Source organism: Variovorax sp. 10L421 (assembly GCF_056395365.1).
Map to the genome: position 1 here is coordinate 1 of NZ_JBFTJJ010000022.1, position 56,680 is coordinate 56,680.

Annotated in this window: 53 protein-coding genes (1 of these 53 cut by a window edge); 29 read left to right on the plus strand and 24 right to left on the minus strand. The window is 61.2% G+C overall.

Annotation, left to right across the window (positions count from 1 at the left end):
- The first annotated feature begins 131 nt into the window (after positions 1–131).
- Together AC1DFC_RS22985 and AC1DFC_RS22990 are read left to right on the plus strand one after the other, a co-directional pair.
- Positions 132–770 (plus strand): LysR substrate-binding domain-containing protein, encoded by a 639-nt coding sequence (locus tag AC1DFC_RS22985; RefSeq protein WP_478180057.1) that lies wholly within the window; start codon positions 132–134, stop codon positions 768–770.
- 293 nt (positions 771–1,063) lie between these two features.
- Positions 1,064–2,413: an amidohydrolase gene (locus tag AC1DFC_RS22990; RefSeq protein WP_478083500.1), complete on the plus strand. Its 1,350-nt coding sequence runs from the start codon at positions 1,064–1,066 to the stop codon at positions 2,411–2,413.
- Between the two features lie 207 nt (positions 2,414–2,620).
- Here AC1DFC_RS22990 and AC1DFC_RS22995 read toward each other — a convergent pair whose 3' ends face one another.
- Positions 2,621–3,031 (minus strand): YbaN family protein, encoded by a 411-nt coding sequence (locus AC1DFC_RS22995; protein WP_478079906.1) that lies wholly within the window; start codon positions 3,029–3,031, stop codon positions 2,621–2,623.
- Positions 3,032–3,311: 280 nt separating this feature from the next.
- Positions 3,312–3,476, minus strand: a complete 165-nt coding sequence (locus AC1DFC_RS23000) for a hypothetical protein (RefSeq protein ID WP_478079907.1) — start codon at positions 3,474–3,476, stop codon at positions 3,312–3,314.
- A 228-nt stretch (positions 3,477–3,704) separates the two neighbouring features.
- Here AC1DFC_RS23000 and AC1DFC_RS23005 point away from each other — a divergent pair, with 228 nt between their 5' ends.
- From AC1DFC_RS23005 to AC1DFC_RS23045, 9 genes are read left to right on the plus strand one after another with little or no spacing between them, the layout of a single operon-like run.
- On the plus strand, positions 3,705–4,274 hold the full coding sequence (locus AC1DFC_RS23005; RefSeq protein WP_478083498.1) for an OsmC family protein: 570 nt from the start codon (positions 3,705–3,707) through the stop codon (positions 4,272–4,274).
- A gap of 20 nt (positions 4,275–4,294) precedes the next feature.
- A complete protein-coding gene (locus tag AC1DFC_RS23010) occupies positions 4,295–5,443 on the plus strand; it encodes an acyl-CoA dehydrogenase family protein (protein ID WP_478079909.1) in 1,149 nt (382 codons plus the stop codon).
- Complete coding sequence (locus AC1DFC_RS23015) at positions 5,440–6,693, plus strand: FAD-dependent oxidoreductase (protein ID WP_478079910.1); 1,254 nt, start codon at positions 5,440–5,442, stop codon at positions 6,691–6,693. Before AC1DFC_RS23010 ends, AC1DFC_RS23015 begins: the two co-directional genes overlap by 4 nt.
- A gap of 53 nt (positions 6,694–6,746) precedes the next feature.
- Complete coding sequence (locus AC1DFC_RS23020) at positions 6,747–8,150, plus strand: CmpA/NrtA family ABC transporter substrate-binding protein (protein WP_478079911.1); 1,404 nt, start codon at positions 6,747–6,749, stop codon at positions 8,148–8,150.
- On the plus strand, positions 8,147–9,019 hold the full coding sequence (gene ntrB, locus AC1DFC_RS23025; protein WP_436046136.1) for a nitrate ABC transporter permease: 873 nt from the start codon (positions 8,147–8,149) through the stop codon (positions 9,017–9,019). The genes AC1DFC_RS23020 and ntrB overlap by 4 nt, the downstream gene beginning before the upstream one ends.
- Entirely contained in the window at positions 9,009–9,935 is a 927-nt protein-coding gene (locus AC1DFC_RS23030; RefSeq protein WP_478079912.1) for an ABC transporter ATP-binding protein, read from the plus strand. The genes ntrB and AC1DFC_RS23030 overlap by 11 nt, the downstream gene beginning before the upstream one ends.
- 36 nt (positions 9,936–9,971) lie before the next feature.
- Positions 9,972–10,415, plus strand: a complete 444-nt coding sequence (gene cynS / locus AC1DFC_RS23035; protein WP_478079913.1) for a cyanase — start codon at positions 9,972–9,974, stop codon at positions 10,413–10,415.
- Positions 10,416–10,469: 54 nt separating this feature from the next.
- On the plus strand, positions 10,470–11,273 hold the full coding sequence (locus tag AC1DFC_RS23040; RefSeq protein ID WP_478083496.1) for a sulfite exporter TauE/SafE family protein: 804 nt from the start codon (positions 10,470–10,472) through the stop codon (positions 11,271–11,273).
- A 21-nt stretch (positions 11,274–11,294) separates the two neighbouring features.
- On the plus strand, positions 11,295–12,185 hold the full coding sequence (locus AC1DFC_RS23045) for an MBL fold metallo-hydrolase (RefSeq protein ID WP_478079915.1): 891 nt from the start codon (positions 11,295–11,297) through the stop codon (positions 12,183–12,185).
- Positions 12,186–12,223: 38 nt separating this feature from the next.
- Here AC1DFC_RS23045 and AC1DFC_RS23050 read toward each other — a convergent pair whose 3' ends face one another.
- Positions 12,224–13,867, minus strand: a complete 1,644-nt coding sequence (locus AC1DFC_RS23050) for a sigma-54 interaction domain-containing protein (protein ID WP_478079916.1) — start codon at positions 13,865–13,867, stop codon at positions 12,224–12,226.
- A gap of 164 nt (positions 13,868–14,031) precedes the next feature.
- On the opposite strand from AC1DFC_RS23050, the gene AC1DFC_RS23055 reads away from it, so the two are divergent.
- Positions 14,032–14,955 carry a helix-turn-helix domain-containing protein gene (locus AC1DFC_RS23055; RefSeq protein WP_478083495.1) on the plus strand — a complete coding sequence of 308 codons (924 nt, stop codon included), beginning with the start codon at positions 14,032–14,034 and terminating at the stop codon, positions 14,953–14,955.
- A gap of 527 nt (positions 14,956–15,482) precedes the next feature.
- On the opposite strand, the gene AC1DFC_RS23060 is transcribed toward AC1DFC_RS23055, so the two are convergent.
- The 7 genes from AC1DFC_RS23060 to AC1DFC_RS23090 form a co-directional block, all read right to left on the minus strand.
- Positions 15,483–16,478 carry an ABC transporter permease gene (locus tag AC1DFC_RS23060; protein WP_478080801.1) on the minus strand — a complete coding sequence of 332 codons (996 nt, stop codon included), beginning with the start codon at positions 16,476–16,478 and terminating at the stop codon, positions 15,483–15,485.
- Between the two features lie 20 nt (positions 16,479–16,498).
- On the minus strand, positions 16,499–19,006 hold the full coding sequence (locus AC1DFC_RS23065) for an ATP-binding cassette domain-containing protein (protein WP_478080800.1): 2,508 nt from the start codon (positions 19,004–19,006) through the stop codon (positions 16,499–16,501).
- A gap of 25 nt (positions 19,007–19,031) precedes the next feature.
- On the minus strand, positions 19,032–20,162 hold the full coding sequence (locus AC1DFC_RS23070) for a substrate-binding domain-containing protein (protein ID WP_478180058.1): 1,131 nt from the start codon (positions 20,160–20,162) through the stop codon (positions 19,032–19,034).
- Between the two features lie 823 nt (positions 20,163–20,985).
- Positions 20,986–21,912, minus strand: a complete 927-nt coding sequence (locus AC1DFC_RS23075) for a 3-hydroxyacyl-CoA dehydrogenase family protein (RefSeq protein ID WP_478180059.1) — start codon at positions 21,910–21,912, stop codon at positions 20,986–20,988.
- A 145-nt stretch (positions 21,913–22,057) separates the two neighbouring features.
- The gene (locus AC1DFC_RS23080; RefSeq protein WP_478080797.1) at positions 22,058–23,245 is read right to left on the minus strand and encodes an acetyl-CoA C-acyltransferase family protein; all 1,188 of its coding nucleotides are present in this window, start codon (positions 23,243–23,245) and stop codon (positions 22,058–22,060) included.
- A gap of 19 nt (positions 23,246–23,264) precedes the next feature.
- Complete coding sequence (locus AC1DFC_RS23085) at positions 23,265–24,065, minus strand: 3-hydroxybutyrate dehydrogenase (RefSeq protein ID WP_478080796.1); 801 nt, start codon at positions 24,063–24,065, stop codon at positions 23,265–23,267.
- Entirely contained in the window at positions 24,062–25,066 is a 1,005-nt protein-coding gene (locus tag AC1DFC_RS23090; RefSeq protein ID WP_478130482.1) for an NADPH:quinone reductase, read from the minus strand. The genes AC1DFC_RS23085 and AC1DFC_RS23090 overlap by 4 nt, the downstream gene beginning before the upstream one ends.
- A 95-nt stretch (positions 25,067–25,161) precedes the next feature.
- On the opposite strand from AC1DFC_RS23090, the gene AC1DFC_RS23095 reads away from it, so the two are divergent.
- On the plus strand, positions 25,162–25,995 hold the full coding sequence (locus tag AC1DFC_RS23095; protein ID WP_478080794.1) for a LysR substrate-binding domain-containing protein: 834 nt from the start codon (positions 25,162–25,164) through the stop codon (positions 25,993–25,995).
- Between the two features lie 180 nt (positions 25,996–26,175).
- Here AC1DFC_RS23095 and AC1DFC_RS23100 read toward each other — a convergent pair whose 3' ends face one another.
- The 10 genes from AC1DFC_RS23100 to nthA all read right to left on the minus strand — a co-directional run bounded on the left by AC1DFC_RS23100 (position 26,176) and on the right by nthA (position 35,919).
- Positions 26,176–26,886, minus strand: a complete 711-nt coding sequence (locus AC1DFC_RS23100; RefSeq protein ID WP_478080793.1) for an ABC transporter ATP-binding protein — start codon at positions 26,884–26,886, stop codon at positions 26,176–26,178.
- A complete protein-coding gene (locus tag AC1DFC_RS23105) occupies positions 26,876–27,601 on the minus strand; it encodes an ABC transporter ATP-binding protein (RefSeq protein ID WP_478080792.1) in 726 nt (241 codons plus the stop codon). The genes AC1DFC_RS23100 and AC1DFC_RS23105 overlap by 11 nt, the downstream gene beginning before the upstream one ends.
- Positions 27,598–28,662 (minus strand): branched-chain amino acid ABC transporter permease, encoded by a 1,065-nt coding sequence (locus AC1DFC_RS23110; RefSeq protein ID WP_478080791.1) that lies wholly within the window; start codon positions 28,660–28,662, stop codon positions 27,598–27,600. The genes AC1DFC_RS23105 and AC1DFC_RS23110 overlap by 4 nt, the downstream gene beginning before the upstream one ends.
- A gap of 28 nt (positions 28,663–28,690) precedes the next feature.
- Positions 28,691–29,563, minus strand: coding sequence for an ABC transporter permease subunit (locus AC1DFC_RS23115; protein ID WP_478080790.1), 873 nt, complete (start codon positions 29,561–29,563; stop codon positions 28,691–28,693).
- A 9-nt stretch (positions 29,564–29,572) separates the two neighbouring features.
- The gene (locus tag AC1DFC_RS23120) at positions 29,573–30,808 is read right to left on the minus strand and encodes an urea ABC transporter substrate-binding protein (RefSeq protein ID WP_478080789.1); all 1,236 of its coding nucleotides are present in this window, start codon (positions 30,806–30,808) and stop codon (positions 29,573–29,575) included.
- A 43-nt stretch (positions 30,809–30,851) separates the two neighbouring features.
- Positions 30,852–32,252, minus strand: coding sequence for an amidase (locus AC1DFC_RS23125; protein WP_478080788.1), 1,401 nt, complete (start codon positions 32,250–32,252; stop codon positions 30,852–30,854).
- Positions 32,253–32,743: 491 nt separating this feature from the next.
- On the minus strand, positions 32,744–33,145 hold the full coding sequence (locus AC1DFC_RS23130) for a VOC family protein (protein WP_478080787.1): 402 nt from the start codon (positions 33,143–33,145) through the stop codon (positions 32,744–32,746).
- Positions 33,146–33,331: 186 nt separating this feature from the next.
- Positions 33,332–34,570: a GTP-binding protein gene (locus AC1DFC_RS23135; protein ID WP_478154703.1), complete on the minus strand. Its 1,239-nt coding sequence runs from the start codon at positions 34,568–34,570 to the stop codon at positions 33,332–33,334.
- A gap of 3 nt (positions 34,571–34,573) precedes the next feature.
- A complete protein-coding gene (gene nthB, locus AC1DFC_RS23140) occupies positions 34,574–35,284 on the minus strand; it encodes a nitrile hydratase subunit beta (protein WP_478080785.1) in 711 nt (236 codons plus the stop codon).
- Between the two features lie 35 nt (positions 35,285–35,319).
- A complete protein-coding gene (gene nthA, locus AC1DFC_RS23145) occupies positions 35,320–35,919 on the minus strand; it encodes a nitrile hydratase subunit alpha (protein WP_012747232.1) in 600 nt (199 codons plus the stop codon).
- A 420-nt stretch (positions 35,920–36,339) separates the two neighbouring features.
- Here nthA and AC1DFC_RS23150 point away from each other — a divergent pair, with 420 nt between their 5' ends.
- On the plus strand, positions 36,340–37,257 hold the full coding sequence (locus tag AC1DFC_RS23150) for an AraC-like ligand-binding domain-containing protein (RefSeq protein WP_012747231.1): 918 nt from the start codon (positions 36,340–36,342) through the stop codon (positions 37,255–37,257).
- Between the two features lie 278 nt (positions 37,258–37,535).
- Here AC1DFC_RS23150 and AC1DFC_RS23155 read toward each other — a convergent pair whose 3' ends face one another.
- The gene (locus tag AC1DFC_RS23155) at positions 37,536–38,045 is read right to left on the minus strand and encodes a hypothetical protein (RefSeq protein ID WP_478180060.1); all 510 of its coding nucleotides are present in this window, start codon (positions 38,043–38,045) and stop codon (positions 37,536–37,538) included.
- A 580-nt stretch (positions 38,046–38,625) separates the two neighbouring features.
- Between AC1DFC_RS23155 and AC1DFC_RS23160 the strand changes: the two genes are divergently transcribed.
- From AC1DFC_RS23160 to AC1DFC_RS23205, 10 genes are all read left to right on the plus strand, one after another.
- Positions 38,626–39,321, plus strand: a complete 696-nt coding sequence (locus AC1DFC_RS23160; RefSeq protein WP_478180061.1) for a DsbA family oxidoreductase — start codon at positions 38,626–38,628, stop codon at positions 39,319–39,321.
- Positions 39,322–39,395: 74 nt separating this feature from the next.
- Entirely contained in the window at positions 39,396–40,598 is a 1,203-nt protein-coding gene (locus AC1DFC_RS23165) for a PatB family C-S lyase (protein ID WP_012747229.1), read from the plus strand.
- 115 nt (positions 40,599–40,713) lie between these two features.
- The gene (locus tag AC1DFC_RS23170) at positions 40,714–41,643 is read left to right on the plus strand and encodes a branched-chain amino acid ABC transporter permease (RefSeq protein ID WP_012747228.1); all 930 of its coding nucleotides are present in this window, start codon (positions 40,714–40,716) and stop codon (positions 41,641–41,643) included.
- Between the two features lie 13 nt (positions 41,644–41,656).
- On the plus strand, positions 41,657–42,853 hold the full coding sequence (locus AC1DFC_RS23175; protein ID WP_012747227.1) for an ABC transporter permease subunit: 1,197 nt from the start codon (positions 41,657–41,659) through the stop codon (positions 42,851–42,853).
- Between the two features lie 19 nt (positions 42,854–42,872).
- Positions 42,873–43,646: an ABC transporter ATP-binding protein gene (locus AC1DFC_RS23180; protein ID WP_012747226.1), complete on the plus strand. Its 774-nt coding sequence runs from the start codon at positions 42,873–42,875 to the stop codon at positions 43,644–43,646.
- Between the two features lie 13 nt (positions 43,647–43,659).
- Entirely contained in the window at positions 43,660–44,445 is a 786-nt protein-coding gene (locus tag AC1DFC_RS23185) for an ABC transporter ATP-binding protein (RefSeq protein ID WP_478180066.1), read from the plus strand.
- 121 nt (positions 44,446–44,566) lie between these two features.
- Entirely contained in the window at positions 44,567–45,709 is a 1,143-nt protein-coding gene (locus AC1DFC_RS23190; RefSeq protein ID WP_012747224.1) for a branched-chain amino acid ABC transporter substrate-binding protein, read from the plus strand.
- 175 nt (positions 45,710–45,884) lie between these two features.
- A complete protein-coding gene (locus AC1DFC_RS23195; protein WP_012747223.1) occupies positions 45,885–46,442 on the plus strand; it encodes an OsmC family protein in 558 nt (185 codons plus the stop codon).
- 330 nt (positions 46,443–46,772) lie between these two features.
- On the plus strand, positions 46,773–47,423 hold the full coding sequence (locus tag AC1DFC_RS23200) for a TetR/AcrR family transcriptional regulator (RefSeq protein WP_012747222.1): 651 nt from the start codon (positions 46,773–46,775) through the stop codon (positions 47,421–47,423).
- Between the two features lie 100 nt (positions 47,424–47,523).
- On the plus strand, positions 47,524–48,015 hold the full coding sequence (locus AC1DFC_RS23205) for a GNAT family N-acetyltransferase (protein WP_012747221.1): 492 nt from the start codon (positions 47,524–47,526) through the stop codon (positions 48,013–48,015).
- A gap of 122 nt (positions 48,016–48,137) precedes the next feature.
- On the opposite strand, the gene AC1DFC_RS23210 is transcribed toward AC1DFC_RS23205, so the two are convergent.
- Positions 48,138–49,046, minus strand: coding sequence for a LysR family transcriptional regulator (locus AC1DFC_RS23210; RefSeq protein WP_012747220.1), 909 nt, complete (start codon positions 49,044–49,046; stop codon positions 48,138–48,140).
- A 106-nt stretch (positions 49,047–49,152) separates the two neighbouring features.
- Here AC1DFC_RS23210 and AC1DFC_RS23215 point away from each other — a divergent pair, with 106 nt between their 5' ends.
- The 5 genes from AC1DFC_RS23215 to AC1DFC_RS23235 are packed head-to-tail and all read left to right on the plus strand — an operon-like array spanning position 49,153 to position 54,261.
- The gene (locus AC1DFC_RS23215; RefSeq protein WP_478180062.1) at positions 49,153–50,862 is read left to right on the plus strand and encodes an acyl-CoA dehydrogenase family protein; all 1,710 of its coding nucleotides are present in this window, start codon (positions 49,153–49,155) and stop codon (positions 50,860–50,862) included.
- 34 nt (positions 50,863–50,896) lie between these two features.
- Positions 50,897–51,871 (plus strand): tripartite tricarboxylate transporter substrate binding protein, encoded by a 975-nt coding sequence (locus tag AC1DFC_RS23220; RefSeq protein WP_012747218.1) that lies wholly within the window; start codon positions 50,897–50,899, stop codon positions 51,869–51,871.
- Between the two features lie 7 nt (positions 51,872–51,878).
- Positions 51,879–53,009, plus strand: a complete 1,131-nt coding sequence (locus tag AC1DFC_RS23225) for a CaiB/BaiF CoA transferase family protein (RefSeq protein ID WP_478180063.1) — start codon at positions 51,879–51,881, stop codon at positions 53,007–53,009.
- Positions 53,010–53,051: 42 nt separating this feature from the next.
- Positions 53,052–53,348 (plus strand): helix-turn-helix domain-containing protein, encoded by a 297-nt coding sequence (locus AC1DFC_RS23230; RefSeq protein ID WP_080515735.1) that lies wholly within the window; start codon positions 53,052–53,054, stop codon positions 53,346–53,348.
- The gene (locus tag AC1DFC_RS23235) at positions 53,260–54,261 is read left to right on the plus strand and encodes a LysR family transcriptional regulator (protein ID WP_478079933.1); all 1,002 of its coding nucleotides are present in this window, start codon (positions 53,260–53,262) and stop codon (positions 54,259–54,261) included. The genes AC1DFC_RS23230 and AC1DFC_RS23235 overlap by 89 nt, the downstream gene beginning before the upstream one ends.
- Positions 54,262–54,396: 135 nt before the next feature.
- Here the strand turns inward: AC1DFC_RS23235 and AC1DFC_RS23240 are convergent, their stop codons facing one another.
- The gene (locus tag AC1DFC_RS23240) at positions 54,397–55,908 is read right to left on the minus strand and encodes a DUF3363 domain-containing protein (RefSeq protein WP_208856301.1); all 1,512 of its coding nucleotides are present in this window, start codon (positions 55,906–55,908) and stop codon (positions 54,397–54,399) included.
- A 576-nt stretch (positions 55,909–56,484) separates the two neighbouring features.
- Positions 56,485–56,680, minus strand: partial view of a S26 family signal peptidase gene (locus AC1DFC_RS23245; RefSeq protein WP_012747214.1) — the end only. 338 nt of this gene lie beyond the right edge of the window; only the last 196 of its 534 coding nucleotides appear in the window; the start codon falls outside the window, past its right edge; the stop codon is at positions 56,485–56,487.

The window sequence follows — 56,680 nt, forward strand, 5'->3', positions numbered from 1 at the left end:
GCTCGCCGGCAACGCAGCGCAACGACAACTACTCAATGATCTTGCTCGACTGCACCGCTCAAGATAATTGACGCTGGCCGCTCAAAGTAGTTGACGCTGGGCAACTTCGAGCCGCAACGCAGCAGCGGGTGGTGTTCCATCCATCTTCATCTTCGCGGCTTTTTCATATCGCGATGACGGACATCAGCCACCTTGAATTTCTGCCTTCACTGATCAACAAGGTAGACAAGCTCGCACCCGACGTTCGTGTCGAAGTGCTTCGCATCACCTCCGAAACACCTAGGCTGCTGGAAGCGGGAGATGCCGACCTGGCGGTGGGATTCATGCCTGAACTGGAGGCCGGTTTCTACCAGCAGAAATTGTTTGACCAGACATTTGCGTGCGTCGTCCGGCGAGATCATCCACGCATCAATCAGCGCTTGACCGAGCACCTCTTCAAACGCGAGAAGCACGTGGTCATCACTGCACCCGGCACGGGCCATGAACTGGTCGAACAGGCCCTCACGCGCCGACGCGTCGCACGCAAGGTGGCGTTGACTCTGCCGACATTGCCCGGCGTGGGTAACCTGCTGGCGAATACCGATCTGGTAGCGACCGTTCCAGAGCGCGTCGCTCAAATGCTTGTGCGTATCGCGAAAGTGAAGGCACTGCCCCCGCCGTTCAAATTTCCGTCGTTCTCGATCAAGCAGCACTGGCACGAGCGCTATCAGCAGGACCCGGCCAACCAATGGCTCCGCTCCACCGTCGCCGACTTGTTCCTAGAGGAGTGATTGCCGGCTGCGTGCGCATTGCAGGCCATGACGGTGACGATGAATCGAATCCGCGGTGACACGCGCCTGCACGCCAACAATGCCGTGTTGGGTGTCGACTGACGCAGGTCACTATTCGATTCTCCGCTAGCACATATTAAGCATGCTCAATAGACGCCACGAACGTTTCTAAGGACTATGCGCAGGTTGACCTGTGCGGACAAGACTGACCGAAGCGGTATGGCGCTTGTCCGTGTCGCAGGCAACTTTCAACTGCGCCCCTCTCATTTGTCAAATCCTCAGGATCAGCGGACATGCCACGTCAACTTGCGAAGAACTTTCATTGGATACAGCGATCGCTTCGCCTCGGAGTTGCAATCTGCTGCCTGGGAGTCTCGACCTCTTTGTTTGCCCAGGCTCCTGGACCTGGGATCGGCGTCACGGCCCCCCTCGACCGCGAGTATCCTTCGCTTGAGTCGCTCTACAAGGACCTTCACGCGCATCCTGAGTTGGGCTTCAAGGAGTTTCGAACCGCGTCGAAACTCGCTGACGAAATGCGCCGTGCGGGCTTCGATGTAACCGAGAAGGTTGGTGGCACGGGTGTGGTTGCGGTCTACAAGAATGGTCCCGGTCCAACGGTGATGGTGCGGACCGAGTTGGACGCACTTCCCATGGAAGAAAAGACCGGCCTGCCATACGCCAGCAAGGTCCAGGTCGAATGGAACGGCCGCCAGACCTTTGTCGCTCATACATGTGGCCATGACGTGCACATGGCAAGCTGGGTCGGAACAGCACGAATTCTGGCTTCGTTAAAGGATCGATGGAAAGGCACATTGCTGTTCGTCGCGCAACCGGCCGAGGAGCTCGGGACTGGCGCCAAAGCAATGATTGACGATGGGTTGCTGAAACGTTTTCCCCGTCCTGACTTCGCGTTTGCCCTGCACGTATCGGGTTCTCCTGCCGGTCAAATCGGCTTTCGTGCCGGTCCAATTACTTCCAGCTCCGACAGCTTTGAGATCGTGTTCAAAGGTATAGGTGGGCACGGTTCGGCACCTCAGCGAACTATTGATCCCATCGTGATCGGTTCGCGGTTTGTGCAGGACGTCCAAACTGTGGTGAGCCGAGAGAAGGAGCCGACGGAGTTCGGTGTCGTAACGGTAGGAGCCTTCCAGGGCGGAAGTGCGGGAAACATCATTCCGGATCGAGTTCTTGTGCGTGGAACCATACGTTCATACCAGCCGGCAGTTCGCGAAAAGCTCATAGCAGGCGTACGTCGCACGGCGCTGGCGGCAGCGGCCATGGCGGCTGCGCCAGAACCGACGATCGAGTTCGGCGCAGCAACGGGCTCCGTTATCAACAGCGAGGAACTGGTGAATGGCACCATAGCGGAGCTTCGGAAAGCATTTGGTGAAATGGTTGTGCAAGTCCCGGCGATTGGTGCGAGCGAAGACTTCTCGGCGTTCACAGAAGCCGGCATTCCGGCAATGTTTTTCTTCATAGGTGGCCTTGACCCACGGGCAATCGTTTCTGCGAAGTCCGATGGCAGAGGAGTGGTAGCGAATCACTCCCCCTATTTCGCACCGGTCGCAGAAACCTCGATAAAGACCTCAGTGGGGGCAATGACCATTTCGGTGTTGAACGCTTTGTCCGTCGCGCGCAAATAGCGAAATCGCCGGGCCAGCCTCGTATATCGGGCGCCGCCATGCTGATACTGTCCTTGCGGACATCCAAACCCACGTGAATCTTCGCTCTTGCATGGTCGGTCTCCTTGTTGCTGACGACGTAAGTCGCAGCGTGTAGCTCTGCGTCCTTGGATGCAACCTACGATGTTGGAGACCGGTCGCCTGTCTACTGGGCGGCGACCATCATGTCTAGACCGCTGTGGGCATGCTCGGCTGCTCCGGTCGTCGCCAGACGTAGACGAGCACGGCAAGCATGACGATCGCCACAGTAACCTGGATGCCGCGCGACTGTGTTTCCAGAAATATGAGAGAGAAACTTGCCACCATGCTGGCGGTGATGACCCACTTCGTAGAACGTGAAATTGCCCCAGAAGTCTGCCAGTTGGTGATCAGCTTGCCGAATCGCGGGTGCGTCGTCAGCCACCTGTCCATCGCGGGTGACGAGCGTGAAAAGCAAGCAGCGGCAAGCGCGAGGAAAACGATGCCCGGAATCAAGGGCACGACGAGCGCGACGATTCCGATGGCGAGGCTGACGCACCCCAAGGCCATATAGATAGGGCGTTGCCACGAGGGCGTGAGGATCGAGGTGGGGCTTGTCATCGTGGGAATACTGTTTGCGAGGCATGCGCGCTAGCACATGCATGGGGTCGGAATGCCGACACTGTGCTCGACCGTGCTGGTCGAGCACTCACTTTAACGCAACTCGATGTCGACAAGGGAGTCAGCTCAGTCCATGCGAATACGCGGAACACTTCCAGCGGCTGCAACAGTACCGCCCTCTGACGCCCCGACTTGATCACGCTGCGCGAACGATCCAAGAAAGATGTTTGGGTATGGATGCCGAATCAAACCGGAGCCTGCCGAGACTGAAACCAGTCGCTTAGCGGCTGGCGTAAGGCAGCGACGAGTGGTGCACGACGATGCGCAGCTTGCCCGCATCGTCCTTCACGAAAGTCCAGGTCTTGTCGACTGTGGTGATCTTGCCGTCAGGACCGGTGAACAGCACATTGCCCATCGTGCTGGCCACATCGTCGTGGATGAGCACGGCGCTGTTCTTGATCTCGCACTTCGTCCAATGTCGGCCGATCCGCGGTTCGACAAATTGTCGACATTCGGTCGGACAATTTGTAGAGCCTCTCCTGTCGAGTCGTTGGCGCCAGACATGCGAACGAGAAAATCCTCAAAGAAAACAACGAGTTAGACGCGCTCGAGAACGATGAGGCCTGTGGCATGGCTCTTGCGCTTGGGAAAGCACCATTCACTGGAGCCACCCATGACCATCACGTCCCCTGCACGCGCAGCCGAAACCAGCCAGTCCACCCTCAAGACCTACCTGCGTCCCATCGATCGCGAAGGCCTGCTTGCCTTCGCAGAAAAGGGGCGCAACAACCCCACCTCCCGCGGTACCAACAAGGTTCACACCATCGTCGATGGCAAGTTCCGTACACTGAGCTACGTCGGTGACCACACGCCGGTGGTCGTGGACGAGCCACCGCATCTGTTCGGCCAGGACACGGCGCCTGCCCCTGGCGAGATTGTGCTGTCCGGCCTGGGCGGTTGCCTGTGTGTGGGCATCACCGCCGTTGCAACGCACCGCAACGTCAAGCTCACCAGACTCGAGATCTTCCTCGAAGGCGATATCGGCAATCCCGCGGCCTGGGGCGCGGGCGGAGCACAGAAGCAGCCTTTGGAAATGGGCTTTCAGCAGATTCGGGTGAAGGTGCTCGTCGAAGGCGACGCACCGCGCGAAGTTCTGGACGACATCGTCAAGCACGCAAACATGAATTCGCCGGTTGCCAACACGATGCGCAACCCCATCCCCTTCGACATCGCGCTCGCCTGAGCGGTCGGGACCGGCCTACCATGTCAGCAGTACTTCAGACGGCGGCAGCGGCCACCGATGCCGAGCCTGCCCGCGCGCAAATGCTCGATGCCGTTCGGGCGGTGGCGAGCGGATCGCTTGCAGCGATGGTCGACGAAATCGACCGCATCGGCACCTATCCCGCAAGCGTCCTGCGCGAATTGGGCAAGGCAGGTGCCTACCGGGCCCAGACGTCCCTGGACGGCCAGCCCGATTTCGTGGCGGCGATCCAGGCCATCACCGAGGTGTCACGCGTGTGCGGGGCCACAGGTTTCATGGTGTGGTGCCAATCGGCCTGCACGCTCTACATGGAGAAGTGCGGCAATCCAGTCTTCCGGGGTGAACGCTTCGAGCGGCATGTTCGCGGTGACACGCTCGGCGGCACGGCGCTAAGCAACCCGATGAAGGCCATGACCGGCATCGAGCAAATGCTTCTCAAGGCTGAAAGGGTCGAAGGCGGCCATGTGGTCAACGGCACCTTGCCGTGGGTGAGCAACCTGGGCAAGAACCACTATTTCGGCGGCGCAGCCACAGTCGTCGCCAGCGGCGAAGCATCCCACGAGATCATGTTCATGGTGCCGTGCGACGACCCGGCGATCGAGTTGCGCGAATGCCCATCCTTTGCGGGCATGGAAGGCACAGGAACCTGGGGCGTGCGTTTCACGAACTTCTTCGTCGGCAGCGATCGGATGATGGCCGACCCGGTGCGCCCGTTCCTCGATCGGATCCGTGCCGAGTTCATTCTTCTTCAGGTGGGCATGGGCCTGGGCGTCTCGCAAGGTGCGATCGACTCGATGTGGGATGTCGAGCAGCAGCTCGCCCATGTGAACGAGTTCCTGGAGGATCGTCCTGCCGCACTGCAGGCCGAACTCGATGCCCTGGCCGATCGCACGTTCGCGCTGGCCCGCATCGCCAGCGAGGGCGGTCAGCCTGCCCTGCTCGATGTGCTGGACGTGCGCGCACACGCCTCCGAGCTCGCGCTGCGGTCGGCCCAGTCCGCCCTCATGCACCAAGGTGCGCGCGGCTATCTGCTGTCGTCTGCGGTACAGCGCAGGGTTCGCGAGTCCCACTTCGTGGCCATCGTCACGCCGGCGATCAAGCACCTGCGTCGAGAAATGGCCCGGCTGAGCAGCCCGGTGACGCCGTCATGAGCGCCCCTGCCCTCGCCGTGCGCGGGGCCGACGCGGCGGCCGTTTTTCGCCAGTACATCTGCCGGGCGTGCGGATTGATCTATGACGAGGCGACCGGCGATCCGGACAGCGGCCTGGTGCCGGGCACACGCTTCGAGGATATTCCGGACGACTGGTCCTGCCCCCTGTGCGGCGTGGGCAAGGCTGACTTCGAGATCTACGTGCCGCAGGCCAGAGTGGCGCAAGCGGGCTCGCCCAGCCACACCGGGCACAGCCGCCGCGCTGAACCGGGCGTCGTCATCGTGGGCGCGGGAGCCGCCGGATGGCAGATGGCACGCGTTCTGCGCGAGCGCGATGTCAACGTGCCCATCACCCTTGTGACGAACTGCAGCGGCGACGTCTACGACAAGCCGATCCTGTCTGTCGCATTGGCAAGGGCCATCAGCCTTGCGGCCTTGGTCAAGGAAGCAGGTCGTCAAGCAGCCGATCGTCTGAACGTACGCCTGATGTCCGAAACGCACGCCATCAGCGTTTGCGCAGGAACGAATGCTTTGCGCACGACCAGGGGCACCGTCAGATACAAGAGCCTGGTGCTCGCCCACGGCGCAGCTCCGCGCCCGGACCCCGCATTGCCGGCCGATCTGTGCTGGGCCATCAACGACCTGCGGTGCTACGCCAAGTTCCGCCAAGCCGTGGATGCGTCGGGAGATGCGCGGCGAATCGTCGTTGTGGGGGCAGGCCTGGTGGGTTGCGAACTGGCCAATGACCTGGCTCTGGCGGGCCACGCGGTCGTCTTGCTCGACGTGGCCGACCGGCCACTGGCCGGCCTGTTGCCTGCGCAGTCGTCCCAAGACCTGCTCGACGCCTGGGCACCACTCGCAATCGAGTTCATGGGCAACACGCGGGTCAAGCAGGTGAAGAAGACAGACTTCGGCATGACCGTGAAGACTGACAGCGCCCTCGTTCTGAACGGGGATCACGTCCTGGCCGCCACCGGGCTGCAGACGCCCGGTCGCCTGGCACAGAGCGCCGGCCTGGCCTGGAACAACGGCATCTCGGTCAGTGCCGATGCCCTGCGAACCAGCGTGCCGAACATCTATGCGCTCGGCGACTGCATCAGCATCGACGGCCAAGCGACGCGTTTCATCGAGCCGATTGCGCGGCAGGCGCAGGTCATCGCCGCCCATTTGACAGGCTGTGCACCACCGACCTACACGCACGTTCGCCCGCTGGTACGCGTCAAGACAGGATCTCGCAGGTTCACGGTCTGACGCAGCCACAGGCCGCCCACGCACTTACTCATCGCCAACCTCAGAAAGCCCCCATGCGCTACTTCGACCCTTACGATGCCGATGCGCCGCTCATGATGAGCTGCGCATGCGGCCGACATGCTTCCGCAGCGGCACATGAAGCCGCAAGCGCCGCATCCGCCACCAGGGAGCTGATCCGGCGCAGCGAGACCGCCGCGTTCGAGGACTACTCCAACGACTTCATCGAGGCGAGCCTGGTCAAGGCCGTCTTCCCGCAAGATGCCGTGCGCCGCCGCTTCCTGCGCGCCGTCGGCAAGGGAACCGCCATGGCCGCGATCTCCAGCGTGCTCCCGGTCGCGAGCCTCCAGGCGATGGCCCAGGACAAGGGCACCATCGAGAAGAAAAATCTCAAGATCGGCTTCATTCCCATCACCTGCGCTACGCCACTCATCATGGCCGAGCCGCTGGGCTTCTACAGCAAGCAGGGGCTGGACGTCCAGGTCGTGAAGACGGCGGGCTGGGCACTGGTGCGCGACAAGATGATGAACCGCGAGTACGACGCGTCGCACTTCCTGTCGCCGATGCCATTGGCGATCACCATGGGACTGGGCTCGAACCCGCAGCCGATGAACGTGGCGACGATCCAGAACATCAATGGACAAGCCATCACTCTCGCGCTTAAGCACAAGTCCAATCGCGATCCCAAGAATTGGAAAGGCTTCAAGTTCGCCATCCCATTCGAGCATTCGATGCACAACTTTCTGCTTCGCTACTACCTGGCCGAAGCCGGCCTAGACCCTGAGCGCGACGTTCAACTGCGCGTCGTTCCGCCTGCGGAGATGGTCGCCAATCTGCGGGCCGGAAACATCGACGGGTTTCTCGGCCCGGATCCCTTTAACCAGCGGGCTGTCGTGGAAGAAGTGGGATTCATCCATCTGCTGACACGAGACATCTGGAACGGCCATCCCTGCTGCGCCTTCGGCACGTCGACGGAGTTCATCCAGAAGAACCCCAACACCTTCGCGGCGCTGTACCGCGCCGTGCTGACCGCCGCCGCCATGGCCCGCGATCCTAGGAACCGGGAGCTCATCGCCAAGGTGATTGCACCGCAGGCCTATCTCCACCAGCCGGAAGCCGTATTGACCCAGGTGCTGACCGGAAGGTACGCCGACGGCCTGGGCAACATCGTCAACGTGCCTGCCCGCGTGGACTTCGACCCCATGCCCTGGCAAGGCATGGCCGTCTGGATGCTGACGCAGATGAAGCGCTGGGGCTACATCAAAGGAGATGTCGACTACAAGCAGATCGCGGAGAAAGTGTTCCTGCTGACCGATGCCAAGCGGGCCATGCGAGAAATCGGTCAACAGGCGTCGGACGGCAGCGCCTATCCCAAGTACGAAATCATGGGCAAGACCTTCGATCCGAACAAGGCGCAAGCCTATGCCGACAGTTTCTCCATCAGGAAGACGCCGGCATGAACGAGCCCAAGACACTTCGCGCGAAGGCGGCGCTTCTCTCTGCCTTCTTCCTCGCGTTCATTCTCGTCATCTGGTACACCGCCACGCTGCCCACCAAGACCGCAGCGCCGACGCTCACAGCCGAGCAGAGCGAGTACGCGAAGCTCATGGGCAAGGATCCGCAGGCGGGCGGCGGTGCGCCTTCGAAGTCGGCATTCCCCACTCCCGCGCAGATGGGCTCCACGATCGTCGGACATCTGTCAGACCCGTTCTACGACAACGGCCCCAATGACAAGGGCATCGGACTTCAGATCTCTTACTCGCTCGCGCGCGTCGGGCTCGGATTCAGTCTGGCAGCGCTCTTCGCCATTCCCCTGGGCTTTCTGATCGGCATGAGTCCGCTGGCCTACCGTGCGCTCGATCCGTTCATCCAGTTGCTCAAGCCGATCTCGCCGCTCGCGTGGATGCCCATCGCGCTCTACACCATCAAGGACTCGTCGATCTCCGGCATCTTCGTCATCTTCATCTGCTCCGTCTGGCCGATGCTGACCAACACCGCCTTCGGCGTGGCCGGCGTGCGGCGCGAGTGGCTGAATGTTTCCAGGACGCTTCAAGTCACGCCGATGCGCAAGGCGATCGAGGTCATCCTGCCCGCCGCCGCTCCCACCATCCTGACCGGCATGCGCATCAGCATGGGCATTGCCTGGCTGGTGATCGTGGCGGCAGAAATGCTGGTCGGAGGAACCGGCATCGGCTACTTCGTGTGGAACGAGTGGAACAACCTCTCGCTCACCAACGTGATCTTCGCCATCCTGGCCATCGGACTGGTGGGCATGGCGCTGGATCTTGTCTTTGCCAAGGCGCAGAAGGCGGTGACGTATGCCGAATGAATACAGGAGCGGTGAGCCAGCAAGCGGCTTTCTGAAGATCGAGAACCTGGCGAAGACCTACGTTCCTGGTGCGGAGCCCGTCTTCGACAGCGTCAACTTCGAACTGGCCAAGGGCGAGTTCGCCTGCATCATCGGCCACTCCGGTTGCGGCAAGACCACCATCCTGAATGTCCTTGCCGGCCTCGAGGCGGCCACGGCTGGCGTGGCCATCATGAGTGGCCGCGAGATTGCCGGGCCCAGCCTCGACCGGGGCGTCGTCTTCCAGGGGCACGCACTGATGCCATGGCTGACAGTCAGGAAGAACATCGCCTTTGCGGTGCGCAGCAAGTGGCCGCAATGGAGCGCCAGGCAGGTCGACGAGCACGTGCAGAAGTACGTGGCGCTGGTCGGCCTGGATCAGGCGATCGACAAGAAGCCTTCCGCGCTTTCGGGCGGCATGAAACAGCGCGTGGGCATCGCCCGCGCATTTGCCATCCAGCCGAAGATGCTGCTGCTGGACGAGCCATTCGGTGCGCTGGATGCGCTCACCCGCGGAACGATCCAGGACGAGCTGCTGCGAATCTGCCGCGAAACCCGTCAGACCGTCTTCATGATCACGCACGACGTCGACGAGGCCATCCTGCTGGCCGACAAGATCCTGCTGATGAGCAACGGCCCACAGGCGCGTGTAGCGGAGATTGTGGTGAACACGATGCCTGCGGACCGCCAGCGCGCGACGCTGCATCACGATGCGCAGTACTACCGCATCCGCAATCACCTGGTCGACTTTCTGGTGACAAGGTCCAAGGACCTCTCCGGCGGGCGCGCTCCGCTGAAGCCGCCATTCGTGACTCCTGGGCTTCAAGTTACCGACCTCGCCGAGCCGGGGCTCGAAGAACCGATCGCTGTCAAACCTGTGCTGCAGCGCGTCGTCTGATCATTCAAACCATCACCTGTCATTGAAGGAATACTCATGAACCGCATCGACGTTACTGAAAAGATCATCTCTGCCAAGGTTTCCAAGGGCCTGAAGTGGTCGGAAATCGCAGCCAAAGTGGGACTCAGCAAGGAATGGGTCACGTCCGCGTGCCTCGGTCAGATGACGCTGAGCAAGGAACAGGCTGGCACGCTTGCAGAGATCTTCGGCCTGTCTGACGAGGAAGCGAAGTGGCTGATGGTCACGCCGTACAAGGGATCGCTGCCTACCGCGGTGCCGACCGACCCGCTGATTTATCGCTTCTACGAAATGGTCAACGTCTACGGCACGACTTTCAAGGCGCTCATCCACGAGGAATTCGGTGACGGCATCATGAGCGCGATCGATTTCAAGATGGACCTCCAACGGGAGGCAGACCCTGCGGGTGATCGCGTCCGCATCGTGATGAGCGGCAAATTCCTTCCCTACAAGCAGTACTGAGCAAATGGACTGCAGCCTCGACAAGAACCGGCCTACCCAGGCGCGGACGCAAGAGTGACCATCGCCATGCTCTACGGGCTGTGCGTCGGCCTGGTGCTTGGCATGACAGGCGCCGGTGGCGGCATTCTTGCCGTTCCTGCTCTCGTGTTGGGTATGGGTTGGCAACCGCATGCTGCCGCCCCGGTAGCCTTGTTGGCAGTTGGATTTTCTGCCGGATTGGGAGCCATCGACGGACTGCGCAAGAATCTGGTGCGGTGGCGCGCAGCGTTGCTGATGGCGGGCATTGGCGTCGCGCTCGCGCCGCTTGGCGCAAGGGTCGCCCGGGCGCTTTCCCCGACCGTGCTCATGACGCTGTTTGCGGCGGCGATGTTCATTACCTCCGGAAGGCTGTTGCTGCGGCGCGGCATTGGAAACACGCCAGCCGATGCAATTTCCGCCGCCGAGAAGAACTGCATGTTGAATCCCTCGACCGGGCGGCTGAAGTGGACCGCGCGTTGCGCGGCCACATTGGCCTGCATCGGCTCGTTGTCCGGACTGCTGACCGGCATGCTGGGTGTCGGCGGCGGCTTCCTGATCGTGCCAGCTTTCAAGCAGTGGACCGACCTTCGAATGCACGGCATCGTGGCGACCTCTTTGCTCGTGATTGCGCTGGTATCAATGGGTGCGGCTGCCAGCGCATTGCGCATGGGAGCCCAGGTGGCGCCCACAGGTTTCGTGTTCATCGCTGCCGCAATGGCCGGCATGTTCGTGGGCCGTAGGGTATTGCCGAAGTTGCCGGGCCTGGTCCTTCAGACCGGCTTTGCCGTTCTCTCAATCGCGGTCGCGCTTTTTCTCTTGTACCGAACCTGGTCCGTCTGAAGCGCGAGAGTGGTGGGTCCAATGATCAAATCTCCTCGACCGCTCGTACACGCGTTCTTCGATGCGGACACCTGCACATTCACCTACGTTCTGTACGTCGAGGATGGCGGCGCATGCGCCATCCTCGACTCGGTGCTCAACTTCGAGCCCAAGGGCAGCAGGACTGGAACGCAGTCGGCCGATACCGTCATCGAGTTCGTGCGAGCCCATGACCTCCATGTCGAGTGGATCCTCGAGACGCATGCCCACGCAGACCACCTCTCGGCCGCACCCTATCTCCAAGCGCGCCTGGGGGGTGTTATTGCGATCGGCTCTGGCATTCTTGCTGTGCAGAGCACCTTTCAAGAAGTCTTCCACCTGCCGTCGGAGCTCCGACTCGACGGTTCTCAGTTCGGGCGGCTGTTCGAACCCGACGAGGTGTTCTGTATGGGCCCTATTCAGGTTCGGGCCATGCATGTGCCGGGCCATACCCCGGCGGACGTGGCCTACGTGATCGAAGCCGAAGACGGCATGCCGCTGATTGCTTTCGTGGGCGACACACTGTTCATGCCGGATGTCGGGAGCGCCCGGTGCGATTTTCCAGGCGGGAGCGCCCGCGCCCTGTACCACTCGGCACGGAGGATTCTGGCCCTGCCAACGGCGACGCGACTCTTCATGTGTCATGACTATCCGCCTGAAGGTCGTGAACCACGCGCCGAGACAACGGTCGGAGAGCAGCGCCATACAAACATTCACCTGCGCGACGGTGTCAGCGAGGATCAGTTCGTGGAGTTGCGCCAGCGCCGTGATGCAACACTGGGTATGCCCGCGCTGATCCTGCCGGCGATCCAGGTGAACATCCGTGGTGGCCAGCTACCTCCGATGGAAGCCAACGGTGTGCGCTACCTCAAGATCCCCATTAACGGACTGTAGGCGTGCATGGCACATGCATTTCGTCGTTACGACTTCGACTAGGTGCTCTCTTGTGCAGCAAGCCTGTGCCATCGGTAGCCGAACTGTCTGGGAGTCAGGCCTAGGGACTGCGCAGCACGAGACTGATTTCCACCGTGAAGCCGCATCGCGTTGCGCAGGTCCTCGGCGTCGTGAGACCCGTACGGCCGATACTCCCTCACCAAGGGCGCTCCCGACGAGCCTGAGTTGACAGAATGGGCGTCATGCTTGCGGGCGATGGACGCGCTGGTGCTGGTTTCGGGAAGCCAAGTCTCGATCTCCTTGCGAGAGACGATCGCTTGATCGGTGAGCAGAACCGTACGCTCGATGACGTTGGAGAGTTCACGGATGTTCCCAGGCCACAGTTGTTCCTCCAGCGCATCGAGAGCCTGCGGCGAGAAGTGGACATTGCGCTGGTTCTGCTGGTTGGTCTTGTTCAGGAAATGCAGCGCCAGCGGCCGGATGTCCTCGCGGCGCTGCGCGAGCGACGGCAGGCTGATCGGAATGACATTGAGGCGATAGAACAGGTCTTGCCGAAAATTCCCACTTGCCACTTCGACGGCAAGCTCCCGGTTGGTGGCCGCAACCACACGCACATTGATGGGCATCTCTCGCTTGGCGCCCAGGCGGATGATGGTTCCCTCCTGGAGCGTCCTCAACAGCTTTGCCTGCATGGCGAGCGGCATCTCGCCGATCTCGTCGAGGAAGATCGTTCCATGATTGGCTTGCTCGAACCACCCGGCACGTGAGGTCGACGCCCCGGTGAACGCGCCTTTTTCATGGCCAAAAAGTTCCGATTCAAACAGCGTCTCAGGAATGGCAGCGCAATTGACCTTGATGAACGGTCCGTCATGTCGCGCACTGGCGAGGTGGAGCGCTCGTGCAAACAGCTCCTTGCCCGTGCCTGACTCACCGAGAAGGAGAACGCTGGCTGAAGCGTGCGACACCCGTTCGAGTTCTGCCAGCGCGCGCAGCAGCGCAGGCGAACGCCCGATGATGCCGTAGCGAGCGGTCGCCGACTCAAGCGCCTGGCTCAGCAAGGCATTCCTGGATTCGAGCTCTCTCGTCTGCGCCTGAACCAGTTGGCGCAATTGCAGAAGCTGACCCGACAGCGTTGCCAGGAGACGGAGAACGGCTACATCCTCGCTGAGCGCTCGATTCCTGCGCCGGATGCGGTGTGCCGCGAGGACGCCGATGGTTGTCTTGCCCAGCTCGATGGGGACTGCAATGAACGCGACCGTCTCCTGAGGCAGCCGCGAGCGTTCGACGGCACGATTGAGGAACCGGGGATCGGCATCAATGCTTTGCACGATGCTCGTCTGGCCGGTGGACAGGACCGCCCCCGTGATGCCCTCTCCGACCACATACCGGCCACGGGACATCTCGGCCTTCGTCAGGCCGTAGGCAAAGTGGATGGAAGCCTCTTCGAATGGCGACGAGCGCTCGCTTCCTTTTTCGAAGGAGTCCAGGAGCACAACCCGTCCCCGATTCAGACCTAGAAGCTCGGACATGAGGTGGAGCATTTCCCGAAACACGACGTCGGGGGCCAAGCTCTTGCCTACAAGGCGCATCACCTCACCGAGAAGCAGGTGTTCCTGTTCTCGCCAGCTTGGCTCGGTTCTCGGGGCTGCGGCGGCGAGCGCTCGGCGCACGGGTCTGGACATGACTGCTCGATCCTGCTCAGGTGATGAGCCAATACATTGAACTCCGCATTATTCTTGAAGATCGCGATCGTGGGGACGACCGCAGGATCGGGCCGTCGAGAATGGTCCAATGGTTGTCAATATTGGACACTGAGCCGAGCAGGCTCGGCTGGCGGAAGCAAGCGATGACAAAGGAACAACGGCGCGTCCTCGAAATCCAGCGCCTGGACTATCAGCCGGACGGAGACTATCCACTCGATCTGGAAATCTTCCGCGTGTCCGACCTGCGGCGGCGGGTGGGTACTGAGATCCTGGGTTCAACGCATCGGTATGCATTCCTGACACTGCTCTGCGTTACCCGTGGCGTTTGCACGCAACTGTTGGACTTCGAGTCAGTCCCCTGTGCGCCAGGCTCGTTGGTGTTGGTGCGACAGGGCATGGCCCACAGCTTCGGACCCGAGGAAGATTGGGACGGATGGATGGTCCTGTTTCGGCCCGAGTTTCTGTTGCCTTCGTCCCTGATCGAGGTCAGTCAAACCGGCGTTTCCGATCTGGACGGACTGCCAACCCATCTGGTGCCGGCCGACACTGAAGCGGCCATGGTCACCCGCGCGATCGCGCAGATGCACGACGACACGCGAATGGGCGCAGCGGCAGTGGACATGCACGCACTGCTGCGTTACCAGCTCTGCGCATTGCTGACTAGGATTCGCATCATCCATGCACAGAACGAGGCACGTGTTGCAGCCCGGAGTCCTGCATCGCAACGTTTCAAGGAGTTCGAGTCGCTCGTGGAGAAGCACTTCGCCGCTTGGCATCATGCGTCCCGGTACGCCGAGCGCATGGGATGCTCCGAGAAAAGCCTTGCCCGCGCCACGATGGACTCCGCGGGCATGAATCCCAAGGCCTTCATCTCGGCGCGGGTCGTTCTGGAGGCCAAGCGGCTGTTGGCGCACACGGAACTGTCTGTCTCGGACATTGCCGAACGTATTGGCTTCAGCGATCTGTCCAACTTCGTCAAGTTCTTCAAACGCGAGGCCGAATGCACATCCATGGAGTTTCGCCGTCGACAAAGACCTTTCCATCGCGGATCCACATCGAAGGGCTGAATCTATCTGCTCCACCCATAAGTTCGCCGCCGCGCACGCCGATCGTCTTCGAATCGGCCGTCGCGCCAAAAGGACACCTGATGGAGTAAGACTTCGACATCGCCGTGTCTCGGCGAATGGAGGTAGGCCACGAATTCTGACAGGCGTTTCGTTGCTGTGGGGCGGCTTGATAGCTTCACCCGCGCTTCCGCTGCTCATGAACGCGATGGCACAACATGGTACCCACAACTGCGCAGGCGCAAGGCCATTGGCAGATTCTTGGACGCAAGTTCGGAAAGAACCTTGCTCATAGGCTCGGCTGGACGGGCCAACGCCCACGGAACGAGCGGCGAAGACGCAGGGGTGATGGCCACGGGCCAAGCCCTGGCCGACGGTTTCAGCGCGATGAAGCCGATCAGTTTGCGATGCGAGCACATAGTGATACGCCAGGCAGTAGCGGTCGATGCGGGCGAGCAGGTGGAGCGCGAGTCCGCGTCTCAACTTACACCCGAGCCACCGGAAATCGATCCATGCTCCAGGGGATGCATCTAGGTTTTGGACTGAAGACGCTGTTTCAACCGCGGAAGCGCTCTGAGTCCGACCGCTACGATGATCGCCACGGCCTGCACGAGCAATTGAACCGCCGGGCTTGCGCCAAGGGCGAGAACCAGCTGCTGCAGTTGGGCCATGAACAGCGCGGCGAGAGCGGTTGCCACGATGCTCCCTCTGCCGCCGCTGAACTGCGTTCCGCCCACGATCACGGCGACGATGCCAGGGAGCAGGTAGTCGGCGCCCGCGGTCTGCGACGCCGATCCCACGAAACCTGCGAGCATCATGCCGGCCAGCCCAAAGCACACGCTAGCCGCCGCATACGCGCCGACCTGGTAACGAAGTACACGCAACCCCGACGCGGCAGCCGCCCTTGGACTCGTGCCGACGGCGACAAAACGTCGTCCCGTCAACGTCTTGTTCACCAGTACTGCAACAAAGCCGATACTGGCGAGTGCGAATACGAGGCTGGACGGCAGTCCCAGGATGTGCGTGTGCGTCAGATCCTGAAAGCCTTTCGGCAAGGTCATTGCCGTTCCTCCCGAGATCGCCCTCACCCCTCCGAGCAGCAACGCGTCGACAGCAAGGGTGGCGACGATCGGGCTGATGTTGACGCGTGCTACCAAAATTCCGCTCACCGTCCCGAAGAGCGCCGTGATGGCGACGGTGGCAACGATAGGAAGAAGGATCATTCCGGTACGATTTGCAAGGATGGCCAGCACCAACCCGGCGATCGTCATCAAGCTGCCCGCTGACATATCCAGGCCACGCTGGCGAATGACGAGCATTTGGCCCACCGCCACGACTGCGAGAAAGCTCGCGAACGGGGCCATGGCGGTCAGCGCGCCCAAGCGCAAGGTATCGGGCGCTAACCACGCCGATAGCAGCACCAGCAGGGCAATCGCAATCCAGACGAATCCGAATTCACCAACCGCCAATGGCGGCAGTTTGATCATCCGGGACGGGAGCTTCTTGACGTCGACGTGCGAGTTCATGTTCGTAAGCATCTGGTCGATCAACCGGCAAGCACGAGCTGACGGCTTTTGGAATGGACCGCGACGGCTGCGATGATCATGGCGCCCAGCAGATAGGACTGCCAAGCCTCGCTGAGCCCGAGGAAGGTGGTCGCGACATTCACCTGCGCGATCAGGACCGCTCCTAGAACGGAGCCCACAAACGAGCCACGTGCTCCGAAGAGGCTGCCTCCACCAATCACCACGGCGGCGATACTCATGAGGGTGTAGTCGATGCCGGCACGGGGATCGCCGACGCCTACCTGACCGAGCAGGGGGATCGACGCCAATCCCGCCAGCATGGAGCACAAGAGATAGGCGATTAGCCGTGTCTTGGCTGGGGAAATACCAGCGAGCCGAGCCGAATCGGAGTTCGACCCCATGGCGCGAAGAGAGATCCCAAGATATCGCCTGAAGAGGCCGAAGTCCATGCACAAGGCCAGCGCGACTACGATCACAAATGTCAGCGGCACAAAACCGAAGTTCAGGTTGATGGCGTCCATCACCACGTCATTGATCAATCCGTCTGACGTGGGTCTGAGCACGAGCGAGACGCCTTGCAACGCCATGAACGTCGCTAGCGTCGCGACCATCGGATGAAGGCCGATCGGCTCTACAAGCACCCAGTTGAATGCTCCGACCAACATGGCGATGGCAATGACGGCCACCACGCTACCCACGACGCCGAAGCCAGACAATGGACCTGACAGCAAAAAGGACTGGCTCACCACAATGACGCCCATCAATGGCCCCACGGAAAGGTCGATTCCACCTACCAGCATCAGCGCCTGCTGCGCGCATGCAACCAGCGCCAAGGTCGATATCAGCGCGAGCATTCCGCTGAAATTGCGGCCGCTCAGGTAGTTCTCGTTGGATGCCGCCGTGAAGATTCCCAACAGGGTCACCACAATTGCAATCATCACAAGGGGTGCCCAGTCCGTGGACAGCATCTCGGCGAGTCTTGCGGGGCCTGTCTTCGAGCGGCTCGCCTTGGCGTGTAGTCCTTGACGGACGTTCGTTGCAGTGAGGATGGCCGAGATGATTCCATTCTCGCTGACCTTCTCGCCGGCAAGCTCCGCAGCCACGGAGCCACGAGAGAACACGAGGACGCGGTCGCAAAGCCCGGCAAGCTCGGCCGCATCCGAAGACACGACGATGGCCGCCCGGCCCTCGGCCGCAGTCTTTCTGAGAATTCGATAGATCTCTAGCCGCGAGCCGACGTCGACACCCTGCGTCGGCTCGTCAACAAGAAGCACCGCCGGCTCGGCAGCCAAGGCGCCGCCGATGACGACCTTTTGCTGGTTGCCACCCGACAGCGACCTGATTGGATCGTCGAGGGAGCCAAGCTTGACGGAGAGCGCTGACAGAGTTTCCCGGGCACGAACGCCTTCACCCCGCGAGTTGACAATACCGCGTCGGACGTCTTTCGCCAGACTTCGAAGGCTGAAGTTGGCAGTGATTGGAAGGTCCTCGAAGACGCTCTCGGCATGCCGGTCGTTCGAGATGAACTGCATCCCTGCTTCGGTTGCATGGTCCGGATGCCGAAGCGTTTTCGACTGACCATTGACCCATACGTGCCCCTCGCCAGGATTCAGTCCGGCAAGCGACCTGAGAAACTCTCGTTGACCGTTGCCGTCCACCCCAGCCAACCCAAGGATCTCACCAGGGAACAAGCTCATCGACACGTTGTCGACTCCAACGCCGCGATAGTCGGCCACTTCCAGGATGGGCGCACCAACTCGCTGTGTGCATTTGGCAGGAAACTCGGCGTTGATCGAAGCTCCGACGATAAGCTCGATGATCATCTGTTCACTCAAGCCGTCGACTTGATAGGTTCCCTGCCCTCGGCCGTCGCGCAGCACGGTCACGCGGTCCGCAATCTGTCGGACCTCTCGAATCCGGTGTGAGATGTAGATGACCCCGGTACCGCCCGCCGTCACTTCCGCGATGCACTCGAACAGACGCTCGACATCCTTCGCCTGCAGATGTTCAGTCGGCTCGTCCAGAACAAGGACGCGCGGACAGCAGGCAAGGGCGCGGACGATGTCGACTATGAAGCGCTGCTCGGAAGTCAGTGTATTCACCCGCGCGCCAGGCTCGATGCCTGACGCACTTCTCCAGCGCTTCAACAAGCCAGCTGCCCATACCTGTAGATCGCTGACAGGTGGCCGAAACTCGGCGGTGACGCCGAGATACAGGTTTTCCGCAACGGACAAGTCAGGCATCAATGCCGGCTCCTGTCTCACCATGGCAAGCCCGAGCTGACGCGCGCGATGCGGGTCACCGATGGTCGACTCACCGGCAATGAGAACCTGTCCCGCATCCGGTATGACCGCGCCGGATGCGATGCCCATGAGGGTCGATTTACCGGCCCCGTTCTGCCCTATCAGGCCATGAACTTCGCCCGGCTGCACAATCAGCGTCACGCCATTTAACGCCCGCACGGCGCCGTAAGACTTGCCAACGTCGAGCGCTGAAAGTACGGGCTGGGCAGTATTGCTCGGAGCCATTGCGGTGTTCCTTCCTGAAGCCGAGCTATTTGAACAGCTCAGTCAGAGCAGCATTCGTCAGCCTGCCAGACAGGTCTGCATCAGGAGGGAAGGACATGTCGCAACGCGGGTCCGTGTTGGTTGTGCTGTCGACGTAGGGATAGGGACTCCAGCCAAGCGGTTCCGTGTATGGCGTGCCCGAGTGCGCTGCCATTGCGCGCCTTGCGGCAGCGCGGATCAAGGTCGTGGTGCCATCAAGCGAGAAGTACGGCCACGCCTTGCCAGCCTTTTTGTACTCGAGGTACTTGCAGTTGAGCTCGTTGCTGCTAGCAAGCGTTGCCTGCGCGGGGATAGGGAGGCCGGCTTGCTCAAAAGCCTTGATTGCCGCATTCGTTGTCAAGCCGTAATCGGAGCCGATCCCGTCGATCTTTCCGTGCTTCGCAATCAGCGCCGTGATTGCTTTCTGGGCATCGGCAGGATTCCAGTTGGTCACGACATAGTTTTCCTCGACCAACTTAAGGCCAGGGTGCTTCTTGACGCCGTCTTTGAAGGCATCCATGAAGCGCTGCGAAGAGGTCGCGCCCGGGGGGCCGCCCAAGAAGATTACGTTGCCCGTTTTCACTGTCTTTGCCAGAAAGTCGGCCCACATGAGACCGTTTGGAATCGGGTCCTGGTAGACGACATCGACGTAGTCCCTTCCGGGCGAGCCGCTGATCTTTGCAAAGAACGGCACGACAGTCACACCAGCTTTCGTCGCGTTGCGCATCACGGGCAACGAGGCATCGCCGAAATGGGTGAACGAGACGATCACGTCGACCTTCTGCGAAACCAACGAGTTAAAGTCGCTGTTGTACTTCTGCTGGCTGCCGTTGGCATTCAAGTACACGACCTTCGTGACGTTCTTGCACTTCGAGAGTTCATCTCTGAACTCTTGCGCGGTCGTTTTGAACCAGGCGGCACCGCCGAACCCGTCCAGAAGGGCAACCACGGCAGGCTTCGATCCACAAAGCGGCGTGATATCGCTCTGCTTGGCCAGGTTGCCGATTTGGGCTGATGCTGGATTCGAGGCGACCAGAAGGGTTGAGGTCACCAACGCGGCGTAAAGTGCCGCCCTGCGCCCGGTTCTTGAGATTCCAGAATAAGAGATCATCAAAGTCTTTCTGAAGGCGCGATTCATATGACGAAGAATCGCGTCCCGATGTTGAACACTAGCGAGCCGTCAGCGTCATCGCCATGGCCCGCATACCCGTTCGATCCGTCGAACCCTCGTTTGTGAGTACTGCAAAGGTATCCGCAGGATGGAATTGCCGTTGGCTTCGCGCGGCCAGATCGTTGGCTCAGAAATGACAGAACCCGTTTCTCAACCAAGCTGCCCAGGGATGCCAGCGCTGCGGCGACCGCGCTGCCAGCCGCCGTGGCCGCAGAAACACCAACCTGAAGCCATCAGAGCGCTCGGTGCGCACGCCCTACGTCCCGCACACAACAGTCGGCCGGCATTGCGAAGTTCTCGTTATTCCGGAAACGATGATCGTTAGTGATCGACTGTTTGATGGCGGGGCACAATCCGCCGCCCTTAGGCGGCCCGCAGACGGGCCGAGTATTCGATGGGGCTTAGTTTGCAGATGCAGCTGCCGAAGGCTGCATGAGACGTCCATGCAACAACGGTGCCGTGGCTTCACGGATGCGCAACTGAACAAGCACGTCCCTGCGCAACGCAGCGTCGGTAGGACCCGCCGTGCGATCGCGCAAGACGAACAACGACGCGCCACTACCGCCCCGAGCATTGCGCGACCGGACGCGCAGAACGTCGATGCTGACGGATGCTATGAACCGGGGATCTCGGCCTTCCTCGCGTAGCGGCAGGCTGATCTCAGTGCAGGCCTCGAAGCTGCGGCACCATTGGTCCGTTGATCGGTGCCAGGCCTTTGGTCCGAGACTGGTTCAATAGTTTTGGTGAGGTCGTCACGTTCACGGTTCAGTGCGCCCTTCGCTCCTTGCCCCTAGTTTTTGATGATGTCTTGCAGCATGCGAAGCCGCGTTTGCTCAAGCCGCTGGCGGCGTTCGTCGTCCCAAGTGAAAATCCCTTTGCCGCTCGCATATCCGAAATCGCCAGAATCAACAAGGCGTTGAAGGCCGGCAAGAGGCTCTTCATCAGCGCAAAGTTCTGGCCAAAGCTGGGAGCTTACGGACATGAAAGTTTTTAGGCCGCCCACATCTGCGCTTTGAAGCGGCCCGGACCATCGATACCGACGTCCAACCGTCTGAGTGATGACGTAATCGATTGTCTCCGCATCAGCTACGCCAGTATCGAGCATGTGGAGGGCTTCTCTCAGCACAGCAAACTGAATTCGATTCCCGATGAATCCTGGAACGGACTTCTTCAAAACAACGGGGTCACAGTCGCTCGAACGGAGCAGTTGCAAGCAAGATTGCACGGATGCCGAGCTGGTGAAAATACCTGGGACAACCTCTACCATTCGGATGATGTGCGGTGGATTCCAAAAATGCGCGACCAGGAAATTTTCCGGCCTCGCCAACTGCTCCGTCAGCCTGTCCAACGGGATTCCACTTGTCGTACTGGCTATAACCACTTCCGGTCTCAGAATCGCCTCAAGGTCAGAGAAAATATCAACCTTGACCGACAGTTCTTCGACAACTGCTTCGATCACAAAATCCGTCGCCGACAGTTCATCAAGAGTGGATGCAACGCTGATCCGGCCCATCGCAGCCTCTTTGCTGACCGCATCCAACATCCCTGCCCGTCCAAGCTCCTCGAAAACATGAGTGCATCTCTGCGTTACGCCTGCTCTCACGCTGGCATTGCTATCGTGGACGACAACCCTCCGCCCCCCCGCTGCCAACTTGGCGRCAATGCCGCTCCCCATCAAACCGCCGCCGACGACGCCAACTGTGTTCAACGAATTCATCTCCGCTCCATAAACATTGAATTTCAGGAATCTGATGCACGCTCCAACGCGTGCGGCGCCTCATGCCCACGAGGCCTAGAAGCGCGACCTGCGCCAGGCGATAAATTCTCGCGTCGGGAAATCAAATTCCCGCTCATACATTGCGTCAAACGACGCTCTCGAAGACTACGGCAATCCCCTGGCCACCTCCGATGCACATCGTGACCAGTGCATACCTTCCCCCCACTCGCCTCAATTCGTGCACTGCCTTCGTAGTGATGATCGCTCCCGTTGCTCCTATAGGGTGACCGAGAGAGATCCCAGACCCGTTGGGATTGACCTTGTTCGGGTCCAGACCGAGCGCCTTGGTGACGGCGAGAGCTTGAGCCGCGAATGCTTCGTTCGCCTCGATGACATCGAGGTCTGCAATCCCAAGCCCAGCCTTCTTCAGCACAGCTTGGGTGGCAGGCACGGGGCCGATTCCCATGAACTTGGGGTCAACGCCAGAATGCGCATATGCAACCAGCCTTGCCATCGGCTTCAGTCCATAGGTCGACACCGCATGTCCGCTCGCCAACACCACAGCGCTTGCGGCATCGTTGATACCCGAAGAGTTGCCTGCAGTGACAGTCCCGGATTCGCGCTTGAACACTGGCCGCAGTTCAGAAAAATCAGACAGTTTGCTGTCGAAGCGGACGTGTTCGTCCCTTTCGAATGTGTTTGCTTTACCCTTGTTCTTGACCGCAATCGGAACTATCTGCTCTGAGAAACGGCCCTCCTGAATTGATCGCTGAGCTCGCCTGTGACTTTCAAGCGCGAGTTCATCTTGCTCGGCGCGACTGATCTTCCATTGCTCCGCAACGTTCTCTGCAGTTACACCCATGTGCATACCGAAAAACGGGTCGTGGAGCACACCGGTCAGCGCGTCGACTAATGTGAGATCTCCCATGCGCCCACCCCAGCGTGAGGCTTGGCTCAAGTATGGCGAGCGGCTCATACTCTCAGCGCCGCCGGCAATTGCGACGTCAACATCTCCCAGGAGAATGGATTGGGCTGCACCTACAACGGCTTGAAGGCCGGAGCCACATAGCCGGTTGACATTGAAGGCACTGCACGCGATGTCGCATCCTCCGTTGAGCGCTGCTACCCTTGAAAGGTACATGTCGGCGGGCTCAGTGTTGATGACGTGACCGAACACTACTTGGCCAACAAGTTGACCGTCCACCGACGCATGCTTGAGCGCAGACTGCACGACTTGCGTCGCCAGCACCGCAGGAGCGACCGAGGCCAGCGACCCTCCGAATGTGCCGACAGCTGTTCGAACAGCGCTGACGACGAAAACATCGTTCTTCATATTGGCTCCTGCCGGAAAACTATTGAGCGGTCCAGCCACCGTCCATGGCGAGGCTGATGCCGGTGATGTTGTTGCCCGCCTCGCTCGCGAGAAAGAGCACAGCGGCAGCAATCTGGTCCGGAGTGGTGAACCGTTCGCTGGGTTCCTTGCCGGACAGCAGCGCCGCCATTGCGTCCTGATAGGACACGTTGTTACGTTCCATGTATTTGTTGATCTGAGTCTCGACCAGCCCCGTTTTGACCCATCCTGGGCAGATAGCGTTGCAGGTGATGTCCGATTTGGCATTCTCGAGCGCAATGGTCTTCGTCAAACCGACAACGCCGTGCTTCGCGGCGACATACGCAGCCTTCTCTGCGGATGCAACCAGTCCGTGCGCGGAAGCGATACTGATGATTCGACCGTGCTGGCGCTCTTGCATTCCTGGCAACACGGCTGCGCTGACGTGAAATACAGAAGAAAGATTGATCGCGATGATCTCGTCCCACTTCGACACCGGAAAGTCCTCGACACGAGCGGTGAATTGGATCCCGGCGTTGTTGACAAGCAGATCAACATGGCCCATCGCGTCTTCCACATCCACGATGAGCTGCCGTGCTGCCGCAGCCGAACGCAAATCGGCCTCGAAGTGCTTGGGCGAGCTTTCAGCAGTTCCTCGCGCGGAAACTTCATCAATAGCTTTCGCTACTTCATCTCTCGCTCCAAGACCATGAAGTGCGATCCGCCAGCCTGCAGCCGACATGGCCGCTGCGATTGCGAGACCGATTCCACTGGTCGACCCCGTGATGAGCGCGGTCTTCACATGGGTGTGCGAAGAGATCATGCGGCGCTCACCACGTCCACGATGACCGCACCTGAACGATGGCCGCTCTCCACAATTTCGTGTGCGCGTGCGCAATCTTGGAGCTGTACCACCTCATGAATCGGCACATCCAATGTGCCCTGCTCCAAAAGGCGATTGACGCGGTCGGCGGCGCCGGTCCGTTCCTCCTGCGTCAGCAAATAGACCAGCACGAACTGAAGCTGGATGCCCTTGAAAAGGAACTTGTAGAAAGGCATCTCAGGCCGCATCACGCGTGCGGAGCCGTACGTCACAACCGTCGCTCGATCCGAGAGCAGATCGGCTAGATCTTCGACATTGGCCCCAAACTCGACTTCGACCGCGTGGTCTACGCCTCGGCCCTTGGTTGCGTCGAGGACATCTGTGACAAGGGTCGGACTTGTGTAATCAACAAAAGCATCAGCACCAGCGCTGACGATACGCTGTTCTTCGACTGAGCCATGACCGGATGCCACGACAAAGGCGCCGGCATGCTTGGCGACCTGGACCGCAAGACGTCCTACCGTGCCAGCCCCTCCGCTGACAAGAACAACGCGCCCCGCGATGTCACCAAAGCCTGTCGTGACGTGGCACGCCGTGAGCGCCGGAATGCCAAGGGCTGCACCGGTCTCGTACGAAGTGTTGTCGGCCAGCGGGAATACCAGCCTCTCGTCGATCGCGATGTATTGCGCCGCCGTTCCGCAGGCGCGGCGCCACTGGCCGTTGCTTATCCAGACTCTGCGCCCGGGAAGTATTCGGCCGCTGCAGTCGGATCCACACTCGACAACGACGCCAGCGCCGTCGCTGTGAGGAACGATGAAAGGAAAGGGAAGTTCGCTCTTCCCGCCGCGAACTCCGGCCCTCGCCTTCACGTCGGAAGGATTCACGCCCGATGCATGCAGTTGCACAAGGACTTCCCCTCGACCTGGGGTCGGCATCGGACGATCTCCGTACAGAAAAACCTCTTTCGCGGGTCCGACCCGCTCGTACCAAGCAGCGCGCATCACTTCTCCAAATTTGTGTGGAGACAGCTTAAGTGCGCTCAATCAGCCGACAAAACGCATAGTATCGATAGGACCTATGCGAAAGTCGGATTGATATGCGAGATCTGGACATTGACCTCATTCGTTGCTTTGTTGCCGTCTCAGACGCGCAGAGTTTTACCGGGGCATCCAAGCGCCTCTGCAGATCGCAGTCGGCGATCAGCACCAGGGTTCAACGATTGGAAGAGTTGCTCGGAGTCGCACTTTTTCTTCGCAGCAGTCGCCAGGTCCGACTCACTGCTGCTGGGGAGCAATTTCTTAACTACGCTGTCGGTCTGATGCGCCTGAACGATGAGGCCATCGGCATGCTTGGTCGCAGCAACCTTGAAGGACGCCTTCGGCTCGGCATTGTTGAATACCTGGTCCCGCATCGCCTCCCTGAGTTGCTCGCTCGGATCCACCGGCTACTGCCACGTGTCGAACTGAGCGTCAAGGTGGCGCTCAGCGAGACCTTGCTCCACGCCTTCGATGCCGGAGAACTTGATGTGGTGGTGGTCAAGGAACAGGAGGGACGCGGCTCCCCTCGATTGTTTCGCGACGAGAAACTGCTTTGGGTCGCCAACCAGCACATCGAGCGGCCTCCACCTCTCGTTCAGCTGTGCTTGCTGCCGGCTCCCTGCGCGTTCCGAACCGCTGCGATCGCGGCGCTGAGTTCGAGCACGGTCCAATGGCGGGAAGCCGTCACGCTGAGCAGCGTCGTAGGTGTTCAGTCCTGCATCAAGGAAGGACTCGGCGTCTCGGTGCTTTGCGAATCTGCGCTGGATGTTGGACTCGTTGCTTTGCCCCAAGGTGGCGCTGCTTGGCCCGTCTTGCTCGGGATACGGCTGGTGACTTACGAGCGAAGCCCCAATGCGCTCAGCCGTGCGCTGATTGATCTTCTGAAGGAGTAGCTACCTCGAATTCCAAGGCTGTTCGATGGCGAGGCCGCATGTGCACGAGGATCATGCCTGTGCTTTCAATTCCATTGCCACGCCGCCTAAAGTCTATTGAACGCATGGCGATATTTCGATCGCCTGCGCACACTTCGGTCTACCCTTTCGCCGCCGGCAAGGCGTCGCTAGAGTACTGTCCTAGATCATCAGATGCTGACGAACGGTGTCGGCATTCAGCGCTCCTGCGTCGATGTGGCCGATCACGCTGCCCTTCTCCATCACGTAGGCACGTTCGGCTACGTCCAGGATAGTTTCCAGGTTCTGCTCGACGAACAGGACGGTGGTGCCCAGATCTCGTCGGATGGTGCGCAGCACCTCGCAGATCAGCTGCACGATAGACGGTTGGATGCCTTCGGAGGGCTCGTCCAGCAGCATCAAAGCCGGATTGCCGACAAGTGCCCGGCCGATTGCGAGTTGCTGCTGCTCGCCGCCCGACATCGTGCCGGCAAGCTGGTTGCGGCGCTCGGCCAGACGTGGGAAGTACTGGTAGACGAGCTCGGGCTGCTTGACCCCCTTGGGCCCACCGATGAGTTCACCAACGATCAGGTTCTCCGCCACAGTCATGCGAGCGAAAACCTCACGACCTTGCGGAACGTAGCCGATCCCCCGTCGCGCGCGCGCGTCGCTGCTCAGCGTGCCAATTTCCTGGCCCAGCAGCTGCACGCTGCCGGCTGTAGCTCGCAACTGTCCGATCAGGCAGCGCATCGTGGTGGTCTTCCCCACGCCGTTTCGGCCAATCAGTGCGACGATCTCGCCCTTGCCGACACGCAGATCCACGCCCTGCAGAATCGGTGTTGCACCATAGCTGGCGCGCAGGCCCTGGACTTTGAGGGCGGGCTCAGTGGACATGCTGTGTCTTTCCCAGATAGATATCGGCCACGCGTGGATCCGCGATCACCTCGGCGATCCCGCCCGCGCTGAACACGTTGCCGAAGTGCAGCACCGTCACGTGTTGTGCGATCTGACGGATAAAGGCCATGTCGTGCTCCACCACCAGCACCGTCATGCCGTCCGCGTTCAAGCGCTGAATAAGCTCACCGGTCTTGTAGGTCTCCTCGGGCGATAGGCCGGCAGTGGGCTCGTCCATCAGCAGCAGCGTGGGCTGCAGCGCCAGCGCCATGCCGATCTCCAGCCACTGCTGTTGACCGTGAGCCAGCGCGCCGGCCGGCTTGTTTGCGTCGGCCTGCAGGTCCAGCAGTTCGAGCAAGCGTTCGGACTCGCGCAGCAGAGCGGCTCCATGCAGATGGCGCTGCAGCGCGGTGTGCAGGTTCTGCACTACCGGCAGTTCCTTGAACACACTGGGGGCCTGCATCTTGATGCTCATGCCCTGGCGCACCCGTTCGTAGGGCTTGCTTGCCGTCACGTCACGCCCCAGGAATTCGATGCGACCAGCCGTGGCCGCATGCGTGCCCACGATGAGTTTGAACAGTGTGCTCTTGCCAGCGCCGTTGGGGCCGATCAGGCAGTGGATCTCGCCGCGGCGCACCACCAGGTCCACATCGGACACCGCCGCGTGGCCGCCGAAGTGCTTGGATAGCCCGGATGTCTTGAGGATCTCGTTCATGCGACTTTGCGCTCCTGAGCAGAGGCGGTTTTTCGTAAGGCGAGCAGCCGACGCACAGCACCGACGATGCCGAGCACGAAGCCCTGCGGCGCCAGCATCACGGTGCACAGCAGCAGCGCACCCATGAGCAGCAGCGCCGTTTGCTGGCTGTAGACCGTGAGTGTCTGGAACACCCACAGCAACACAAAAGACCCGATCGTCGTGGCCGTGAGGTCGGCTCGGCCCGAGAAAGCCACCCAGACGATGGGCATCGCCGCGGCAGGCAGCCCGATGCTCGCCGGCGTGATGAACTGTCCCCAGGAGGTGTATAACGCCCCACTCAGCCCCGCCAGCGTAGAGCCGATCACGAAGGTCGCCAACTGGTACTTGCGCACGTCGTAGCCCAGCAGTTCCGCACGTTGCGGATCCTCCCGAACGGCCACGACCACATTTCCGAAGCGCGAGTTCAGCAGCATGCGCAGCCCCAGGTAGACCAGCACCAGCAGCATCACCACCGCGTAGTACAGCGCCGTGCCTTCGAAGTACAGCGGACCATCTGCAGGCCACGGGATGTTCAGCGGGACCATGTCCTTCATGCCGTTGAAGCCGTTCAGCCGTGCGCCGCCGATGCGCCACTCGGGCCCCGCCGTCTGACCCAGGAAGAAGGCCAGCACCAGCGTGGCCGACAGCGTGACGATGCCGAAGAACACGCCGCCAATGCCGCCCCAGATCATGAAGTAGCCCAGCACCGCCGCGGCCAGCGCCGTGACCACCAGGGCCAGCAACAGCGCATAGATCGAAGTGATGCCCTCGCCGCCGAAGTTGATCGCCAGCACGCCGTAGCCATAGCCCGCGATGCCGAAAAACAGCGTCTGGCCAAAAGACATCATGCCGCCGTAGCCCCAGACCAGGCATAGGCCCATGGCCATGAACACCCAGATGAGCAAATAGGCCGTGTTGCCGACCGTGTAGTCGTCTGCCAGGAACGGATAAATCAGCGCAAGCAGCAGCACAAGCATCGCCGTGCCCCAGAAGCCACGGCCGTTGCCGGGTGTTTGCGGGCCGTTGAGTAGATGAACCATCGAAGAAAACCCCGGTGAAGTGACGCGCTTAGCGAGTGCGGCGCCCAAGCCAGCCGGACAACCCGTCGGGCAGCAGGCGGATGACGACGATGACCGTCAGAAGCATGCCGATCTGGCCGATGGTTTGGCCGCCCCAGCCGTTCAAAACGGTGCGCACTCCCGCCAACAAAATGCCCGCCGGTGCCGTGCCCAGCAGCACGTTGGCACCGCCCACGACGACCGTCACGAAGCTCTCGACCAAGAAGCTCGCGCCCATCGTGGGGATCAACGTCATGGTCGGCGCGTACATGGCGCCGCACAGGCCTGCCAGCGCTGCGCCGATGCCGAAGGTCGTCGCATACACATGACCCACACGCACGCCAGTGGCTTGGGCAATGGCGGCGCTCTGCATGGTGGCCCGCGCATGGACGCCGAAGCGTGTGCGCATGAAGATCATGTAGATTGCCGCCAATGCGGCGAGCGCCACTGCGAACAGCACCACGCGATAGATCGAGAAAGAGTAGCCGCGCACCTCGAAACTGCCTAGCGGTGTGCCAATGCCCGGTACCGAGGAGCCAAATACCAGCAGCATCCCCTGCGTGACCATGAGGCTCAGGCCCCAGGTCGCCAGCAACGAATCCACCGGCCGTTTGTAGAGCTTACGCACGATGGTGCGCTCAACAATCATGCCGGCCAGCCCAGCTGCGGCCACGCCGCACAACTGCGCGAGCGGAAGGGGCAAGCCGGCATGCACCAACGCTGTGGTGACGTAGGCGCCACACATGATGAACTCACCATGCGCCATATTGATCACGCCCATCATCCCGAACACGATGGCCAAACCAGCCGCCGAGAGGATCAAGAACGCGAACACGTCGGCGAACTGGTAGAAAAAGGAAAACAGTTCAGCTGCCACGGGCATTCCACCGATTCAAGTTTTGCCCGGCAGATCGGACGGCGTGTACTGCTTGCGGTCGTTCTTCTTGGTCAGATCGCAGCCGATCTTTGCCAGCCAATAGGGCTGCAAAGTTCCGTAGTCCTTGAGCACCTTGACGGCGTGCTTCTCGTCCACATCGATCAGCCGCATGCGGTGCGACATGTGCTGGCTCTTTGGGTCGACACAAATCTTGCCTTCGGGCGCATCGACGCAGGCGTTGCCGGTAGCGATCACCTTGCGCATGTCGGCCAGCTTGGTCGACTTGGCAGTCTCGACAATGTTCTTATAGAGGTACATCGTGACGTATGCGTTGTAGCCCATGTCGTTGATATACGGCTCGCTCGGGAACTTGGCACGCCACTTTTTCTTGAAGGCATCGGCCTCGGGCGAGGCGATCTCCTCGAACCAGTTAGCGGCGGCGTGCATCCTGTTCAGTGCTGGCGGCGCGAAGCGCTTGTGCTCGAAGCCCAGCATGACCTTGATCGACGAGCCCATGGGCAGGTTCAGCTTAGCGGCCTGGGCCTGTTCGAAGAACGAGTCCTGCGCGGCACCCACGTTCACCATCAGCAGCCAATCGGGCTTGGCCTTCTGAATGTTCTGGATGGTCTGAGCGAACTGGGATACGCCCAGTGGAATGAACTCTTCGCCGACCACCTGTCCGCCCAAGTCCTTGAGCACGGAACGATTCCATTCGGCTGAGATCTGGCCGAAGTTGTAGTCGGCCGCAATCACATAGACCTTCTTGCCGAACTTCTCGACCATGTAGGGAATCAACGTGGAGAACTGCTGCTCGGGCACGGCGCCGGTGCTGATCATGTTGGCGTCGCAGACACCGCCTTCGTACTGGTTGGTGTAGAAATAAGGTGTCTGGGTGCGGTTGACGATGGGCCGCACCGCCTCGCGCGCGGCCGAAGTGATGCCGCCGATCAGAACGTCAACTTTGTCGCGGTTGAGCAGACGGCGCGTGAATTCCTGGTAGCGCGCGTTGTCTCCTTGCGGGTCCAGGTGGATCAACTCGATCTGGCGGCCGAGAATACCGCCGGCCTTGTTAATTTCCTCGACCGCCAGCTGCGAACCGTGCAGCTTGGGCAGACCCAAGACGGCCAGATCGCCCGAAACGTCTTCCATGAGACCGATCTTGATCGTTTCGGCGGCGCGCGCGGGGGCGGTAGACAGCATGGCCAGGGCCAGCAGGCAGCCCATCGTGCAGTTGGATGTGCGGAACTTCATGTGCTCTTCCTCAGTTCAGGTTGGATGGGATGCAGGCGGGCGATCAAAGGGTCGGGTGGCGTTGGTGCCATGACGTTGCCCGCTGGAAGGCGACGCCGGCGCGCACCAGCAGGGCTTCGTCGAAGTGCCGCGACACCAATTGGAAGGCCACTGGCATGCCGGCCTCCGTGAAGCCGCCGGGCAGTGTGATCGTGGGATTGCCACTCATATCGAACGGGCAGGTGTAGCGCAGCATGGCGGCCAACAGTTCGGCGTCCTCGCCCATGCGCCCCATGCGCTCGAGCGTTGGCGAGGCGATGCCGGTGCTCGGGATCAGCAGCAGGTCGATGTTTTCGAACAGGGCGCGAACGCGGCCCGTGAAGTCATGTCGGCGCAGCACGATCTTCTGGTAGTCCATGCCGCTCTGGGCCCTGCCCAACTCGATGATGCCGGCCATGCCAGGGCCGTACTCGCTCTTGCGCGCCGGATAGGTCGCCTCATGCACGACGGCGGCTTCGATGCCGCACAGTGGGAACCAATCGGCAATCGCCTGCGTGGGATCAGGGAACGTCACATCGACCAGTTCCGCGCCGAGTGACTTCACAACCTCGACGGCGGCCATGACGGTCTGGTGCGTGGGCGCGTCGACATCGTCGTAGATCCAGCGCGCGTCGATACCGATGCGCACGCCGCGCAGACCTGCGTGTGCGGCAGCCAGGTAGTCAGGTACCGGTAAAAGGCTGGCGGTCGGGTCCTTGGCGTCGGCGCCGGCGATCACGCCGAGCATGGCTCCGGCATCAGCGGCGCTACGCGTCATCGGCCCGATGTGGTCCAGCGTGGCGGCCAGCTCGAACGCGCCGTAGCGACTGACCCGACCCCAGGTCGGTTTGAGGCCAGTCAGGCCGTTGGCGCCCGAGGGAAAGCGGATCGAGCCGCCGGTGTCGCTACCGAGCGAGCCATAGCACAAACCGGCGGCCGTTGCCACACCCGAGCCACTGGAAGACACGCCTGGCCAGTGCGCAGCGTTCCAGGGATTGACCGGCGGCGCCACGCTGGGGTGGTGATCGGCAAAGGCGCTTTCGGTCAGTTGCAGCTTGCCCAGCGCGACCGCGCCGGCCTCGCGCAGCTTGCGAACGACGGTGCCGTCCTCGGTTGGCACGAAGTCTTTGTAAAGCGACATGCCGGCAGCTGTCGTGATGCCCTGAGTCCAGCATAGGTCTTTGAGCCCAATGGGCACGCCGTGCAACGGTCCGCGCACGCTCCCGGCGGCGATTTCGCGATCTGCCTGCTCGGCCTCGGCGAGGGCTTGGTCGGCCATCACGAGGCAGTAACTGCGCAGCGTGCCGTTTAGCGCTGCAATGCGGTCGAGCTGAGCGTGCGTGACCTCAACGGAAGACAACTCGCGCGATTGGATGCGTCGGGAGATGTCGAGCAGTTCAAGGTAGTGCAGTTCGGTGTTCGCCATGTCAGGTTCCAGAGAGTTGTAGACATCGACGGGTTGTGTCCCATCGCGGCCTTACTTTATGGAGGGATGCCCCGCACAGCTTGGCTCTGGCCGCCAAACGAGCATGCTGAGACGGACAAACTGTGGGCGGGGCCGGAAGGAATCCTTACCGCGTCCGCGGCTCCATCCGTATTCACGACGAGCCGCTGCTTGCAGACTCGACGAATGTCTTCCGAGATCGTTGCAGCGCCCGAACGCCCGAATTGCTTTGCTGCATGGAAAGTCTCAACAGCGCGCGTGCGGGCGCCTCGAGAGTCACGACGCGTTGATCTTAGAGGGGCCAGTTAGACGGTGCTACGAACAGGTTGGGCTGCCGAGCGTAGATTCACCGGTTGGCTTGAAACTTCTGCACTGCACCCCATCCGGGGGGAAGCGTTTACCGCAACGGAGTCGGTTCGCGCCGACTGATTGGCACTGGGGTTGGCGTTAACTTTTGCCGCTGAAAATGCACATCAGCGCGCCGTTCGCGGCCGGTGCAGAGCGCAAAGCTTGTGCCCATCCGGATCGCGCACATAGGCGAGGTACAAAGCGCCCAGCGCGCCTTCGCGCAGGCCTGGCGGCTCTTCAATGGACGTACCACCGTTTGCGACCGCGGTGTCATGGAACTTTACGATCTGCTCGGGAGAGCTGCACATGAACCCGATGGTGCTGCCATTCGCCTGTGTCGCTGGCTCGCCGTTGATTGGCTCACTGATGCAAAAGGTAGCGCCATCGTGGCGATAGAACAGCCGTTTGTGGCCGGTTTCAGTTTGATCGTGCGAAGGCTCTCGAGCGCCAAGAGCGCCGAGCACGGCGTCATAGAAGCGTTTGGAACGTTGAAGGTCGTTGGACCCGATCATGATGTGGCTGAACATCTGTCTTCTCCGATAGTTGTATTTCATGTAGACGGTGGACGTTGAAAGTCGGAACAGTCACACGTCGTTCCAGCGCTTAGCCAGAAGCATTTGCGGATCGACGGCTTCGCTGCCGGCGTCCCGTGCGGGTGCTTAAGTGGGTGAGCGGGAAAGTCGACACTGAACCTGCGTCTTGCCTGTCCACGTCTATGAGACGCCTTCAGCTGCGGCGCGCGCATCCATGTTCGAGCCCCCGTCCAGCGCCTGCCACGCCGTAGGCCCCTGCTCGATTTCATGCGCGGTCAACAAGCAGTTATCCAATTGAGCCTTCAAGCGGTCCCAGTCGATGGCCTGGCCGATAAAGACGATCTCCTGCCGGCAATCGCCGGTCGTTGCATCCCACTTGGAGGTGATGCCGTCACGGCGGTAGTCATCCTTTGGCCACTGCGAAGCGTCGATGAAGCGCCACCACTTGCCGATAAATCCCCAGCGGAAGGCCGCACCACTCTGGACCAAAAAGCCGATCGATAGCATCTGGTGCGCAGACCAGAAGTAGCCTTTCGCCCGCAGCAATCTGCCGTTGTCCCAGGCTGCATCCAACAAGCGCATCAAGCGCCCCGGGTGAAACGGTATCCGTTCACGGTAGACCCAGGACGCGATGCCATACTCCTCGGACTCGGACGGCGTTTGCGAAACGTCCTGCATGCGGCGCATCCAGCCAGGAGAGCGCATGAGCAGGGGCAAGTCGAACTTCCCGGTGTCGAGCACCTTCGATAGGTCCACGCAGCCATGCGCAATTGCAAGAACCTCTGCACCGGGGTTGAGCTCGGACAGCATGCCACGGATCTCGGCCACCTCCTCGGGACTCATTGCATCCAGGTGACTGACGAGGATGACATTGGCGAACTCGACCTGCTGGATTAGCAGTTCGGCCAGTGGCTTTGTCGTCGGCGTCTGTGCAGGACCGGACTGCACCAACGTGTCGCTGCGCAACAAGTCGCGGAATGTCAGCCCATTGACCATCGTCACCAGGGTATCCAGCCTGGCCAATTCGCTCAGACTGAACCCTTGCGCATTCAGGAAAGCGAAAGTTTCCGCAACGGGCATGGGCTCCGAGATGCCCGTCGACTCGATCAAGAGGTAGTCGAATCTCCGCTCGGCCGCCAGGCGACTGACTTCCTCCAGCAGATCAGCGCGCAAGGTGCAGCAGATGCAGCCGTTGCTCATCTCGACCAACTGATCAGTACCCCGCTGCAAGGCAACGTTGCGCTGAACATCCTCGGCGTCGATGTTGACTTCGCTCATGTCGTTCACGATGACCGCCACTTTCAACCCTGCCCTGTTGCGCAGGATATGGTTCAGCAACGTGGTCTTCCCAGCTCCGAGGAAGCCGGACAGAACGGTCACCGGTAGACGACGCGAGTCTTCTTGCACCGAGGATGCCACTTCTCAGGCCAAAGCGGCTACTTCAACGGGCTTCGAATCGTGTCGCGTCGACGACGACACGGTCTTGAGCCCAGCGGGCACCTTGTCCAGGTAGCCCTCGAACAGATCGACGACCACTGTGCCATCGTCGGCAGCATCGCCCCAAAGGTCTGTGACCTTGAACTCGACGTGGTAGGTCGACTGCATTTGTGCCGACTTGTCACCGTGTCCGATGGTGTCGGGGAAAGGCCATTTGACCGTGGTGCGATGCAGGATCTTGCCCTCCTTGCCGCGCACGTAGCCGGGCATGCGTATGTGACCTGAAACGAACTCGTCGCGGACCTTGACGATCTCTCCGACCTCGAATGGCGATCGTTCGGCGATGGCAGGCCTGCCGGAGGATGCATAAGGGCGGGCCAGCTTGAAGTCGGTGCCCAAACAGGCATCAAGCTGTGCCTTGGTGATCGCGCCGTACTCGACCAGCAAGGTAGCCGTTCCGATGATGATCCGGTCGTAGTACGGCGCGTCGAAGTAGTGCCGGGTGTCCATGCGCTCAATGGCATGCCGCAGTTCATCAATGCTGATCAGCTTCATGGCATCGGCCGCTACAAAGACCAGGCTGTACGCCAGGTGTTCCCAGTCTTCATGGAACACCGGCTTGTAGCTCAAGCTGTTGTTGGTGTGGGGCACTTTGCCAAAGCCTTGCATGCCACCGAGATCGTGAATTCCGTCCATGATTGCTTCTCCAGAGTTAAGAGTCGGTCGAATGCTCAGGCGACGCGGGGACGCGCCACACCGATCAGCACATCTTTCGTGACCAGCTTCGCCAGCTGTTCCTCGTTCATTTGCTCCGTGCCGTCCGGCCGAACCGGCAACACCATGTAGCGGGTTTCTGCCGAGGTGTCCCACACTCTCACGGCGACGTCCTCCGGCAGGTCTTCGCCAAGTTCCCGCAGCACCGTGCGCCCCTCCCGCACCAGCCGAGCGCGGTACTCGAAGCTCTTGTACCACTCGGGCGGAAGTCCGAGCACCGGCCAATTCGTGCACGAGCACATGCTGCAGACGATCACGTTCTGCAGCTTGGGGGTGTTCTCGAGTGCCACGATGTATTCGCCCTGGGGTCCGGTGTAGCCGAACTGCTCACAGGCCTTGGTGCCATCTTTCAGTAGCAGCTCGCGGTAGACCGGATCGACCCAAGCCTTGGCGACGACGCGCGCGCCATTCGAGGGATCCCAGTCGTGCTCCATGTGCTTGATGAAGGTCTCGATGTATCCCTCAGGAATGAGCTTCTTGTCATTCATCACCTTGAACAGTGCACGCGCGCGGTCGCCCGGCGTCGCCAAACTTTCCCCGACGGCTTGATGATTCATCGCAGGTTCTCCAGAAGAGTTGTAACAAACGCTGCACGAGGCTGCGTGACGTTGGCACCACCCCAGAACCGCACTCTGCAGCCTCGGTGGAGCTACGCCCAATGTAGTGCTGCCAGAACCTGGCAGCATGACTGTGAGCGACGCGCCGCTTGACTGCGCTCGCCATTGCAATGGCGCGCTCCAAGCGTCACGCGGCCAACACCGCCCATCGACTGCATGGGCACGAAACATGCTCAATGCACCACTTATGGTTTATCTGGATACCTCGACCTCTTACTGGGCACCATCATCCGGACGCAGTAGTACGGGGATCCTGACCATCGCTTTCGAATGGCGCACAAGGGCAGCCGCGTCAACAGAGTGACGAAGCTCTCGGCGTAGACCAAGGGGACGGCCCTCCTGGACTAACGGAGATTTCACGTGGATTTCGCATTTTCAACCGCCTCGCACGACCACTGGCATGACGTCGTCTGCCAGTACTGCATCCCCGCAGCGAGCCAGACCGTGCATCGGCAAAACTTCGACGCGGCGGTAACCGGCCGCTCCGTCGGGGCGCTGGATGCGGTAACCCTGGTGGCCCCGGAACACACTTGGACGCGGGATACCGCGGATATCAGGCGCGGGCCCGAGTCCAGTCTGTGGCTATCCCTTATGGAGTCGGGCGTTGGTTACGTCGAACAGAACGGGAATTCAACGGTGCAGAACACCGGCGATATCGTGCTCTACGATGCCGCACGCCCGTGGAAGTACCGTCTGAACATGCAGACCTTCTACACCGTCCGCATACCGCGTGACCTGCTCACTCGACGTTCTCCGGCAGCCGAGCGCTTCGTCGCAACATCATTGGGCGCTGGCACGGGTTTTCGGCCTGTCCTCGGAAGCCTCATCAAGGAGCTTCGCGAGAATTCGGCCTTGGCGAGTGCCCCAGCAGCAGCAACGCATGTGACCACCTCGCTGCTGGAGCTCCTAGCGTGCGTCATCGACCTGCACGCGGGTAACGGCCCCAGCCAGAGCGTCACCGACGCCCTGTACAAGCGTGCGTGCGCCTATGTCATGCAGCACATCGAGGATCCGGAACTCTCCATAGCCTCGGTCGCAAAATCTGAACGCATCTCCTTGCGCACGCTGGCGCGAGTGTTTGCCGCCAACGGGACAACGCCCATGCGGTACATCTGGCAGAAGCGCCTCGAAGCCAGCTACTGCGCCATGGCCCAGGGTTCCGTGCGCAAGGTGTCAGAGGCTGCCATGAATTACGGCTTCTCCGACTTGTCCCACTTCAGCCGGGCGTTCAAGAAGGCTTTCGGAGTCAGTCCCCAAGCCGTGATGCATCGCCAATAAGCCATCTTGCGCCGGGTCGATGCGGATCTACACCTGCAGGTAGGTCGATACTCGCTCGGTCGCTGTCACTCGTTATTGGTCGATAAAAAGACCAGCGCCAAGAGCTGGTCCAATCGCCAACCCGATGGCTCAAAGTGCTCCATTGGTGATTCGTACTTGGAGCACTGATTCCGTCATCGTCGTCGATTGGCGCGGATTGCGCGTGGACAGGGAAGGAATGCGAAGTTCGCCTCTGAACGCTTCCTTGCGGTTCTGGCTGTTCTGCGCCATTGCAGGGATCAGCCGGCGAATCCACGGCAGGGTTCATCGCGTCCAAGGGATTGAACGGCTGCTGACGCGCGGTCACCCCGGACACCTCGACGGCGCTCGCTGGCATCGATTTTTCGGGGACAGCCTCCCGCTTGGCAGCAGCGCCATCGCCACTGCGTCGGAAGAACACCGAAGATCGCGTCGCCTCCTCGGCCGCCAACCGCTCGGCTTCCGCCGGATCGACGCCCTGCCCCACCCTCGCCTCCACCGGCTGCTGTGCCTTCACCATGGCCGACGACCCAAGGTCTCCCCGGCAGCGGCGGGCTCAGCACCGGTGGCGCCGGCTTCGACGCAGGCGGCATCCCGGCATAGTCCTTGGGCAACCGGTCCAGCCCGTCTGCCCGAGCCACGCGGTCCTCGTTGTACAGGTCGGCCGCCGGGTTGGCCACCGGCAACGGGTCGAAGCGAGAGTTCTCGATCGATTCTTGGCCGTTAGCCAGCAGCTTCGCGCGTTGTTCGTCGGCAATGAGCTTCGTCATGGTCTTTCTCCTTGGAAGATTCCGGGCGGGATTGCCCATCATTGCGCCTGCACGAAAAGCTGGGCATTCCTCTCATCACCACCTACAAGGCGAAGGGCGTCGTCGATCTGCGCCACGCATACGTTCTGGGCGCCGCGGAACTCTCGCCGCTGGCAGACGACGTCCTGTTGCCGCTCATCCGGGATGTCGACCTGACTCTTCTAGCCGGCACGACCCAATCGTTCCGACCTTCAAGCCATTGTCGGCGGAGCTCAGGTGAGGGCCGGCGTTGTCGCGGCGAGTGCCGACGGTCACGGGTTCTTCAAGCGTCGCGATTGAGATCGGCACGTCGATGTGCACGAGCCCGGTGGGTCGTCCATGGTGATGGCGATGGCCTTGTCGATGATCGCCATGCGCAGTGAAGCCCACCCCTCTTGCTTCAGGGATTCCACCAATAAGACCCAACCATCTAGTTGGTATCATACAGGCGTTGAAACATTGAAGTGTTGTGCCTTGGTGCTGCTAACTTGCCCGGCGAGTGTCCATTTCTGGACCTAAAACCTACCAAGTAATCGGTTTTCTCAATGGAGCTGCATTTCCCTTGAGAGAGAAAAAAGTGAAGCTAGTCAAAGTTGAAATTTGGTCCGATTTTGTATGTCCGTGGTGCTGGATCGCCAAGCGACGTTTCGAGAGCGTTGCCAAGGCTTTGGCAGAGGAAATCCAAGTTGCCCCCACGTACAAGTCGTATCGCCTATCCCCGGGGATGGTGCCCACAGGATTTAAGGCTGCACTTGCAAAGAAGTTTGGAAGTGCTCGGGCGGCGGAGGAGTTGATGGCCACGGTTTCGAAACAAGCGGCTCTGGATGGATTGATTTACAACTTCTCAAACATGAAGTTTGGTGATACCACGGATGTGCATGCGCTCGTCAAGTCTGTTGCATCACCCACGCTTCAAGGTCTTCTCATTGATCGGGTCTTCCACGCCTATATCTCTGAAGGCTTCAACATATTTGATCGTGCAGTGCTTCAGGAAATTGCCCTGCAATCAGGAATCCTCAGCGAGCAGGTAGATCTTGATTTGTATGAATCAATTGCAGCAATAGAGCGCGAAGAAGCCGAGGCTACGCGTATCACCGGTGGTGTTCCCCTGTTCGTCTTCAACTCAAAATTTGTCCTATCAGGAGCTCAGCCGATCGAGGTGTTTGAGCAAGTACTTCGAAGGGCAGCAGAAGAGTCTCTAGCGACAGTGACCGTGGCAAACGCTGGGGTATGCGAATCAGAGGGTTGTCGGATTTAGTACGACTGTGTAGCTGGAGAGCTTTTTTAGCCGCCCGAATCTTTGCATACCTTAGGTCTGTTTCAGACGTTTTTATGACATCCAATTTTGATCAACTGATCTCGCGCCAGGGCACCAATGCCCTTGCGGAGGATGGGTACGAGAAGTATCTATTTGGAGCCGAACCGTTGGTGCCGCCTCTACAGGTGCCCTCGACGGAACTGGTGTCCATGTGGGTTGCTGACATGCAGTTCGCCGCACCCGAGGCCGCCATCGGCGCCATGCGTGAGCGACTGGCGCATCCCATTTTCGGATACACGATGAACTTCGACGACCAGTTGTACGACGCCTTCAGTGCGTGGTGTGACCGGCGCTACGGTTGGCGTTTCGATCGTGAGCAGATGCAGATTTCCCTGGGAGTGATCCCCGCGCTTTTCGGTCTCGTCGAATACGTGTGCGCCCCCGGTGACAAGGTGCTCAGCCTGACGCCGTCGTACGGCTACTTCAAGCATGCAGTCGTCCAACGGGACAGGGTGTTCGAAACCTCGCCCTTGCGCAAAACGGACGACGGGGACTACGAGATTGACTTCGAGGATTTCGAGCGCAAGGTTCGAGACCCGGCCGTGAAGCTGTTTTTCCTCTGTCATCCCCATAACCCGACCGGACGCGTCTGGACCGAGGATGAGCTGCGCCGCATGGCCGAGCTGTGCCTGTCCAATGGCGTCAAGATCGTGTCTGACGAGATCCACTGCGACCTGACCCGCACCGGGGTGACGCATGTGCCACTGGCCAAGCTATTCCCGAGCAGCAAGGACATCATCACCTGCATGGCGGTGAGCAAGACGTTCAACCTGGCCGGGTTGATGGTCGCCACGGTAGTCATCCCCGATCCGGAACTTCGAGCGACATGGAAGCGAAGGCACTATCCGTTCGTCAATCCGCTAAGCCTCGCTGCGGCCGTCGGTGCTTATAGAGACGGCGAAGCCTGGCTTGACGCGCTCAGGAAGTATCTTGACGACAACTTTGCGTTCATGCATCGATACCTCGCGCTTTGGCTACCCAAGGCACGGTTCCAGATTCCGCAGGCCACATATCTGGCATGGGTGGACTTGAGTGCCTATTTCGATGACTCCGTCAATCTGACCAGGTTCTTTCTCGAAAAGGCTGGCCTGATCTTGGAGGGAGGAGAAATGTTTGTGGCGAACGGGGCTCAATGCATTCGATTGAATCTTGCATGCCCACGAATACAAGCAGAAGAGGCTTTGAAAAAGCTGGTGGCTGCGATCGCGTCGCATTAGATGCACAAGTCATGAGCCTGGGGATAGCGCCCTAGGAAGCATGCTCCAACCAGTCAAAAAAAGACATTGATAACCGAATATGGTTGTCGGTAAAAAAACTACAGGAGACAAGTTCATGGATATTTTGATACAGCAGATCATCAACGGTCTGGTCCTCGGCAGCATGTATGCCTTGATAGCCTTGGGCTACACCATGGTGTACGGCATCATCAATCTGATCAATTTTGCGCACGGTGAAGTGCTGATGGTAGGGGCGCTCACGAGCTGGACCATCATCGGCCTCATGAAGGAATCAATGCCCGGTACGCCCGGCTGGTTGATCCTCATCATCGCGTTGATCATTGCCTGCGTGGTGGCTGCCACGCTCAACTTCGTGATCGAGAAGGTCGCTTACCGGCCGCTTCGCAACAGCCCCAAGCTGGCGCCCCTCATCACGGCTATCGGCATGTCGATCCTGCTGCAGACGCTGGCGATGATCATCTGGAAGCCCACCAACAAGGCTTATCCCAACCTGCTGTCGACCACGCCCATCGAAGTGGCTGGCGCAGTGATCTCGCCCACTCAGGTCATGATCCTGAGCGTCACGGCGTTCTCGCTCGTGGTGCTGATGTGGCTGGTCAACTACACCAAGCTCGGCCGCGCCATGCGCGCCACCGCCGAGAACCCGCGCGTCGCGGCGCTCATGGGCATCAGGCCCGACATGGTCATTTCGGCCACCTTCATCATCGGCGCCGTGCTTGCGGCCATCGCAGGCGTCATGTACGCCTCCAACTACGGCATCGCGCAGCACGCGATGGGCTTCCTGCCCGGCCTCAAGGCGTTCACCGCGGCGGTGTTCGGCGGCATCGGCAACCTGGCCGGCGCCGTGGTCGGCGGCATCCTGCTCGGGCTGATCGAAGCCATCGGCTCCGGCTATATCGGTTCGCTGACCGGCGGCGTGCTGGGAAGCAACTACAGCGACATCTTCGCGTTCATCGTGCTGATCGTCATGCTCACGCTGCGGCCTTCAGGCCTGCTTGGCGAGCGCGTGGCGGATCGCGCCTGAGGAGCAGCACACCATGAAGAACAGCAAGAACCTCGCTCTCTACGTTCTCGGCGTCGTCGCCGTGCTCGCCCTGCCCATCTTCCTGCAGAGCCAGGGCAACGCCTGGGTGCGCATCGCCGACATCGCATTGCTCTACGTGATGCTCTCGCTCGGCCTGAACATCGTGGTCGGCTACGCCGGCCTGCTCGACCTGGGCTATGTCGCCTTCTTTGCCGTGGGGGCCTACCTCTTCGCGCTGATGGGCTCGTCGCACCTGTCCGAAACCTTCCCGTGGTTCAAGGCCATGTTCCCGAACGGGCTGCACACCTCGCTGCTCATCGTGGTGCCGCTGGCGCTGGTGGTGGCGGGCGTGCTGGGCGTGATGCTCGGGGCGCCCACGCTCAAGCTGCGGGGCGACTACCTGGCCATCGTGACGCTCGGCTTCGGCGAAATCATCCGGGTGTTCCTGAACAACCTCGACCAGCCGATCAACATCACCAATGGGCCGAAGGGCATCACCGCCATCGACTCCATCAAGTTCTGGGGGCTCGACCTCGGCAAGGCATGGAAGTTCGACGGCTTCTCGATCTCGTCGGTCACGCTCTACTACTACCTGTTCCTTGCGCTGGTGGTTGCCACCATCATCATCTCGCACCGCCTGCAGATGTCGCGCATCGGCCGCGCCTGGATGGCCATCCGCGAGGATGAGATCGCCGCCAAGGCCATGGGCATCAACACCCGCAACATGAAGCTCCTGGCCTTCGGCATGGGCGCCAGCTTCGGCGGCGTGTCTGGCGCCATGTTCGCGGCCTTCCAGGGCTTCGTCTCGCCCGAGTCGTTCAGCCTCATGGAGTCGGTGATGATCGTCGCCATGGTCGTGCTGGGCGGCATCGGCCACCTGCCGGGTGTGATCCTGGGCGCCGTGCTGCTGGCCGCCTTGCCCGAGGTGCTGCGCTACGTCGCCGGGCCGCTGCAAGCCATGACCGACGGCCGCCTCGACGCGTCCATCCTGCGCCAGCTGTTCATTGCGCTGGCCATGATCATCATCATGCTGGTGCGCCCGCGCGGCCTCTGGCCTTCGCCCGAACATGGCAAGACCTTGCAGCGCAAGGGCGCCGCAGCCGGCGCGCCGGTTGCGCCCGGTTCGCTCCAGACCCATGCGCCAGGCATCGAGACGCCAGCCGACGAACTGCCGGGTGCAGCGTCGCGTCCCATGTCGATCAATCCGTGAGCCGAAGGAAAAAATCAACATGACGACAGACACCATCCTCGACGTCCGCGGAATTTCCAAGCGCTTCGGTGGCCTGCAAGCGCTTTCGGATGTGGGCATCACCATCAAGCGCGGCCAGGTCTATGGCCTCATCGGCCCCAACGGCGCCGGCAAGACCACCTTCTTCAATGTGATCACCGGGCTCTACACGCCCGACAGCGGCAGCTTCGAGCTGGCCGGCAAACCCTACCAGCCCACGGCCGTGCATGAAGTGGCCAAGGCGGGCATTGCGCGCACCTTCCAGAACATCCGCCTGTTCTCCGAAATGACCGCGCTCGAAAACGTGATGGTCGGGCGACACATCCGCACGCATTCGGGCGTGTTCGGTGCCATGCTGCGCACCGGTTCGTTCAAGGCCGAGGAAAAGGCCATTGCCGAACGCGCACAGGAGCTGCTCGACTACGTGGGCATCGGCAAGTTCGCCGACTACAAGGCCCGCACCCTGTCGTACGGCGACCAGCGCCGGCTCGAGATCGCGCGCGCACTGGCCACCGATCCGCAGCTCATCGCGCTGGACGAGCCCGCCGCCGGCATGAACTCGACCGAGAAAGTGCTGCTGCGCGAACTGATCGACCGGATCCGCAAGGACGACCGGACCATTCTCATCATCGAACACGACGTCAAGCTCATCATGGGCCTGTGCGACCGCGTCACCGTGCTCGACTACGGCAAGCAGATCGCCGAAGGCACACCGTATGACGTGCAAAAGAACGAGAAGGTGATCGAAGCCTATCTCGGCACCGGAGGACACTGAAATGACGACGACGATGACGAGCGCAGAAGAAACAACGACAGCAACGGCAACTGCAACCCCGCCGAAGACCGCGGCCAATGCCACTGGCAAGACGCTGCTCAAGGTCAGCGGGCTGAAGGTCGGCTACGGCGGCATCCAGGCCGTGAAGGGCGTGGATTTCGAGGTCCATGAGGGCGAACTGGTGTCGCTCATCGGCTCCAACGGCGCCGGCAAGACGACCACCATGAAGGCGATCACTGGCACCTTGCCGGCGGGTGCCGGCACCATCGAATTCCTGGGCCGCAACATCAAGGGCCGCGGCGCGTGGGACCTGATGGGCGAGGGCCTGGTGATGGTGCCCGAAGGCCGCGGCGTCTTCACGCGCATGACCATCACCGAGAACCTGCAAATCGGCGCCTACATCCGCAAGGACAAGGCCGAGATCGCCAGCGACATGGAGCGGGTGTTCGTGACCTTCCCGCGCCTGCGCGAGCGCAAGGACCAGCTCGCCGGCACCATGTCGGGCGGTGAACAGCAGATGCTGGCCATGGGCCGCGCGCTCATGGCGCGCCCCAAGGTGCTGCTGCTCGACGAGCCCACCATGGGCCTGTCGCCCATCATGTGCGACAAGATCTTCGAAGTGGTGCAGACCGTGGCCGCGCAGGGCGTGACCATCCTGCTGGTGGAGCAGAACGCCAATCGCGCACTGCAGCTGGCCGACCGCGGCTACGTGATGGAGTCGGGGCTCATCACGATGACCGGCGACGCCAAGGAATTGCTGCGCGACCCGCGCGTGCGGGCCGCTTACCTGGGCGAGTAGTTTGGGATTGATTGTTGATTGAAAGGCGCTATTTCCCACGTCTGTTGGATTGGGTAATTCACCATTGATGACGCTCAGTCCAAAACTTCAAGAAACACACAAATAGTAAAAGATACGCAATATGAAATTTAAACTTCATGGTCTGGCTCTTGCTGCAATGGGTCTCATTGCAACCAGTGCCCTTTCACAAACCCTGGTGACAATTGCTCATGTTGCACCAACGAGTGGTGCCATCGCGCATCTGGGTAAAGATGACGAAAACGGAGCAATCTTGGCCGTTGAGGAACTCAACAAAGAGGGCGTCAAGATTGGAGGTCAAAAGGTCAACATAAAGCTCCAGACAGAAGACGATGCAGCGGACCCCAAACAGGGTGCCGCAGTTGCGCAGAAGTTGGCTGATACCAAGGTGGCTGGCGTAATTGGACATCTGAATTCTGGTACGTCCATTCCCGCGTCCAGGATCTATAACGAAGCGGGCATCCCCCAGATATCTCCTGCAGCAACCAACCCCAAGTACACCCGCCAGGGCTTCAAAGTTACGTTCCGAGTTGTGGCCGATGATACGCAGTTGGGTGGAGCGCTGGGGCGTTACGCTGTAACCGCTCTTAAGGGCCAGTCTATCGCTATCATCGATGATCGCACTGCATATGGCCAGGGCGTCGCGGAAGAATTCAGCAAAGCCGTCGTGGCTTCCGGTGGAAAGGTGGTAGCAAGGGAATTCACCACCGACAAAGCAACCGACTTCAATGCTATTTTGACGGCTATTAAAGGCAAGAAGCCTGATGTGGTGTTCTTCGGCGGCACTGATGCGGTTGCAGGACCGATGCTGCGACAGATGAAGTCCCTCGGACTTTCGGCCAAATTTATGGGCGGCGACGGCATCTGCTCCATTGGTTTAACTAAGCTCGCTGGTGATGCAATATCTGACAACCAAGTCTTCTGCGCCGAAGCTGGTGGAGTGGAAAAAGGCAGCAAATATGCGGTTGCCAGGGCTGAGTTTGACAAGAGGTACAAGGCCAGATTTGGCTCTGACGTTCAGATTTACGCTCCGTACTCTTATGACAGCGTGAAATTGATGGTCGCCGCCATGGTCAAAGCGGGATCTTCTGATCCAGCGAAGTACCTGCCTGCGCTCGCGGCCACTAAATACGAAGGCGTGACTGGCCCGATCTCCTTTGACGCAAAAGGGGACATTTTGGGAGGTGCCTTGACGTTGAAGACGATCAAAGGAGGCCAGTTCGAAGAGCTGGCGGTGATTCGCTGAAAAGAAATTATTAGGCCCGTGTAATGTGATGCCTCCTCATGAAACTAAGCGTGTTACGAGCAGTACTACTTTCTTGAAGAGCATTTTCTAAGCCCTTCTAGCAGGTAGATTTTATTTCTGTTCCAGCCCAGCAATCAAGACGATATTTAATCCAATCAATTTCTCAGGAGAAAAAATGAAAAATGCAACTAAGCCCTTCGTTAGCATCGAAGCCATTCGCGAAACACAGAACGTTGTGCGCAAACAACCCGAACTGGGTAACGTGACGTTCAAGGTCCGCGGCGAGGCAAAGGGTGGTTTGGTCTTTATGGGTGAAACTGGTCCTTTGATTCAAAACGGACAAGCTGATCAAAGTCGTTCCGGAAAGTATTCAGCTACAAGCGACGAGCCTGTTTCATTGCTTGGAACTGACACTGGTATAAGCCCAGCAGAGTACATTTTGCAAGCGTTGGGTGGATGCTATACGGTCACTCTCGCTTCAATGGCAGCGGCAAAGGGAATTGAACTCGACGGCATTGAACTCAATCTGAGTTTCGATATCAATCTCAATGGTTTTCTGGGCCTAGACGAAAACATCCGAAAAGGCGCTCAGGGTATCAATATCGATGTGAAACTGGAAAGCAGCTCTTCTACTCGAGAACAACTTGAAGAGTTGGTTCGTGAGTTGCCAATGAATTCGCCGATCCATGACACCTTGGCAAATCCGGTGAAAGTCTCGGCGCGCCTCTGCTAAGCATTTTTTAATTGCTCCAGCATTACAAAGCGGTTAGGTAGCTCCAGGCTGACTAACCGCTTGATCGCATCTGCACATGCCACAGTACGAATAGAAAGTGTTGGTGCTAGGCTGGAGACGATGCGGAAAGAGGACGGCGAGTACCTTTCCTAGAAGGCTGTCAGCGCAGCGCAGCGCAGGGCTGGGCGCAGTGCGCAGTACGCAGCGCAGTGCTCAGCCCGAATGCTGGGACGATCTTTCGCACACCTTGGCTGGGGGCTGGAGAGTGTCAGGGGCTGAGTCAGCCGACCATCAGGTAGCGAAACTACCAATCAGAAGGTATTATGGGGTATGGAGAACACTACCCGTACAAAGATCATGGAGGCAGCCGAGCAGCTGCTGCGCACCCGAGGATATTCAGATTTCAGCTACGCTGATTTGGTTGAACAGGCAGGCATCCGAAAGCCGAGCATTCATCACCACTTTCCGACTAAAGAAGATCTCGGTGTGGCAATCGTTAGCGACTATCTTGTGAACTTCAAAGCCACACTGGATGACACTCTCGTTTGCCAGCCAACCGCAGCGGACCGGCTGGCTTCCTACGCAGAGTTTTTTTCGGAGATCATTGAGGATGGCTCATTTCCGCTTTGTACTGCGCTTGCGGCAGAACTTGGTGCGCTTCCAAAGAGCATGCGTGACCAGACCGTCCAATTCTTCAATATGCATCTTGCTTGGTTGGAGAAAGTGGTTGACATTGGCAAGGCCAAAGGTGAATTCACGAAGGCTCCAAATGGAGAGCAAGCGGCGAAAATATTGTTGAGTGCGATTGAAGGCGGGGCAGTCGTTGGATGGGCACTATCTCGCCCTGAAGTGGTGCGCTCCAGCTTTGATGAAATCATTTTGCGATGGAGTGACGTCCCAAAACCTCATCGGTCCCGGCATTCAATCAAAAATAAGAATTTGGAGGACCGGCAATCCACCGATCTTAAGCTGGGACACTAATTTCGCTATTCCAGAGGCGATGATCGCATGAGACGTCCATGCAACAAAGGGGCGGTGGCATTGGTCTTCAACCAAGCGACTTTCGGCGCTCGCGGAATACTTGAACGATCACATTTCCGACAACGGGGCCGAAGGGCAGCCTCTGTTTCAGCCCATTGCTCGAATCGACTGCCACTTTGCGGGCGAGAGAGCAGCTGGTTTCCGCCGCGCCCTGAATGTGGATCCTCCCAATCCGGGATGGCGTCGGGCCTGGGTCGCCCTGGCTGGAAAGGACAGGGTCATCGGCCATGCCGACTTGAGGGCTCATCCCGCTCCGTACATGGTTCATCGTTGCCTGCTGGGCGTGGGCGTGCATCGTGAATGGCGACGCTCGGGCCTCGGACAGCGTCTGCTGGACGTCGCGATCGAATGGGCGAAAGCCGATCCGCAGATGGAATGGATCGACCTGCAAGTCATTGCGTCCAACGGAGCAGCCGTCAGCCTTTATGAGCGTGCCGGGTTTACGGAGACCGGACTCGTTCGAGACTGCTTTCGCGTGGACGGGCGCCAGGTGGACTATCTGTCTATGACGCTGCCAGTTCGTCGAGCATAGGACGCAGATGACCTCCGTGTTCGCGTACGTGGAGTACTGCGGCATAGAGGAACGGCGTGCGAGTGATCGTCGATGACAACGGCCGGGCTTCGAAATCTAAAAAGATAGACGGCTTTGCATTCTCAGCCCGCCCCCTGTGATTGACGACGCTGCCCAAGGCTGCGAGCTATTTCATCGAGCAGCCGAGGCACCAAGACGTTCTGCGATGTCGCCAGCCACACGCCATACGCCTCGGACGGCGTGCTCGCGCCCTCCAAAGGACGGAACACCGCCCCCGGCAGCGCGCAATGGCGCATCGCGTCGGGCACGAGCGCCACGCCCATGCCTTGCGACACGAGCGACACGACCGCGAGCCAATGGCGTACCTCTTGGCGCACCTCGGGCCTGAAGCCGGCGTCGGCGCAAATGGACAGGATACGTTCGTGGTAATCGGGCGAGGCGCCGCGCGAAAACAGCACGAAGGATTCGTCGCGCAGGGTGGCGAGCGCCACTTTGCGCTTCTTCGCCAGCGAATGCTCGGCCGGAAGGCATGCGACGAACGGTTCGGAAACCAGCAGCCGGCATTGCAGTTCGGCCGGCACCCGGCCCGTGTGCACAAAGCCGATGTCCAGCCGGTCGTGCAGAAGCTCAGCCATCTGCTGATCGGAATTGAGTTCGGTGAGCGTGACCCGCACCGCCGGATGCGCCGCCTGAAAGCGCGTCAGTGCCTGCGGCAGGCCGCGGTAGAGCATGGCACCGACGAACCCGATGCGCAGCCGCCCCGCGGAGCCTTCGGCCACGTGCCGCGCTTCCAGCAGCGCCTCGTCCGCGTCGCGCAGCAGCGCGCGCGCCGAGGCCTGCAGCGCCCTGCCCGCGGCGGTGAGGCGCACTGCCTTGCTGTTGCGCTCGAAAAGCTGCGCGCCGACCGAATCCTCCAGTTGGCGAATGGCCACGCTCAGGGGCGGCTGCGAAATCGAGAGCCGCCGCGCCGCCCGGCCGAAATGCAGCTCTTCGGCCAGGACCGTGAAGTAGCGCAGGTGACGAAGCTCCATGTCGGCGGCCTTTCGACGATAGTCATATCGGATTGCTCTAAACCAATTTGATATTAGACAAGAATCGTCAGCGCGCCAAAAATTCGGGCATCAAGGAGACAAGCCAATGCCCAGCCACGCTGCAATCGACGGCGGCACCGCCGTCCATCCCGTGCCCGATCGCCACGGCCGAAGCCTCTATGCCGACGACACAGAACTGCACAGGCTTCTGGCGCTCTACCTGCCGGCCGACCTGCTGGCGCACATGCGCCCGCACTTCGAACGGCTCGGGGCCCTTGCCGGTGGCCGGCTCGACGAGCTCGCGCACACCGCCGACCGCAATCCCCCGACACTGACTCTGCGCACCCGCACCGGCATCGACGACCCGCAGGTCCACAAGCATCCCGCGTACGTCGAGATGGAACGGCTCGCGCTGAGCGAGTTCGGCCTTGCCGCGATGTCGCACCGCGAAGACACACTCGGCTGGAAGGGCCGCATGCCGCCGCTGGTCAAGTACGTGCTGACCTATCTCTTCGTGCAGGCGGAATTCGGCCTTTGCTGCCCAGTCTCGATGACGGATTCGCTCGCGCGGACCCTGAAGAAATTCGGCAGCCCGGAGTTGGTCGAGCGCTTCCTGCCGCGCTTCCAGTCGCTCGATTTCGACACCCTGGCGCAGGGCGCGATGTTCATGACCGAGCAGGCCGCCGGCTCCGACATCGCGGCCACCGAGACCCGCGCCTGGCAAGACGAGCAGGGCCAGTGGCGCCTGTCCGGCGACAAGTGGTTCTGCTCCAACCCCGATGCAGATTTCGCGATGGTGCTGGCGCGCGCCGACGGCGGCCCGCCAGGCATGAAAGGCGTGTCGCTGTTCCTGCTGCCGCGCCACCTCGACGACGGCAGCGCCAACCGCTATCGCATCCTGCGGCTGAAGGACAAGCTGGGCACGCGCTCGATGGCCAGCGGCGAGATCCGGCTCGAAGGCGCCCTTGCCTACCTGGTCGGCGAGCAGGGCCGCGGCTTCGTGCAGATGGCGGATATGGTGAACAACTCGCGACTGTCGAACGGCGTGCGCGCCGCCGGCCTGATGCGCCGCGCCGTGGCGGAGGCCGAGTACATCGCGCACGAGCGACGCGCCTTCGGCAGGCGGCTGGAAGACATGCCGCTGATGAAGCGCCAGCTCGACAAGTTGCGTCTGCCGGCCGAGCAGGCGCGCAGCATGTTGTTCCAGACCGCGCAGGCGCTGGCGCGCTCCGACGGCGGCGAGAGCACCGCCTATCCGCTGCTGCGCATCCTCACGCCGCTCATCAAGTTTCGCGCCTGCCGCGATGCGCGCAAGGTCACCGGCGACGCGATGGAGGTGCGCGGCGGCTGCGGCTACATCGAAGAATGGAGCGACCCGCGGCTGCTGCGCGACGCCCATCTCGGCTCGATCTGGGAAGGCACCAGCAACATCGTCGCGCTCGATGTGATCCGCGCAGTCAAGCGCGAAGGTTCGCTGCCGGTGCTGCAAGCGCACTTCGAGGGCCTCCTCGACGACGCGCCGCTCGCGCCGGCCTTTGCCGCCGCCCTGCGCGATGCGCTCGGACGTGCTGCCGCGCTCGCATTGCTCGCGGCCGAAGATGGCGGGGATCGGCTCGCGCGCCAGGCGGCTTCCGCGCTCTACCACGTGGTCAGCGCCATCGCGATGGCATGGGAGGGTGCGCGCGGCGGCTCGGCGCAGCGCATCGGATGGGCGCAGCTGGTGCTGCTGCATCGCGTGATGCCTCGCGACCCGCTCGCCGCGTCGGAAGTGCCGCGCGACTGGACCGCCGGCACCCCCGTTGCCCTCTCAGCCTGACCTCGATTCACCCCCATAACGACGGAGACACACCATGCGACTTCTCGCCACATTCATGCTCGCCAGCGCCGCGGCCCTGCCCCTGCTGCCCGCGGCGCACGCCGACACCTTTCCCGACAAGCCTGTCACGCTGGTGGTCCCGTTCCCGCCGGGCGGCCCGACCGACGCGATGGCGCGCACGCTGGCCGCGGAAATGAAGGACCGCCTCGGCCAACCGATGATCGTGGAGAACCGTGCCGGCGCCGGCGGAAACATCGGCGCGGAGTACGTCGCGCGCGCCACGCCCGACGGCCAGACGCTGCTCTTCGGCACATCGGGGCCGCTGGCCATCAACGCGAGCCTCTACCGAAAGGTGGGCTACGACCCGGTGAAGAGCTTCGCGCCAGTGATCCAGGTCGGCCACCTGCCGAACATCCTGGTGGTGCACCCTTCGGTCTCCGCAAAGAACGTGAAGGAGCTGGTCGCCTATGCCAAGGCCAATCCGGGCAAGCTGAGCTACGCCTCATCGGGCAACGGCGCGTCGTCGCACCTGGCTGGCGTGCTCTTCAACGCCTCGGCCGGCGTCGACCTGCAGCACATCCCTTACAAAGGCACAGGTCCTGCGTTGAACGACCTGCTGGGCGGGCAGGTCAGCATGAGCTTCACCGACGTGCTCACCGCCCTGCCCTATGTCAAGGCAGGAAGGCTGCGCGCGCTGGGCGTCACGACGGCGGAGCGTTCGCAGGCGCTGCCGGATGTGCCGACGGTGGCGGAGCAAGGCGTGCCCGGCTATGACGTGAGCGTCTTCTTCGGCATCGTCGCGCCGGCCGGCACGCCGCCCGAACGCGTCGCCAAGCTCAACCAGGCGTTCATCGAAGTGCTCGACACGCCGAAAGTGAAACAGCTGTTCGCGTCGCAGGGCCTGGAGCCGGCACCCGCTCACACCCCGCAGCAACTGGGCAAGTTCATCCAGGTACAGATGGGCGAGTGGGCCGGCGTGGTGAAGCAGTCCGGCGCCCAGCTTGATTGAAGCCGATATGACCGCATCACCTTCCCGGGCTGGCGCACTGGCCGGTATTCGCGTGCTCGACATCTCCCGCATCCTCGGTGGCCCCTACTGCGGCCAGATCCTGGGCGATCACGGGGCCGACGTGCTCAAGGTCGAGCCGCCACAAGGCGACGACACACGCACCTGGGGTCCGCCGTTCAAGGACGGCGTGGCTTCTTACTATCACGGGCTCAACCGCAACAAGCGGACGATGCACCTCGACCTGGGCAAAGCGGAGGGGCGCGAGGCGCTGCTCTCGCTCGTCGCCGAAGCCGACGTGCTGATCGAGAACTTCAAGACCGGCACGATGGAGCGCTGGGGCATCGGCTACGAGACCCTGTCACAGCGCTTCCCGCGGCTCGTATGGTGCCGCGTGTCCGGCTTCGGATCTGACGGCCCGCTCGGCGCCCTGCCCGGCTACGACGCCGCGGTGCAGGCGATGACGGGCATCATGAGCATCAACGGCGAAGCCGACGGCGGGCCGCTGCGCGTCGGCCTGCCGGTGGTCGACATGGTCACAGGCCTCAATGCGGTGATCGGCGTGCTGCTGGCGCTGCAGGAGCGCAATCGCAGCGGATGCGGCCAGTTCGTCGAGGCGGCGCTGTACGACAGTGGCCTGTCGCTGCTGCACCCGCACGCGGCGAACTGGTTCGTCGACGGCAAGGCGCCCAAGCGCACCGGCAATGCCCACCCCAACATCTATCCCTACGACGCGCTGGCGACCGGCACCGAGCCCGTTTTCGTGGCGGTCGGCAACAACGGGCAGTTCGCGACCTTCTGCCGCTGCATAGGCGTACCGACGTTGGCGGACGATCCGCTCTACGCCACGGCCGGTGCGCGTTCGGTGAACCGCGAAGCGCTGAAGGCCCGCCTCGAAGAGGCCATGAAAGTGTTCGACGGCAACGCGCTGGTCGAGGCATTGATGGCCGCCGGCGTGCCCGCCGCGCCGGTGCTGCCGGTCGATGCGGCGCTCGCGCATCCGCACACAGCGCATCGCGGCATGGTGGTGGAGATGCCGGGCGGCTACCGCGGCATCGGCGCGCCCGTCAAACTTGGCCGCACGCCGGCCACCTATCGCCATGCGCCGCTCACGCCAGGCGAGTGCTTCGAAGCGCGTTGAGATGACCGTCGACGCATCCTGCCGCTCGGATATGGTGCTTTGATGCGCCTTGAGGACCTGGATGTCTTCCGAGCCGTTCACGAGACCGGCAACTTCCAGCGGGCCGCGCTTCGCTGCGGCCTGAGCCAGTCGGCCGTCACCAAGGTCGTGCGCAAGCTCGAGGACGAGTTCAGCGTTCAGTTGATGGAGCGCGGTGGGCGTTCGCTCGCACTGACGCCAGCCAGCCGGCCGGACCTTGTACCTGCGGGCCATGGAGCTCAGCGCGCTCACGACTGCCACGCGGCGCAACATGGCGGGCCCCCTCCTCGACACCAAAAACCCGATACCCCGGCCGATTGATCGGCACAATATCCGCGTGGAACTTAACCAGTTGCGCTCCTTCTTGGCTGTTGCTCGCACCGGCCAGTTGGTCCGTGCTTCCGAGCAACTGCATCTGACTCAATCGGCCTTGTCCAAGCAGATCAAGAGCTTCGAGGACGAATTGGGCGTTCTGCTTTTCGCTCGCACCCCCGCCGGCATGGTCCTCAGCAGTGCTGGTCGCCGGCTGCTGCCGGTCGTGGTGCAAACCGTCGACTCGGCCCAGGAGATTGTCGCGATTGCCGCATCGATACGGGGCGCGGTGTCGGGCGCGTTGCGGCTGGGTACGATCATCGACCCTGAATCAATCCGACTCGGTCCGCTGCTGGCAGCGCTGCTGGAGTTTTCGCCGCACGTGGAGGTGTCGCTGTTCCATGGCATTTCGGGCGGTGTGCTTCAGTTGCTCAAGGAAAAGCAGGTCGACGCATGCTTCTATCTGGGCACGCTGAAGGACACGGAGGTCGCGGTCAGGCAACTCGCGCTGGAGCACTACGTGGTGGTGGGTCCCGCGGCATGGAAGGCGCGTTTAGAGAATGCCAGTTGGGCCGAGCTCGCCGCCCTCCCCTGGATGGCCACGCCACGAGGCAGTTCGCAGCACGGACTGGTCGACCAGATGTTCGCCGAACGGGGCTTCGTCTACCGTACCGTGGTCGAAGTCGACCAAGAGGCCTCAATGATCGAGCTTATCCAAACCGGTGTAGCGATCGGCCTGATGCGCGAGCGCATTGCGGCCCCTGTGCTGCAGTCAGGTCAGGCCGTGGTGTGGCACGGTGCACGTCTTCCTTGCCCTCTGTCTCTGCTCTACCTGCGCGCGAACGAAGACACCACCATGCTGGAAGCCTTGCTTGCCGCCGTCCAAGCGGTGTGGCCGGCGGATGCTGAAGCAGCGCTCTGATGCGTTGACGGCCGCATCCGGTTTTTCCGGGGTTGAGGGCGACTAGGGGTTTACACCAAGGCCGGCATTCGCTCGCCTCGCAAGTGCCTGTCGCGCAAGGCTATTCCGTGCAGGCGCTTCGCGCTTGCCGAGATGTCAATCGGCTTTTGCGCACCCTTTTCCTAGACTCCCGCCAGACCGAAACAAGTTGCGCGCGAGCACGACGCGGTTTCCCCGGTGCTCGGCCAACCCCAATCCGACGAGAAAATCCGCGCGGCGCCTCATCGCCTCGCGTATCTGCGCACCAAAGCCCTGAGCTGCCAGTCCGCCGCCCTCCCCGATCAATTGCCTGTCCAGCCAGGTCGCACCGATGGCACGCACCTGTTGATCGATGGGAAGGTGCGAGCGCAATTCGATGGTCAGCCCCATACTCTTCTGTGCGTCATGTCGCTGGCCCTTCCGCACCAGGTCCGGCGGCACCTGCCAGACGCCATCGGCCACGCACGCCACGACGCCGCTGCGGCGTAGAGCCTCGAGCCGGCGCACGTGGACATCGATCGTGGCCTGCGGATCGCGGTCTGCCGCCTGCTCTAGTCGGACCAGATGGTCGGCGGACTTGTAGATGCCATCCTGGATGATGGCCGCAATGGAGTTGTCCACGGCCCGCTCCCGCCCCGGCGGCTTTGCTTCCACTATGCCGCCCACCGGCAGCGCCGACAGATCGGCACGACCCGGTAGTTTCAGGTAGTGCGCCCGGCCATCGATGCCGTCGACCACCAGGTAGCCCCGGTCGTGCAGTTCGTCAGCCAGCCCCTTGCCGACGATGCGGCCCATGACTGGAGTTACCGACGCGCCATCAAAAACACATTCGCGCTGCTGGCCCTGAAGTGCCCGGCGCATGATGTCCAGTGCCTCCTCGCGCTCGCTTATCTCAGTCAACGTGCGCGCCATGTTTGGCGCCAGCCGCCATCGGTTGGCGTCGATCCGTTCAGCCAACGCCATGGCTTCGAGCCGCTGCAGCCGTGCCCGCAGCAAGTTCTGGCGCTCGCGGTCTCCGGGCCGACCGGTCAGGTCCACGGTCTCCGCCACGGCTTGGTGCAACAAGGCCCTGTCCAGGCCCGTGAACCGCTGCTGCTCGACTTCCCGTTGCAGGCTTTGCCGCATTTCCAACTCAGTACGCGGCCCCAGCCATTCGGTCGCGATCTCGCTGGCGCGCAGGCGCATGCCCTGGGCGATGTAGTCCGGCGCGATGATGAGGTCTTCCTTGCCGGCGGTCCGGCCGTTCAGCACGATGTGGGTGTGCGGGTTGTCGGTGTCCCAGTGGTCGACCGCCACCCAGTCCAGCGGCGTTTCCAGATCCACCGCCATGCGCTGCATCAGTTGTCGCGTAAAGCCGCGTAGGTCTTCCAGCTCCATCGCATCCTCGGCCGAGACGATGAAGCGGAATTGGTGGCGATCTCCGCTGCCCCGCTCCTCAAAAGCCTTCAGATCGGCGACATCCGTGCCGGGCCCGTAGGCCTGGCCTCGCTGCCCGTCACGTGTCACCCCATCGCGCTCGATGTAACGCAGGTGGGTGGATACCGAGTTCACGCCGGCTTTCCGGAGCACCACGAAGCGGCCCTTGATGACCACGCGCCGGGCATGCTCGCCTAGGCGATCGACTGCCATGCCCGCCGCGACTCGGCCTCGGCCTCGGCCAAAGGTCGACGCGGGTCGCCCTGCTCGTTTGCCGGACGCTTTGGCACCGGTCTTCGAAACTTCCCTGAGCACCCGGGACACGAAGCGCTCCGGGCGCGGTCCTGCGCGGGACTTTGGGGCCGCCGGCCGAACGCGAAAGCGCTCGCCATCCAGTTCCTTACGCGAAGCCAAGGCGGGCACTCCCGAGCAATGACGCGCAAGGGATCGAAAGCGGCACGCGCCCAATGTCCCACCGATGCGACTTTGCGCACCGGCACGGCACCGGCACCAACCGGTGCCGTGCCGCGCCCACATTACGTGCAGACGGGCTTCGCGGGTGGCGGCGTGTCGCCCCTTTTATCTGGCCCTCCGTCTCCGCCCTCCGCATGCGCTCCCGGCTCCGACTTGCCGCCAGCCGCGCACGGGGTGCGCAACGCTGCCCGAAGGTCCGCGGTGGTGCAGCTCGCGCTGCACCCTGGCGGCGGGCCCTCTGCACGACGGAGTACAGCGCGGACGCACGTCCGGCTGCAGTTCGGCAGCGTGCTTGGTCGCAGGAAGCCGCGCAGTTCATGGCGCACTCCATGTCCACAAAGGCCGCGCGACCCCAAGCACGGCCGACGCAGAGATGGGCCCGAAATACCGGCTGTCGAACGACGCCGGATTCGTGTCACCGAGCAGGAACAACTCGTCTGCTGCGAGGGGACGACACTGCGACCAGGCTTGCAATGGGCGAAGCGCGCTGTCATGCGTTCGCAGGCTCGCC

Excerpts from the sequence above, each read along its gene's own strand:
- nthA (WP_012747232.1), bottom strand. The coding sequence starts at position 35,919 with ATGAATCATCAAGCCGTCGGGGAAAGTTTGGCGACGCCGGGCGACCGC.
- AC1DFC_RS23220 (WP_012747218.1), top strand. The coding sequence starts at position 50,897 with ATGCGACTTCTCGCCACATTCATGCTCGCCAGCGCCGCGGCCCTGCCC.
- AC1DFC_RS23065 (WP_478080800.1), bottom strand. The coding sequence starts at position 19,006 with ATGGCTCCGAGCAATACTGCCCAGCCCGTACTTTCAGCGCTCGACGTT.
- AC1DFC_RS23215 (WP_478180062.1), top strand. The coding sequence starts at position 49,153 with ATGCCCAGCCACGCTGCAATCGACGGCGGCACCGCCGTCCATCCCGTG.
- AC1DFC_RS22990 (WP_478083500.1), top strand. The coding sequence starts at position 1,064 with ATGCCACGTCAACTTGCGAAGAACTTTCATTGGATACAGCGATCGCTT.
- AC1DFC_RS23085 (WP_478080796.1), bottom strand. The coding sequence starts at position 24,065 with ATGATCTCTTCGCACACCCATGTGAAGACCGCGCTCATCACGGGGTCG.
- AC1DFC_RS23235 (WP_478079933.1), top strand. The coding sequence starts at position 53,260 with ATGGAGCTCAGCGCGCTCACGACTGCCACGCGGCGCAACATGGCGGGC.
- AC1DFC_RS23185 (WP_478180066.1), top strand. The coding sequence starts at position 43,660 with ATGACGAGCGCAGAAGAAACAACGACAGCAACGGCAACTGCAACCCCG.
- AC1DFC_RS23020 (WP_478079911.1), top strand. The coding sequence starts at position 6,747 with ATGCGCTACTTCGACCCTTACGATGCCGATGCGCCGCTCATGATGAGC.
- ntrB (WP_436046136.1), top strand. The coding sequence starts at position 8,147 with ATGAACGAGCCCAAGACACTTCGCGCGAAGGCGGCGCTTCTCTCTGCC.
- AC1DFC_RS23005 (WP_478083498.1), top strand. The coding sequence starts at position 3,705 with ATGACCATCACGTCCCCTGCACGCGCAGCCGAAACCAGCCAGTCCACC.
- AC1DFC_RS23180 (WP_012747226.1), top strand. The coding sequence starts at position 42,873 with ATGACGACAGACACCATCCTCGACGTCCGCGGAATTTCCAAGCGCTTC.
- AC1DFC_RS23055 (WP_478083495.1), top strand. The coding sequence starts at position 14,032 with ATGACAAAGGAACAACGGCGCGTCCTCGAAATCCAGCGCCTGGACTAT.
- AC1DFC_RS23095 (WP_478080794.1), top strand. The coding sequence starts at position 25,162 with ATGCGAGATCTGGACATTGACCTCATTCGTTGCTTTGTTGCCGTCTCA.
- AC1DFC_RS23190 (WP_012747224.1), top strand. The coding sequence starts at position 44,567 with ATGAAATTTAAACTTCATGGTCTGGCTCTTGCTGCAATGGGTCTCATT.
- AC1DFC_RS23120 (WP_478080789.1), bottom strand. The coding sequence starts at position 30,808 with ATGAAGTTCCGCACATCCAACTGCACGATGGGCTGCCTGCTGGCCCTG.
- AC1DFC_RS23225 (WP_478180063.1), top strand. The coding sequence starts at position 51,879 with ATGACCGCATCACCTTCCCGGGCTGGCGCACTGGCCGGTATTCGCGTG.
- AC1DFC_RS23200 (WP_012747222.1), top strand. The coding sequence starts at position 46,773 with ATGGAGAACACTACCCGTACAAAGATCATGGAGGCAGCCGAGCAGCTG.
- AC1DFC_RS22995 (WP_478079906.1), bottom strand. The coding sequence starts at position 3,031 with ATGACAAGCCCCACCTCGATCCTCACGCCCTCGTGGCAACGCCCTATC.
- AC1DFC_RS23015 (WP_478079910.1), top strand. The coding sequence starts at position 5,440 with ATGAGCGCCCCTGCCCTCGCCGTGCGCGGGGCCGACGCGGCGGCCGTT.
- AC1DFC_RS23090 (WP_478130482.1), bottom strand. The coding sequence starts at position 25,066 with ATGCGCGCTGCTTGGTACGAGCGGGTCGGACCCGCGAAAGAGGTTTTT.
- AC1DFC_RS23030 (WP_478079912.1), top strand. The coding sequence starts at position 9,009 with ATGCCGAATGAATACAGGAGCGGTGAGCCAGCAAGCGGCTTTCTGAAG.
- AC1DFC_RS23115 (WP_478080790.1), bottom strand. The coding sequence starts at position 29,563 with ATGCCCGTGGCAGCTGAACTGTTTTCCTTTTTCTACCAGTTCGCCGAC.
- AC1DFC_RS23175 (WP_012747227.1), top strand. The coding sequence starts at position 41,657 with ATGAAGAACAGCAAGAACCTCGCTCTCTACGTTCTCGGCGTCGTCGCC.
- AC1DFC_RS23080 (WP_478080797.1), bottom strand. The coding sequence starts at position 23,245 with ATGAAGAACGATGTTTTCGTCGTCAGCGCTGTTCGAACAGCTGTCGGC.
- AC1DFC_RS23195 (WP_012747223.1), top strand. The coding sequence starts at position 45,885 with ATGAAAAATGCAACTAAGCCCTTCGTTAGCATCGAAGCCATTCGCGAA.
- AC1DFC_RS23165 (WP_012747229.1), top strand. The coding sequence starts at position 39,396 with ATGACATCCAATTTTGATCAACTGATCTCGCGCCAGGGCACCAATGCC.
- AC1DFC_RS23050 (WP_478079916.1), bottom strand. The coding sequence starts at position 13,867 with ATGTCCAGACCCGTGCGCCGAGCGCTCGCCGCCGCAGCCCCGAGAACC.
- nthB (WP_478080785.1), bottom strand. The coding sequence starts at position 35,284 with ATGGACGGAATTCACGATCTCGGTGGCATGCAAGGCTTTGGCAAAGTG.
- AC1DFC_RS23100 (WP_478080793.1), bottom strand. The coding sequence starts at position 26,886 with ATGTCCACTGAGCCCGCCCTCAAAGTCCAGGGCCTGCGCGCCAGCTAT.
- AC1DFC_RS23105 (WP_478080792.1), bottom strand. The coding sequence starts at position 27,601 with ATGAACGAGATCCTCAAGACATCCGGGCTATCCAAGCACTTCGGCGGC.
- AC1DFC_RS23230 (WP_080515735.1), top strand. The coding sequence starts at position 53,052 with ATGCGCCTTGAGGACCTGGATGTCTTCCGAGCCGTTCACGAGACCGGC.
- AC1DFC_RS23170 (WP_012747228.1), top strand. The coding sequence starts at position 40,714 with ATGGATATTTTGATACAGCAGATCATCAACGGTCTGGTCCTCGGCAGC.
- AC1DFC_RS23130 (WP_478080787.1), bottom strand. The coding sequence starts at position 33,145 with ATGTTCAGCCACATCATGATCGGGTCCAACGACCTTCAACGTTCCAAA.
- AC1DFC_RS23125 (WP_478080788.1), bottom strand. The coding sequence starts at position 32,252 with ATGGCGAACACCGAACTGCACTACCTTGAACTGCTCGACATCTCCCGA.
- AC1DFC_RS23110 (WP_478080791.1), bottom strand. The coding sequence starts at position 28,662 with ATGGTTCATCTACTCAACGGCCCGCAAACACCCGGCAACGGCCGTGGC.
- AC1DFC_RS23070 (WP_478180058.1), bottom strand. The coding sequence starts at position 20,162 with ATGAATCGCGCCTTCAGAAAGACTTTGATGATCTCTTATTCTGGAATC.
- AC1DFC_RS23210 (WP_012747220.1), bottom strand. The coding sequence starts at position 49,046 with ATGGAGCTTCGTCACCTGCGCTACTTCACGGTCCTGGCCGAAGAGCTG.
- AC1DFC_RS23240 (WP_208856301.1), bottom strand. The coding sequence starts at position 55,908 with ATGGCAGTCGATCGCCTAGGCGAGCATGCCCGGCGCGTGGTCATCAAG.
- AC1DFC_RS23010 (WP_478079909.1), top strand. The coding sequence starts at position 4,295 with ATGTCAGCAGTACTTCAGACGGCGGCAGCGGCCACCGATGCCGAGCCT.
- cynS (WP_478079913.1), top strand. The coding sequence starts at position 9,972 with ATGAACCGCATCGACGTTACTGAAAAGATCATCTCTGCCAAGGTTTCC.
- AC1DFC_RS23060 (WP_478080801.1), bottom strand. The coding sequence starts at position 16,478 with ATGAACTCGCACGTCGACGTCAAGAAGCTCCCGTCCCGGATGATCAAA.
- AC1DFC_RS23155 (WP_478180060.1), bottom strand. The coding sequence starts at position 38,045 with ATGACGAAGCTCATTGCCGACGAACAACGCGCGAAGCTGCTGGCTAAC.
- AC1DFC_RS23045 (WP_478079915.1), top strand. The coding sequence starts at position 11,295 with ATGATCAAATCTCCTCGACCGCTCGTACACGCGTTCTTCGATGCGGAC.